Genomic DNA, 48,172 nt, shown 5'->3' with positions numbered 1-48,172 from the left:
CCATAAGTTCATCAGACCACAGTCCGATTCCATTTCCCGATCCAGTATTGCCTTAACTTGGCGATAGCTAGCCCCGGAGAGATAAAGCTCGGTTATTTTCCTATCAAGCTCTATCCAGTATCTCTTTCTTTTCGGCAGAAAGAGGGCGTTTAAGGCTACTTCCTTACCACAACTCAGACACTCAAGCTGAGGTACTCTAAGGCGGATACTACCCTCGGGTACCACTAGATGGCGCCGATAATGTCCATTGCGCTTAACCTGGTTACTTTCTCGGGGACCACACCTTAGGCATATCCAGGGAGTAGGCTTTCTTTCTCTTATTCTTAGCCATTTTTGACCATGATGTTTATCTACTAAACCTTCCAAGGCTTCCTCAAGTAGTTTCCTTTTCCATTCCCTTAGATTAGCTTTTGCCTGGGAATCTACTAGCTCTGCTACCTCTTTGGGGTCGTTGCACTCTAAGATCCTCTGTGCTATCTTCATCTTGGGCTCCCCTCCTTGTGCTTTCTACCCAGACTAAAAGTCTAACACAAGGTAGGTGAACCCTGTTCTTTATCCCCTTAGAAAAGCCTGAATAAAAAGAACGCTACTCGTCCACTTGGTTCCGGCCACCGATTCGGTGAGTCGGTATAAGGTCTCGATGACCCACTCCACGAAATTCTGCAAGCCGGAGGGGACCAGGCGTATGCGTCGCGTGGCAGCTAAGGCGAGCGCCACCAGGATGACATCCACCAGCAGCGCCGTGAGGAGCGTGTTGGTTACCTGCAGTGGACCGATGCACAACCCTGGTGTGGCCTCTGCCCGGATCATCACCGGCGGCAAGCGGAAGCGCAGGTAGAGGTTGCCGGCGACGAGCAAGGCCACGGCCGCTAAGAGAATCATCAGGATCTTGGTTCGCTTTTTCATGCGGCGGATACTCAGCGCTCAACTATTGCCGACGAGCAAGACGAGCAACACTCACCACGCAGAGCACGACCCCGAGGAGCATCCCTACGATCAACAGCCAGGGTGCAGTACCAAACAGCCGATCCAAGTAGAGCCCCAGGGCGCCAAGGGGGCGGCGACACAGACCAAGACAAGGGCGCTGATGCGCGCCACGGTAGCCATCGCCAGGCTTAACTGCCGAACGGTGGCAAGCCTGTTCTGCTCGCCCACTCGGAAGGCCTCGCGCTTGAACCTGCCTGGTTGCGCTGGCAGGCGCGCTCACAGCCTGGGAATGGCCGCCAGCGTGAAGACCATGATGAACAGGGCGACCGTCTCGATGATGCCCAGCACCATGATGTACTGGCCAAAGCCCTTGCCGGTTTCGCCCAAGGCGTCGGCTGCCTTTGCCCCCGCCTTGCCCTGCATGTAGGCGGACATGCCCATGGCAAAGCCAGCAAAGGCGCCCAGGAGGATCTGGTACAGGTAGGATTCCGCCGGCAGATTGGCGCTGCGGATGGCATTGCGCAGGATCATGCCGTAGATGGTCTGCGACAGGGGGGCACCCACAAAGGCGACCATGATGAACGGCGCCGCCTTGTTTTGGGCAAAAGCCCGCTTCCAGGCTCCCACCGCCGACATCCCCGCCGCCCCGGTACCCAGTGCCGAGCCCACCGCCGCCAAGGCCAACGAAATGCTCATGTCACCAAATCCCTGCACCATACTCTGCCTCCTTTCGACTCACAAAAGAGCTTTGCTGCCGTCACTCCCGAAAGGGCTGGTAAGGTCGCCCGGACCACTGCATACCCAGGTGGCCGGAGAACTCTAACATGTTCAACCGCACACCGTGCACAATCACCGCCATGAAGCCGAGCACGATGTTCAGCGCATGACCAAAGAAGAGGATAAAGGCCGCAATCAGTCCGCGCAGCACCGAGCTGAAGCCCAAGCCCATGGCCATGTCGTTGAAACTGGACTCTACCGTGACCGAAGCAAAACCGACTGCGAAAAGCCGCAGGTACGAGACCACATCAGAGAAGGAGCTGATGACGCTCAGCGGCGTTTCCGCCAATGACTGCAGCACGCCCTTGAGGAACTTGCACTGCGCGTTGGCGAACAGGAGCACCAGCGCCGTGCCGCCGCCGACGAGCGCCAAGATGACCGTCGATGATGGCCCGCTCTTGCCCAAGACCAGGCGCCCAGCTGTGAAGAACAGCCCCCAGACGATGGCAATCCACCCCAGTTGCGCCAACGCCCGCAGCGAGTTGATCAGCCGGAAGGCGTTCATGGCATGGGCCACCGTCAGGTGCAACGCCCCGATGACGAAACAGAGGTACATCAGGAAATTTTGATTGTCGAGGGCAAAGGCATTCACCGGCTCAACGATAAACCGGCGCAAGAAAGGCAGCTGCCCGATTTGCGCCACGCCAAACCAGTTGCCCGACATGGCCCCCCAGATGATCGTGGCAAAGCTCAACACGTACATGAGCAGGAATGGCTCGCGTGGCGCGCTGCTCAGCTTGCGGCGCGCCAGCCAGGTCGCCCCAAGGAAAATGAGGCCGTAGCCGGCGTCGCCAATGAGGATGGCGAAGAACACGCTGAAGAAAAGTAGAAACCAGAAGCTGATGTCGTGCTCCTGGTAGCCAGGCACGGTCCCCAGAAATTTGAACACCGGCTCCACGATCCGCAGCCAGCGGGGGTTGCGAATGAGCGTTGGCACCTCTTCAGGGTTGTCGGGGTCTTCGACGGTGTAGGCCCACCCCTCGCGGTCGGCGGCGGCCGTCACGCGCTTCACCTCATCGGCAGGGCAATACCCCTGCAGGAAGGCGATCTCTTCGGCCTGGCCCATGCCGGCGAGCACGCGACTGAACTCAAGGCGCTTGGCCAGGTGCTCGTGGTGGCGGGCAAGCGCCCTGCGATGGCGCGCCAACCCTGCCAGCTCCTGTTCGAGAGCGCCGATGGCGCTTTCCACCTCTGCCATTTGCGCTTCCAGAGCATCCACTTCCACGGCAGGCATGGGGTCTTCTCTGAAGTCCAGGCGGTCATCAGCAGAGGTAGCAAAGTAGACGAAGTACAGCATGCGCTGCTCTTGGCGGACCACCTGGATCGACTTCTCCGGCGGCAAGGCCTGTACCGCCTGCCGTTCCCCCACGTAGAAGCGCAGGACCACCCCCGCACGCTCCAAGTCCTTGACCGCGCTGAGCGACACCCGTCCCCAGCGCTCGAACCACCGACGTTGTTCGCGCAGCTCCTCCAGCTCGCGGGTCAGTTGCTCCCGTTGGCGGGCACGCTCCAGGATGTGCGCAATCAGTTGCCCGGGCTCCTGCGCCTCTACGGGCGGCTCGGGGCTCTCAGGGCCAACTATGCTCAGGGCCCGCTCCACTTCGGTCAGTTCACCCTCCAGCCGCGCCACGTCCTCCGATTGCGGCGCGGCAACCGGGTGCACGTGCACCACTCCCAGCTGGCGCAACCGCGCCACCGCATCGCTTCTGTCCACCGCCCGCACGAGCAGGGTGAGCTTTTTCATCTTGACAATCATTCTTCGCGCCGCTTTTCGAGCTTTGCCTTGGCGATCTTGCCCCGCACCACCTCGGCGGTCATCTGGTCGCCCAAGAATATCTGGATCACCCGAATGTTCTCCTGCGCCTCCGGGATCTTGATCTCCTCAAACAGCTTGATGCGCTGGATGGTCACCCGCAACTCCTCTTGCAGGATCGCCAGCTGGCGGTCGATGATGCGCAACCGGATGTGCCGCTCGATCTGCTCCTTGCAGACCGCAATCCCCTGGTCGACCCACAGCGGCGTGGTGAAAAGGTCGTAGGGCACCTCCGCGAAGCGGACGGCGCCAAACAAAGGGATGTCGATGCCCGCGATGTTGCCGGTATCGGTGACGACCTCGGCCACCTTTACCAAGGACGGCAGCCCCACCTCCTCGGCAAACACGTCTGCCCACTGGCTGACCTCGCTGTTCACCCGCTCGATGTCCGCCAGCAAGGACTCGCGGGTGCGCTGCAACGCGCGGATTTCCTGCAGCAATTGCTGCTTCTTGAGCTCCAATGTCGGCAGGTAGCGGAGGAAGCGCCGCAGGTTGTCCTTTTGCCTCTTCAGCTCGATCCTTGTCAGCCTGACCTTTGCCATCGCCCGGTCCTGCTATTGCCTGGCTGCTTCTGCGGCTACGGCCTCGCCCACCTCTTCGGGCACTGCCTCTGCCGCCTTCCGCTCCGCTATGCCCGGCCAAAACTCCTTGATCAGCTCTGTGCGCAGCCCGGTCTCCTCAGGCCGGAAGCACTCCGCCAGAATCTCCCATCCCAAGTCCAATGCCCTTTCCAAGGGGATGTTCACCGAGAGGTCCATCATTCTACTTTCGAAGAGCTTGCCGTATTTGAGCAGCTTGTTGTCCCAGGTGCTCATGCGGAAACCCATGGCGCGTTTCTCTTCGGTCTCCTTGTATTGCGCATAGAGCTGGATCATGCCGTCCATGATGGCGCGGTGATCCTTGCGCGTGTTCTTGTTCACCAGCTGCTTGAGGCGACTGAGCGAGCCGAAGGGGTCGATGCGCCCACCGTGCAGGTAGAACTGGCCCTCGGTGATGTAGCCGGTGTTATCAGGCACCGGGTGAGTCACGTCGTTGCCGGGCATGGTGGTGACGGCCAGGATGGTAATGGAACCGGCGTCCTCAAAGTCCACGGCCTTCTCATAGCGCTGGGCAAGCTGCGTGTAGAGGTCGCCAGGATAGCCGCGGTTGGAGGGCACGTGCTCCATGGTGATGGAGATCTCCTTGAGCGCGTCGGCAAAGTTAGTCATGTCGGTCAGGAGCACCAGCACGTCTTTCCCCTGCAGGGCAAACTTCTCGGCGACCGCTAAGCAGAGGTCAGGCACCATGAGGCTTTCCACGATGGGGTCAGCTGCGGTATTGATGAAAAAGATCGAGCGGTACAGGGCACCACCTTCCTCGAGCACCGTCTTGAAGTACATGTACTGGTCGTACTTCAAGCCGATGCCGCCGAGGATAATCATGTCCACCTCGGCCTGCAAAGCAATCCTGGCCAGCAGCTCGTTATAGGGCTCCCCGGAGACCGAGAAGATCGGCAGCTTCTGGGAGACCACCAAGGAGTTGAACACGTCGATCATCGGGATGTTGGTGCGGATCATGCGTCGGGGAATGATGCGCTTGTAGGGGTTGACCGGCCGCCCAGCAACTGGAATGAGGTGCTCGCTCAGTTGTGGCCCCTTGTCACGCGGCATGCCCGCGCCGTCGAAGACGCGGCCCAGCATATTTTCCGAGAAGGTCACCAGCATGGGGTGACCGAGGAAGCGCACCTCGTCGTTGACCGAGATGCCTCGGCTTCCTGCGAACACCTGCAGCGAGACCAGATCACCGTCCAACTTGATGACCTGAGCAAGGGATTTGCCGCGCTGCGTGGTGATTTCGGCCAGCTCCTCGTAGGCAACGTCGCTGGCACGCACGGTGATGACGTTGCCGACTACTTGCAGGATCCTGCTATAGACTCTTCGCATGGGCGGTGCGCTCCTCCAGCAGTCGATCGATGGCCTGCTCCTGGGTGCTGAATTCCGGCGAATCCATGGGCATGTAGTTCCAGTCAATGAAATGCTGACGCAGCCGATAGAAGTACTCCCGCGCCTCGTCCTTGGTGCCGAAGGCAAAATCCGCCGTCAGCACCTTGTGCACCTTGGCGAAGACATATTGCTGCCGCTCCTTGGAGGTTGCGGCATCAATGGGGTCAAAGCCGTTTTGCTGCAAGTAGACCGCATCCAGGAATTCCGACTTTAGGTAGATGACAAAGTCGTCGATGGAGGTGGCCTCCTCGCCGACCACCATCATCATCTGGCGCACCTCGTTGCCAGTGGCCAGAATCTGTTTGCCATCGCGCAGCTGGTCCGCAGGGATGAAGCTATCGTACTTGCTCCAGCTGTCCAGCGGGTCGATGGATGGGAAACGTCGCGCGTTGGCGCGATCGCGGCTCAGCCCCAAGAAGGCACCTACCACTTTCAGGGTGGCCTGGGTGACCGGCTCCTCGAAGTTGCCGCCTGCCGGACTCACCGTGCCGCCGATGGTCAGGCTGCCCATCTCGCCATTGGGCAACACCACCAAACCCGCCCTCTCATAGAACTCGGCGATGCGCGACTCCAAGTAAGCAGGAAAGGCCTCCTCACCTGGAATCTCCTCCAGACGTCCGGAGATCTCGCGCATGGCCTGCGCCCATCTGGAGGTGGAATCCGCCAGGAGCAACACGTTCAGCCCCATCTGGCGATAGTACTCGCCGAGCGTGGCGGCGGTGTACACGGATGCCTCCCGGGCGGCCACCGGCATGGCGCTAGTGTTGACGATGATAATCGTCCGCTCCATGAGCGAACGCCCGGTGCGCGGGTCCTCGATGTGTGGGAACTCCCGCAGCGTCTCCACCACCTCGCCGGCGCGCTCACCGCAGGCGGCAACAATGACGATGTCCGCATCCGCGTAGCGGCTGATGAGCTGCTGCAATACCGTCTTACCCGCCCCGAAGGGGCCGGGCACGCAGAAGGTGCCTCCCTTGGCCACCGGAAAGAAGCTGTCGATGATCCGCGCCCGAGTAATAAAAGTCTCCTTGGGAACGAGACGCTCCCGGTAGGCCCGGATCGGGATCTTGACGGGCCAGTGGAACGACATGGTCAGCGGGACCATCTTTCCGGTGGCGGCGCGCAACGTGGCAACCGTCTCGGTGACCGCATAGTCGCCAGGGTCGGCAATCTCCTCCACCGTGTAGTCCCCTCGGAAGTCGAACGGAACCATGATGTAGTGGCGAAAGATCCCCTCGGGCACGTGGCCGAGCGGCATTCCCGCCCGCACTACCTCGCCCCTCTTCACCGTCGGGGTGAAGGACCACTTCTTTTCCAGGTCCAGGCCCGGTCGCTTTACCCCTCTGGGCAAGAAGAAGCCGAACTCTGCCGCAAGTTGCGGCAGTGGGTTCTGCAGGCCGTCGTAGATTTGGCCCAAGAGGCCCGGTCCCAACTCAGCAGAAAGGAGGTGCCCGGCGAATTCGGCGCGGTCGCCGACCTTCAATCCTTTGGTGCTCTCAAAGAGCTGCACGTAGGCTACGTCGCGGTTGATGCGCACCACTTCGGAGACCAGGCGCTCCTCGCCGTGCACGATGTGGCCCACCTCATTCTGCATCACATTGCCATCGACGGCAATAGCCACCATGTTGCCGCTCACGCCGATGATCTTGCCTACCGCCGTGCTCATGGCTGGACCTCACAAAGTTGCCTGAACAGTTGCATCCCCTTTTCCTTGTTGAAGGTGAACAGCCGCCGCAGAATCTGCAGCTTGAGCATGTACAAAATCAGGAATTCGAAATCGAAGTGGTGGTCGCTCTCGTGCTGCTCGACAAAGTCCCACCGCAGCCGAAGCAAACGCTTCTCCACCTCCAATGGGTTGCCCTCCCTGACAAGGCTGGGGGCGAAGGTGGCGGGCTTATAATCCTGGCCGCTCCTCTGCGCCTGCCGCCAGGCGGCAAGATCCGCGCACAGGCGTCGTTCAAAGTCTTTGTAGGCGGCAAGCACGCCAGGGCAATGCTTGGGGATGGTGACGTCGTTGATGTCGACGGCTGCCAGGGTGGCATACTCGCTGGCGGACAGCCACTTTGCCGCTTCCTGGAGGAAGGTCTCCACCGTCAAGTAGGCTTCCCTGTCGAAGTACAGGGTGGGCAGCTGCGAAACGAGGTAGTAGTGCTTATCCATTGTCCTGGCCGTTCAGCAGCGCCTGCAGGGTCGGGTTGAGGAACGATTTGAGGACCTCCGCGATGCTCTCGTCGGAGAAGTCGTAGTAGACGTCCTCGCCCCGCAGGCCGATGCGGAAGCCTTTTCCCACCGAATCGCCCACCCGAAGCACCAGGCCGTCACGCAGCTGCTGGCGCAGGCCGGCAAACAGGAGCGCCTCCAGTTTCTCCTTGTCCTCGGCGCTGACCACCACCTCTACTGCACCATCGCGCGCCCAGTTGGTCAGCAGATGTGCAATGAGCTGGCTGAGGAACTCCGGCGACAGCGTTTGCGCCACAGCCCGCTTGAAGACCCGGTCGAAGAGCTCGTTGATGCGCTCCTTGAGGCTGAGGATGGTGTCGCGCGCTGTTTGCTGTAAGGCTCGCTCGGCGTTCTCCTGGAAGCGCGCCGCCTGCACCTTTCCCTCCTCCACGATGCGCGCCGCCTCCTGTTCTGCCTTTTGCAGCTTGGCAGCTGCCTCCGCCTCCGCCTTGGCAATGATCTCCTGTGAAGTTTGCCGCGCCTCCTCGATGCCCTCCTGCTTGATCTTCTCAATCAGGCTTTCAAGCTTTACTTCCATCACCCATCTCCTCCGCTTCGCACACGCCAGCAATGCGCCCCTTCAAGGCTAGAAATATATCCTGTTTCGAGCTAAACTGCAAAGGGTTTTTTCCAAAAGCGTCTTCCTCGCAACTGTCTGTCCCATATGATGCATCCCCAACATGATGCGCACCTGGTCGGCACAGGAAGCCAGAATTTCACGCCCTTGGAACTGGTCATGCACCCTTCCCGAGCATTGTGTCTCAACCTTCCGGCCCGGCTGGGGCATGGCCGGCGATTCCTAACCAATGCGGGCCGTGGTGCCGGCTCCTTGCGGAGAACGGCAGCGCAGCTCGGCCTCATTGTCCTTCCGCCCGGAGCCTCTTCTGCCGCGAGGGCACCCCACCAGGTGCCGATGGCCTATTCGAGGGCACCGAGCCACCCACGCCTTACCAGCCACTTTCCAAACTCCAGGGCGGGTGCAACCGTTGCGGTAGCCAGCCCCACAATGAGCCAGTCTCTTAGTGGTAACGCATACGTCCCGAACACCCGCTGCAGCAAAGGAACGTAGATGATTGTGCACAACAGAAGCATCTCCCACAAGATGGCCAGGTTCAGCCATTTGTTGGCAAACGGGCGCCGCAGGGCCGAATGGCGATCAGAACGGAAGTTGTATGCCTTCAGGAACTGGATGCCAATCAAGGAGACGAAGGCCATGGTCATGGCCTCCTGCAGGCTTCGCCCACTCCCATAGGCCCTGGAGAAGAGGCCCAGGTTGACCATCGTTGACCAGAGACCGGCCAAGGCCATCAGGGAGACCACGGGTCTGGTGAAGATCCCAGCGCGCGGGCGCCGTGGCCGCCGCCGCATGAGATCGGGCGCCGCCGGGTCGACCGCCAGAGCAAGCGCCGGAAACCCATCGCTGGCCAGGTTCACGTAGAGGATCTGCGCCGCAGTCAGGGGCAGCGGAAGCCCGGCAAGCAGGGCCCCAGCCATCAGGCCAATCTCGCCGACGTTGGAGGACAAGAGGTACATGAGGAACTTCTTGATGTTGTCGAAGACCCCCCGCCCTTCCTCAATGGCCGCGACTATGGAGGCAAAGTTGTCGTCGGTGAGCGTCATGGCAGCGGCCTCTTTGCTCACGTCGGTGCCGGTGATCCCCATGGCCACGCCGATGTCGGCCTTCTTGAGCGCGGGCGCATCGTTGACCCCGTCGCCGGTCATGGCCACCACGTGCCCCTTCTTCTGCAAGGCGGCAACGATGCGCAGCTTGTGGCTCGGCGCCACCCGCGAATAGACGTCGATCTCCTCGACGCGCGCCTCCAGCTCCTCGTCGCTCATGGCGTCCACCTGGCTGCCGGTGACCGCCACGCCGCTCTGCGTCAGGCCCAGCTCACCGGCGATGGCCTGCGCGGTGATGGGATGGTCGCCGGTGATCATCACCACGCGGATGCCTGCCTGGCGGCATCGGCGCAAGGCCTCTTTCGCCTCCGGCCGTGGCGGGTCAATCATCCCCACAAGCCCTAAGAAGACCATCCCCTGCTCGGCCGTTTCGGTGGTGGCCTCAGGCTTCCAGGCGATTGCTAAGACACGCATAGCCTCGCCGGCCATGGCTGCGGCGTGCTGCAGCATACGCTCCCGGCTGGCCTTGTCCAGCAGCACGTTCCCTTTGGCTGTGGCCAGAAACGAGCAGGAGCTGAGGATGACCTCGGGGGCTCCTTTCGCGCAGGCCACCACCCCGGACGGGGCACGGTGCAAGGTGGTCATGCGCTTGCGCTCGGAGGAAAAAGGGATCTCCTGCACGCGCGGGTACTCTGCCTCGAGCTCAGCCTTGTGCACTCCTGCCTTGGCAGCCAGGGTGAGGAGCGCCCCCTCCGTGGGGTCGCCGCGAATCGACCAGCGCCCAGTCTCCTCGTGGTGCACCAAGTGGGCGTCGGAGGACAGTACCGCGGCGCGCAGCAGCCGGTGCAGCACAGGATCAGCGGCCGGATCGACCGCCTCCCCCTGGCAGAGAAACTGCCCGATCGGTTCATAGCCTGCGCCGGTCACATCGATAAAGCGATCCCCCACAAACAGGCGGCGCACGGTCATTTCGTCTTTAGTCAGGGTGCCGGTCTTGTCGGTGCATATCACCGAAGCACTGCCCAATGTCTCCACGGCGGGAAGACGACGAATGAGCGCATTGCGCTTGGCCATGCGCTGTACCCCGAGCGCCAAGGCGATAGTCACCACTGCCGGCAAGGCCTCTGGCACCACGGCCACGGCCATGGCAATGGCAAAGAGAAACATTTCCAGGGGGGGCTTGCCTCGCAGTACGCCCAAGGCGCCGATCAAGGCCACCAGCACCAACGCTACCTGCGCCAGGATGGAGCCCACGCGATTGAGATTTTCCTGGAGGGGAGTCTTGGCGGCCTCCACCGTCTTGAGGAGCTCGGCGACCCGGCCAAACTCGGTCTGCGCTCCGGTGGCGACCACGACGGCCTGTCCCCTCCCGTAGGTGACGACGGTGCCACTGTACACCATGTTGACGCGGTCGCCAATGGGGAGGGCGCCGTTCTCTATGGCCGCAGAACTCTTTTCCACCGGGTGGGACTCGCCAGTCAGGGCCGCCTCGTCGACCTGGAGGTTGACCACTTCCAGCAGGCGGCCATCGGCTGGTACTTTGTCCCCCGCAGAGAGGAGGACAACATCGCCGGGCACGACTTCGCGGGAGGGGATTTCTTGTTCCGTGCCGTCGCGGATCACCGTCGCGCGCAGGGCGGCCATGCGGCGCAGCGCCTCAAGCGCCCGCTCCGCCCGGTACTCCTGCACGTAGCCCATGAACACGGAAAAGAGCACGATCAAGGAGATGGCGACGGCCTCTGTGCTGTGGCCAAGCGCTGCGGAAATGGCGGTGGCAACGAGGAGGATGATGATGAGGACGTTCTTGAACTGGCCGAGGAAGATTTTCCACCGCGAGATCTCCTCGGCGCGCTCCAGCTCGTTTGCGCCGTACTGGGCAAGACGGCGCGCTGCCTCGGCGCTCGTCAGACCGCTGCTGCTGCTCCCGAGCTGCCGCAGCACCTCTTCACACGGCAGGGTATGCCAAAGAAGCTGATTCACCGGTGCATGCCATCCCAGTCTCTGTCTCCACCACCCAGCGCGCCCTCGTGCATCGGCATAGCCTTGGCGGGTCTGGGCCGCCGGAAACCTTCTATCGGCGGACGTACTGCAAGAAGACGCGCACGCCCTTGAGCAGGGCCCCCACAGTGCCGACGATGCCGAGGAGCGGCTTTTCGATACGGTCGCGGAGCAGACTTTCCACGTCGCGCAGTTTGACCACGGTGTCGCGCACCGCGTCGACGCTCTCCTCCACTTTGCCCATCTGCCGCTGCAGCTGTTTGACGAGGTCGCGCACGTCGTCGACCACCCGTGCCACGTCATGCGCAACAGGCGCCATCTGGAGGCGAACCGTCTCCAGGAGCTTCTCGGCCTCCTTGGCGGTACGCCTGATCTGCCACAGCACCGGAATGAGCGCGAGGACGAAGATGGCAATAAAGGCGGCAATGACCGTGACGCTAATGGACGTCAGCATGGCAGAGCTCCTTCCTGCAGACAAAGGCCCGCCCTATTCGGCACGACGGGCCGGGTAGCACACAGGGGCGGTGCCGCCCCAGGGGTTCTGCGGCGGCACGCTCTCGGTTCCTGTCGTTCGCTCTGGACTGATTAGCTTTCTGCGCCCTTCTTGCCCTTTTCTTCGGCGAAGGCGCGAGCTCCGGCCTCCGCCGCCCGGCGCAGACGCCCCGTCTTTTCCGCGACGGCGCCCTTGGCCTGCTCTACCTTCTCCTCCGCCTCCTCAGCCAGCTCTGCGGCCCGACGGCGCCCTTCGCCCACCAGCGTGGCCGCCCGCCTCTTGAGCTCTGAAACTTCGCGGTCGGCTTCCTCCAGAAACTCCTCGGTACGCTTCTTGATGTCCTCGCGCGTCTCCTTGCCAGATTTTGGGGCGTACAGCAGCGCGATGATGGCGCCAACGGCTCCCCCAATCAGAAACCCTTTCAGAAAAGCGCCGCCTTCCTTGTTCATTGCTTTCTCCTCCACGAAAATGAGTCCGCTCCTCACAGCTTACCAAGCCAGTTCAACCTTGTTGCAGCCGGCTCTTGATTTGACGAAAACCTGGCTCGTCCTCCACCAAGGCCTCGGTGGCCGGGACGCGCCTCAGTCCCCGCTTGACCCATTTCAGCCTCTGTCTGGCCGGCTCATGGGTGACTCGCCACCTGGCCAGGGCCTGCGGATGCTGCTCCTCCAGCGCCCGGAGGCGTTCCACCACGCCCAACAAGCCGCGCGGGTCATAGCCGGCCTTCTCCAGGTAGCTGAGTGCTCGCCCATCGGCTTCTTCTTCGGCGGCACGGCCGTACAGGAGGATGCCCCTTGGGGTGAACAGCTCTGCCACCACCTGCCGCCCAAGAGCCGGATTTGCCCCAAACAATGACTCTGACGCCAGGGCCAGACCATAGCGGGCGCTCACCTGCTCGGCGCCGTGCCGGCACGCCACGTGCGCCACCTCATGGGCCAGAACCGCAGCAAGTTCACAGGCCGTGTCTACCAGCTCGAGCATGCCTCGCGACAGGTAGGCGTACCCACCTGGCAGCGCAAAGCTGTATACCTCCTCGGAGTCGATGACGCGGAACGCAAAGTTTAACCCTGCCCAGTCCGAGTGTGCCGCGATGCGCTGGCCCAGCTGAGCAACGTACTTCTCCGCCTCACTGTCGGCGAGGGGCGGATAGCTTTGCGCCACCTCCTTCGCGCACACCCTGCCCAGCTCCAACTCCTGGTCAACGGTGATGAGCCTCACCTGGTGACGGGTGCCGACCGAAGAGGAACAGCTCGCGATGGAAATGAGCACCGCCGTCATCAGAAGGAGGTTGACGACAAGTCGGTGCAGGGCAACCATGCCTCACCTGCCAATGAGCTTCTTGAACTCGTCTTCCGTGAGCATTGGCACCCCCAGCTCGCGGGCCTTCTCTGCCTTGGAACCGGGGTCGGTACCCACGACGACATAGTCGGTCTTTTTGCTGACCGAGGAGGCAGCATGGCCACCCAATTCTTCCAGCAACCGCTGTGCCTCCTCGCGAGTAAAAGAAGAGAGCGCACCAGTAAACACAAAAGTCTTGCCCGCCAGAAGGCCTGCGGTGACCTTGGGCGCGGGAGCCATGGCGACCCCTGCCTGGCGCAGCCTCTCCAACGTGCGCAGGTTCTCCTCTTGCGAGAAGAACTGCCGGACGCTGCCAGCCACCTGCGGCCCGATGCCGTGCACGCTCATCAGCTGCTCCAAGGTGGCGTGGCTGAGCGCCTCTATGCTGCCGAATGCCCTGACCAGCACCTTGGCCACGTGTTCACCTACGAAGCGGATGCCAAGCGCGAAGACCAGGCGATCCAGACTGCGCCGCCGGCTGGCATCGATGGCGCGCAACAGGTTGTCTGCCGATTTTTCCCCCATGCGCTCCAATTCGGCTATCTGCTCTCGCGTCAGGAAGTAGATGGCGGCCACATCCTTGACCAGCCCCTTGTCGACCAGCTGGTCCACCAGCTTGTCGCCCAAGCCCTCGATGTCCATGGCGCGGCGAGAGGCGAAGTGACGGATGCGCTCCTTGAGCTGCGCGGGGCAGCGCATGTTCTGGCAGCGGTGCACTGCCTCGCCCTCCAGGCGCACCACAGGTCCACCGCACACGGGGCAGGTGGACGGCAAACGATAGGGCTTCTCCTGCCCGGTGCGGCGGGAGGTAATGACTGCCACCACCTCCGGGATCACATCGCCGGCGCGCTGCACGACCACCCAATCGCCGATGCGCACATCCCTGCGGTCGATTTCGTCCTGGTTGTGCAAGGTGGCCCTGCTGACCTCGACACCGCCCACGCGCACCGGCCGCATGACTGCCACCGGCGTGAGGGCGCCTGTACGCCCCACTTGCGCCACAATGTCGATGATCTGCGTCGTCTCCTGGCGCGCCTCGAACTTGGAGGCGATGGCCCAGCGCGGGCTCCTGGTGCGCACCCCCAGGCGCTCCTGCAGATCGAGGCGATTCACCTTCACCACCACACCGTCTATCTCATAAGGCAGCGTGTCTCGCAACTCCTGCATCTCCTGGTGGTAGGCAATTGCCTCACCAACGCCGCGACACAGCCGGACGTGCGGGTTCACTTTCAGGCCCCAGGCCTTGGCGCGCTCCAGGAACTCCTGTTGCGTCGCAAATGACGTTCCCTCCACCCGGCCAAGGGCGTAGCAGTAGTAGTCCAAAGAACGGGAAGCCGTGATGCTCGAGTCCAATTGCCGCACGCTTCCTGCGGCGGCGTTACGGGGGTTGGCGAACAGGGGCTCGCCGGCCATCTCCCGCTGCCGGTTCAGACGCTCGAAGGCCTCCCTCTCCATGATCACCTCGCCGCGTACCTCCAGCCGCGCCGGCGGCGGCTCGGCAGTTGCCAGAAGACGCAGGGGGATGCTCTTGATGGTGCGCAGGTTCTGCGTCACGTTCTCGCCGGTCATCCCGTCGCCGCGGGTCGATCCCAGGGCAAAGACGCCATCGACATAGACCAGCTCCACGCCCAAGCCGTCGAGCTTCGGCTCGCACATGTACTCCACATCCCCGCTGAGGCCCAAGGCACGTTTGACCCGGGCGTCGAACTCCACCAACTCCGCCTCGTTCATGGCGTTATCCAGGCTGAGCATGGGCACCGCATGCGGCACCGTCTCGAAGGCCTCCAGCGGTGGCGCCCCCACGCGCTGCGTGGGTGAATCCGGAGTGACCAGCTCAGGGAATTGCTGCTCCAATTCGACGAGTTCCCGCATCAGCCTGTCGTACTCGGCATCGGAGATCTCCGGTGCGTCGAGCACGTAGTAGCGGTAGTTGTGGTAGTGGATCTGCTGTCGCAGCTCCTCGATGCGCCGCTTGGCCTGCTCAAGTTGCACTGTTCACCCCAAAAGGCTTAGCCCTTGATCACACCCATCGGCCGCAGTTTAGCCACTTTGATGGAGATGCCTGCGCCGTGGACTGCCTCAACCACCTGCGACACATCCTTGTAGGCCTCCGGCATCTCCTCGGCCATCGTCTCGCGGCCGGAGGCCATCACGAAGATGCCGTGGTCTTCCAGCTCGCGATGCAAGTCCCGGCCACGTGCGCTCTTGATCGCCTGGTGGCGACTCATCACCCGACCCGCGCCATGGCAGGTGGAGCCGAAGGTCTCCTCCATGGCCTTCTGCGTGCCCACCAGGACGTAGGAGTATCTTCCCATGTCTCCTGGGATGAGCACCGGCTGGCCGATGGCGCGATACTGCTCCGGCACGTCAGGATGGCCAGGAGGGAAGGCGCGCGTGGCACCCTTGCGGTGCACACAGAGCTGCATCTCCTTGCCGTCCACGCGGTGGCGCTCTATCTTGGCGATGTTGTGCGCCACCTCATAGACCACCTGCACGTTGATGTCCCGCGGGCTCATGCCCATGGCCTTCTCGAAGGCCTCGCGCGTCCAGTGGGTAATCATCTGCCGGTTGCAGAAGGCAAAGTTCACCGCACAGGCCATGGCAGCCAGGTATTGCTGCCCCTCCGGCGACTTGACCGGGGCGCAGCACAGCTGGCGGTCGGGCAATTCGATGCCGTACTTCTGGCTGGCACGCATCATCACGGCAATGTAATCGTCGCACACCTGGTGGCCAAATCCGCGCGAGCCCGTGTGCACGATGATGGTCACCTGGTCCTTGAACATCCCCAGCGCCTCTGCCAGAGCCTCATCGAGGACCTCTTCCACATAGCCTACCTCGACGAAGTGATTGCCGGAGCCCAAGGTGCCGAGCTGCGGGCGCCCGCGCTCCATGGCCTTCGCACTGATCACCGACGGGTCTGCCCCGCGCATCTTGCCGTTCTCTTCGATCTTGTCGAGGTCCTCAGGCCGGCCGTAACCGTTCTTGACGGCCCAGTGAGCCCCCTCCACCAGCACCTGTTTTTCCTCCTGGGCGCTCAGGCGCAATTGCCCCTTGGAGCCCACGCCGCTGGGGATGGCGCGGAAGAGCGCGGCCACCACCTCCTTTATTTTCGGCTCGATGGCCTTGCGCTCTAAATCGGTGCGCAGCAAGCGCACCCCACAGTTGATGTCGTAGCCCACCCCGCCGGGGGAGATGATCCCCTCTTCCATGTCAAAGGCGGCCACGCCCCCGATGGGAAAACCGTATCCCCAATGAATATCGGGCATCGCCAAGGAAAACTTGACAATGCCCGGTAGCTGGGCGACATTGGCCACCTGCTCATGGGCATTGTCGCGGGTCACATCAGGGAGCATCTCCGCAGAGGCGTAGATGCGGCCCGGCACGCGCATCTTACCCTCCTTTGGGATCTCCCAGAGAAAGTCGTTGACCTTACGCAGCTTCGGCTCACTCATATGGCACCATCCTCCCCTTTCGCCTCTCCAGGGTCAGATGTCAAAGATCACCTGCGCTTCCCACTCCTGGTCGCGTTGGGTCACATAGAGCTTGTGGTACGTCACAGCCTTGATCTCGGTGCGAATGGCGTGGCGCTGTGGGTCGACCTTCTCGCCGCAGGCCACTCCTCGCAAGAAACCATCGCCCAATGAGCTAACGCGGAACTCTCCGTAAAGTTCCTGTTCAGTGCAGAACCAGAAGTTCAGTTCCGACAGCCAGTTCACCAAGAGCTGACCCAGGTCGTCGCCTGCCACCGCTACATGGCGGGTGAGGGTATTTCTCACCGCACACTTCGGGCAGATGATCTGGAACATCGCCTCGGCAGCAAGCTCAAACAGCTCCGGCAGCTCTGCGGCCCGTACACGGATGCCCACGTCGCCCGTATGGTTCAGGAGCTCGATGTACCGCCGCGTATCCATGCTCTCCCAGGATCCTGCTGCCTCAATGTAGTAAACCGCCAGGCCATAGTCAACAACTATTTGTGCACGAATTCGATCAGGCTCTCGTCATAGTCCTCAGGGGGCGCGAAGCCCAGCAACTGCAAGATGGTGGCGGCAATGTTGCTGAGGCCTGCGCGCGGCAGGTCCTCCCGCAGACGGTACTCTCCGGCATAGTCAGGGTCAAAGACGATGAACGGCACCGGGTTGAGCGTGTGGCTGGTCTTCGCCTTTGGGTTGCCCGTTGCATCGGTGACCACTTTGCCGTTCTTGCGCTCGAACATCTCTTCGGAGTTCCCATGGTCGGCAGTGATGATGGCCAGGCCATGGAGCTCGCTCACCACCGGCAGCAGCCGCTTCAACCCCAAGTCAACCGCCTCCACAGCGATGATGGCCGAGTGCAGCACGCCGGTGTGCCCCACCATGTCGCCGTTCGGATAGTTGATCCTCCCCCAGCGATATCTGCCGCTCTTGAGAAGACCGATGGTGCCGTCGGCGATTTCGGCGCTTTTCATCCACGGGCGCTGTTCGAACGGCACGATGTCGGAGGGAATCTCCACGTACTCCTCAAGCTCTTCGTCGAACTTGCCGCTGCGGTTGCCATTCCAGAAGTAGGTGACGTGCCCGTACTTCTGCGTTTCGCTGCAGGCGAACTGCCGCACCCCGCTCCGGACCAGGAGCTCGCCCATGGTGCGGTCGATTGCCGGAGGCGCTACAAGGTAGCTCTTGGGGATCTTGAGGTCGCCATCGTACTGCATCATGCCCGCGTACTCCACCTTCGGCCGCGGGCTGCGATCGAACTTGTCGAACTGGTCTTCCTCGAAAGCCCTGCTGATTTCGATGGCCCGGTCACCCCGGAAGTTGAAGAAGATCACCGAATGGTGGTCCTCGATCTTGCCCACCGGCTGCCCGTTCTCGGCGATGACAAACGGCGGCAGGTCCTGATCGATGACTCCCGGCTGCCGTGCGCGGAAAGTGGTGATGGCCTCGGCGGCGGAGCGGAACTGCTCACCTTGGCCATGCACATGTGTCTTCCACCCTAAGGCTACCATATCCCAGTTAGCCTCGTAGCGATCCATGGTGATCCTCATCCGGCCGCCCCCACTGGCGATGCGGTAGTCGACCCCCTCGCGGTTGAGGCTTGCCAAGAAGTCCTCAAACGGCAGCACATAGTCCAGGGCGGAAGTCTCACCCACGTCGCGGCCGTCCAGCAGCACGTGGATTCTCGCTTTCTTGACTCCCTCCCGTTTGGCCTGAACTAACATTGCCTTCAAGTGGTCGATATGACTGTGCACGTTGCCATCGGAGAAGAGCCCGATGAAGTGCAGGGGCCTGTCGTGGCGCAGGCAATTGTCGATGAGGCGCCTCCACACTGGCCCGGCAAACATTTCGCCCGTGCTCAGCGAGCGATTGACCAACTTTGCACCCTGGTCGAAGACCCGGCCAGCGCCAATGGCATTGTGCCCTACCTCGGAGTTGCCCATGTCCTCGTCAGATGGGAGGCCCACTGCGGTGCCGTGCGCCTGAAGGAGGAGATGAGGACACGTCGCGAGAAGCCAGTCGAGGGTCGGAGTGCGCGCCAGGCGGACCGCGTTCCCCTCCTCATGGTTCGAGATGCCAATACCGTCCATGATCACCACAAGCAAAGGGCCCTGGCGGCCCGGGAAATGTCTCAGACGCTGCAGTTTCTCCACGCATTCCCTCCTTTTCGGGAGACAAATTGTTTGCAAAAATCGCGGCAGATTGGTAAATTTGCAGCAAGACGAAAGCGCCACTGGAGCAAGAATCTGATGAGGATCTGCCTTCGCAGCACCGCAGTGCTGCTGCTCTCCCTTCTCGCGGCGGAGGCCGCTGCCACCGCATGGCCCCACGGCCTGAGCCTCAACACCACTGCCCGTTCACTGCCACGGGGCGAGCTGGTGGCCATTGCCTATTCGGAAGCCTATTTCAAGCAAGCTGAGTACACGCAGCCCAATGGCCGGCTCTTTCACGTCACGTACTGGGACATCCAGGGCACCGTGGGCCTGCGCTACGCGCTCACCGACCGCTTGGAGTTGGGCTTCCGCCAGATCCTCTATCAAGACAACCACAAGGTGAGCCCGGGGTTCAATCTCCCCGACGACCTCTTCCTTTCGGCTGCTGTGGCCGGGTTTGGTCCTGCCGGCGGTCACTTCAGCTTTGGTCTCCAGCTGATGGCCCGCGTCCCCTTGGCCAAATACCACAACGTGGTGCTGGAGCCGTACTCGGCCGGCCGCATCGAGCTGTGCACCCGCGCGCTATTCTCCTTAACAACAGAGCCCGGCTCGCCTGGCCGCGGCCTGGAGATGGACGGCTCCATCGGCCTGCTCAACCACAACGACGTGGGAAAGCGCCTCACGGCCGTGCGCACAGACAGCACGGTGGCCCGCGCCTCGTCGCGGCAATGGGTCTGGGCACTTGGGCTGAGTGTGCATCGCGCCCCGTTCACCTTTGGCATAGCGATGAGCGGCAACCGCTTCGTCCAGCAACCGCCGGTCACGGCCTACAGCCGCGAGAGCTACTTCTACCTTTCGCCCTCGGTGACCTATCGCCTTGCCTGGTGGCTGACCATGGGGAGCACCTTGGACATCAGGCTTTACGAAGCTACCGACCAGACGGCTTACTCGAGCCTCCTGCCACGCGTGGGTCACGACTTTGACAACTACCCGCCATGGCGGCTCCGCGTGTTCGCCCAGATGGTGCTGCGCAGCAAGCAGCCGCGGGCGCTCCGTCAGCAGGAGGTCCCGCAGTTGGCGCGGCAGGGCTCGCCGGAGGACGATGCGCTCGTCAGGCAACTGGCCCGGCAGAAGCAGACGGCAGAACAGGCCGAGCAGGAGCTGGAGCGCATCAGACAGGAGCGCGAGCGCGTGGCCCGCATCCTGGAGAAACTTCGCGAAATGGTCGCTGCGCAAAAGGCGACCAACCCTCCGCCGCCGGAAAGGGAGAAGCCTTAGAACCTCTCCTCGGGCCTACAGCACGCGCTCGCGCAGGAACTCCACCAGCCGATCGATCGCCACCCGCTCCTGGCGCATGGAGTCACGTTCCCGCACGGTGACGGTCTGATCCTGCAACGACTGCGAATCCACGGTGATGCCGAACGGAGTCCCCGCCTCGTCCTGCCGCCTGTACCGGCGGCCAATTGCCCCCGACTCGTCATAGAACACCACAAAGTGCGGACGCAGCATGTCGACGATCTTGTGGGCCAGCTCTGGCATGCCATCGCGCTTGACCAACGGGAAGACGCCGGCCTTGACGGGCGCCACTTTCGGCGACAGCCGCAGCACCACCCTTTGCTCGCCCTCTACCACGTCCTCATCGTACGCCTCAACCAGGCAGGTGAACAGCGTGCGGTCCACGCCGGCTGAGGTCTCGATGATGTACGGCACATAGCGCTCGCGCGTCTGGTCGTCAAAATAGCTCAAGTCCTTGCCCGAGTACTGCTGATGCCGCGACAGGTCAAAGTCGGTACGGTTGTGAATACCCTCCAGTTCCTTCCAGCCGAAGGGGAACTCGTACTGAATGTCAAAGGCGCGTGCCGCATAGTGGGCAAGCTCATCCTTGCCATGTTCGTGGAAGCGCAGGCGCTCCCGCCGGATGCCCAGCTCATAGTACCACTGCATGCGCTGCTCGCGCCAGTAGTCAAACCACTGGCCGTCGGTGCCGGGCTTGACGAAGTATTGCATCTCCATTTGCTCGAACTCGCGCGTGCGGAAGATGAAATTGCCTGGGGTGATCTCGTTGCGGAATGCCTTGCCGATCTGGGCGATGCCGAAGGGGAGCTTCTTCCGCGAGGAGTTGAGCACGTTGAGAAAGTTGACGTAGATGCCCTGGGCAGTCTCCGGGCGCAGGTAGACGATGCTGGCCTCTTCCTCCACCGGCCCCATGTGCGTCTTGAACATGAGGTTGAACTGCCTTGCCTCGGTCAGTTCGCCGCCACATTCCGGGCAGCGCGGGCCTTGCACCTCGTCGGCGCGAAAGCGGCGCTTACACTGCTTGCAGTCCACCATCGGGTCGTGGAAGCCCTCCACATGTCCTGAGGCCTCCCACACCCGCGGATGCATGAGGATGGAGGCATCCAGGCCGACGATATCGTCGCGCTGTTGCACCATGGCTTTCCACCAGCGTTCTTTGATGTTCTTCTTGAGCTCGACGCCCAGCGGGCCATAGTCGTAGCAACTGGTGATGCCGCCGTAGATTTCGCTTGACTGGAAAATGAAGCCTCGCCTCTTGCACAGCGAGACAATCTTGTCCATCACATCAGGTGGTCTGTGGGTCATCGTCCCTCTCTTGTGCCGTTCCCTAGGAGTGCGTTTCCTGTTTTGTCTGCGCCCGGCGCAGGCCCTCCTCAATCTCTGCCAACACCTGCAGCGCCCGCAGGTCGCGTAAAGGCTCTAAGTGGAAGGAGGCCAGCTTGCAGAGCGCCCTATCCACCTCCATTCCCGTTTCTGGCGGCACCGCGACATTGCCTGCCTGAGCCGGACGTACCTGCGCTGTCCAGCGCAGCAGAGTGAAGGCCGCTTGGCTCATGCTCTCCGCCGCCGGGCGGCAACGGGCGCAAAAGTACCTTCCCCCTTCCACGTCTAAGAGCACGGGGCCCCCCACCTCGTGCGCGCCGCACTGGGCGCAGCGCTCCAGTTGCGGCCTCACCCCATGTAGCTCCAAGAAGTGCATCTGAAAGCTGCGCACCACATTTTTCAAGCCGCGCTCGGCACTGTCCAGCGCGCTCAGGGTCTCCGCGAGCAGCGCAAAGAGGGCTGGTTGCGGAGCCTCGCTCACCTCGGTGCGCAGGACCCATTCACAGACCAGCGACGCCAAGGTCATCCGCCCCAGCTCGCTGCGCAGCCGCAAGAACGGGCACACGATGTCCGCCTGGCTGAGGAACTGCAGCTGGTGGGTCTCCTTTCGATAAAACACCACGTGCACATGATTAGGCGGCTCCAGACTTCCCCAGAAGCGACTCTTAGTGCTCCGCGCCCCTTTGGCTACTAAGCTTAGCTTGCCGAAGGCCTTGGTGTACAGGGTGAGGATCTTGGTCATCTCCCCCTGCCTACGGCTGCGCAGGACGATCGCCTCTGTCTTGGCTAAGGCCACTGTACTTCCCTTGCAGGCAACGCGCCAGCCGGTTGCTCAGCTGCACCAACTCCGCCAGGGTCAACTGCTCGGCACGGCGCGCGAAAAGCGGCTCGTGGAGCGCGTCCAGGAGCGCCTTGTCGCACGTTCGGGCCAGTGCGTTCCTCAGCACCTTGCGTCGCTGCCCGAAGGCGGTCCGCACAAACTGCACGAAAAAGCTCCGATCTTCCACCTGAAAGCGGGGACTCGCCAAGAAGGCCCAGCGGACAATCGCCGAGTCAACTTTGGGCCGCGGCCGGAACACCTGCGGCGACACTTCAAACAGAAAGTGCACGTCAGCAACCAGCTGGCTGTGCACCGCCAGCGGCCCGTATTGCTTGCTGCCCGGCCTTGCCACCACCCGCCGGGCGACCTCCTTCTGGAGCATGAGCATCATGTCCTGCACCGCGCCGACTTGCTCCAGCACCCGGAAGATGAGGGGCCCGGAGATGTTGTAGGGAATGTTGCCGAGCAGTCGCACGCGCCCGCCAGGCGGGGCAAGGGCCGCCAAGTCCACCGTCAAAAAGTCGGCCTCTACCACCTCGACGCCGGCAACTCCTCGGAGCCGGGCCGCCAGCTCGGCAGCCAGCACTCGGTCGAGCTCCACGGCAATCAGCCGGCGGACCTCACCGGCGAGGAGCTCGGTGAGCGCCCCTTGTCCAGGGCCTATCTCCACCACAGTGTCGGTGGGCTGCGGCGCGAAGGCGCGCACGATTTTGCCCGCCACGTTGCGGTCCACCAAGAAATGTTGGCCCAAACTGCGCTTGGGGCGCAACCCGGTTACCGGCATGGCCCCTCCACCAGTCGCTCAGCGCGCCGGTGACCTATTCCCGCCGGCAAAACCGAACAGCCGCCGGGCATTCTCCGTGGTCCTCTGCGCCACCTCCGCCAGCGGCACGCCAAGAACATCCGCCACCTTTTGCGCGATGAGGTGCACATAGGCCGGCTCATTACGCCTGCCCCGGTGGGGTTCTGGCGCCATGAAGGGGCAGTCGGTTTCTAACAGCAGACGTTCCAGCGGCACATGGGCCAGCACCTCGCCAGCGCGCGCGTTCTTGAACGTGAGCACGCCTGTGAAAGAGACATGGAATCCCATGGCCAGCACTTCGCGGGCGCCTTCTATCCCGCCGGAAAAGCAGTGGAACACGCCGCGGCCAGAATCGCCCATCACTTCCCGCACGGCGGCGAGCACATCGTCCCAGGCCTGGCGCGTGTGGATGATGACCGGCAATCCCACATCCGCAGCCATGCTCAGTAAACGACCGAAGACCTGCCGTTGCACGTCCCGAGGGGAATGGCCGCGGTAGTAATCCAGACCGATCTCGCCGACCGCCACCACCTTGGGGTGCCGCGCCAAGGTGCGCAGTTCCCTGAGCGCCTCATCCCTGGCAGTAGCGGCATCATGCGGATGGATGCCCACCGCGGCATACACCCCTTCATATTTCTCGGCAAGGCGCACCGAGGCGAGGCTGCTGGCAAGGTCCACGCCCACGTTGACTATGGAAACCACTCCCACTTCCCTGGCTCGCCGAGTGACATCAGCCACATCTTCAGCAAGCTCGGGAAAGTCGAGGTGAGCGTGAGTATCGATAAGCTCCAGGTTCACTCCACTTGCGCCCCGGCAGGAAACTCCTTGTCGGTGGTCACCAAGGCCAGCTGTCCGGACTTGTCGACCGCGGCCAGGAGCATGCCCCTGGACTCCACGCCGCGGATGGTGGCCGGAGCCAAATTGGCCACGACGACAATGGTCTTGCCCACCAGCTCCTCTGGCCGATAGTACTGCGCGATGCCCGCGACGATCTGCCGTTGTTCCCCGCCAATATCGATCTGCAGGCGCAGCAGTTTGTCGGTCTTTTCCACTGGTGCCGCCGCCAACACCTTGGCCGTGCGCAGTTGCACCCTGTTGAACTCCTCAAAGCTAACCTGCTCGCTCACTTTCTCCTCCTTGTCCTCTGGCCGCCGGCGTGCCTCCAATTTGCGTATCTCCGGCTCGATTTCCTCGGGTTCGATCTTCCGGAACAGGATCTCCGGCGTAGAGAGCCTGTGTCCGGCGGGGAGACGATCGGTCCCTGCGCGGTCCCACTCCTGGTCTTCGACCCGGCCGGGCAGACCCAGCATCTGCCACAGGCGCGCCGCGGAGAAAGGGAGAATGGGGCTTTGCACGACTGCCAAAGCGCGCGCCGTCTGCAGGCACACGTTGATGGTGGTGGCACAGCGCTCCGGGTTAGAGGCCACGGTCAGCCACGGTTCCTGGTCGTTGAAGTACTTGTTCGCTGCCCGCGCCAAGTCCATGAGGGCGGCGGCAGCTTTGCGCAACTCAAAGCGTTCCAAGAGATCGCCAATCGTCACCGGGCCTTGTGCAAGAAGGCGGAGCATCTCCTCATCGGCTGCCTGCGGCTGGCCGGCTTCTGGCACCGCTCCGCCGAATTTGCTGTGGGCAAAGGCCAGTGTGCGGTTGACAAAGTTGCCCAGAATATCGGCTAACTCGCTGTTGTTCTTCTGGCGAAAGTCTTCCCAGGTAAAGTCGGCGTCCTTGGTTTCCGGAGCATTCGCCGCTATCCAATAGCGCAGGGGGTCTGGGTCGAAGCGCTCCAGGCAGTCTCGTAGCCAGACCGCATAGTTGCGGCTGGTGCTGAGCTTGGCCCCGGCGATATTCAGGAACTCGTTGGCTGGAATGTCCGCAGGGAGTATGAACTCCCCGTGCCCCATGAGCATCGCCGGCCAGAGGATCGCGTGGAAGACGATATTGTCCTTGCCGATAAAGTGCACCAGCCGCGTACCGGAGTCCAGCCAGTAGTCGCGCCAGCGCTCCGGCTGGCCCCTCGAGGAAGCCCAATCCATGGTCGCAGAGATGTAGCCGATGGGCGCCTCGAACCAGACGTAGATGACCTTCCCCTCGTAACCCGGCAGGGGAACGGGCACGCCCCACGGCAGGTCGCGCGTCACCGCCCGGTCTTCCAAGCCCTCGGCAAACCAGCCACGGCAGTAATTGAGCACGTTGTCTTTCCACGAGGTCTTTTCGGCCAGCCACCGCTCCAGTTTCTCCTGGAACGCGCGCAGCCGCAGGAAGAGATGGGTGGAAGGACGCACCTCTGGCCGTGCCCCGCACACCTTGCAATAGGGCTCGATGAGGTCGGTGGGGCTGAGGGAGCTGCCGCAGCGCTCGCACTGATCGCCGCGCGCACCCGCTGCCCCGCACTTGGGGCACTTGCCCTCCACATAGCGATCCGCCAGGAAACGGTTGCACGTGGGGCAGAAGTACTGTTCCACCACCTTCTCGACGAGATAGCCGGCCTTGTGCAGGCGCAGGAAAAAATCCTGTGCCGTCTTATGGTGGATGGGCAGCGAGGTGCGCGAGAAATAGTCAAAGCTGATGCCAAAGCGCGCAAAGCTCTCCTTGTGGTCGCGGTGCCAGTAGTCCACCACCTCCTGCGGCGAAACGCCCTTGGCCTCGGCAGCGATGGAAATTGGCACACCGTGTTCATCGGTGCCGCAAATAAAGAGCACGTCGCGGCGCTTCAGCCGCTGGTAGCGCACGTAGACATCCGCCGGCAGATAGGCGCCCGCTAAATGCCCCAAATGGATGGGGCCATTGGCATACGGGAGCGCAGCGGTCACCAGGAGGCGCGAAAAAGAGTTTTCGCCTTCCGAGTCAGTCTTGGGCATTACCTTCCCTCACTTTTTCTTCTTCCCCACCTTCTCGGCCTTGGGCAGCACCTGGCACTGCTCCAGCTGCGCTCGGGAAAGGACTTCCACACTTTGATCCTCGTAGCGAATATGCACCTGCTCCCGGAAGATGTCTACCTTCTCCAGAACACCAGTCCCCTTGGCCGTCTTGACCCGGGAGCCCACTTCTGGAAAGGAAGCCAGCGCTGTCTTGTAGAACTGCCTCTCATAGACCAGGCAGCACAACAGCCGTCCGCACAGGCCCGACAGCTTCTGCGGGTTCAGCGGCAGGTTCTGCTCCTTGGCGCACTGGGTAGTCACCGGCTCGAACTCGCGCAGAAAGGTATTGCAGCAGAGCTGCCGGCCACAGGCACCGAAGCCGCCGATGCGCCGTGCTTCGTCGCGCACGCCAATCTGCCTGAGCTCGATGCGCACGCGATACTCCGCAGCTAAGTCCTTGACCAGCTCGCGAAAGTCCACCCGCTTTTCGGCAGTGAAGTAGAAGGTGATCTTGTTGCAGTCGAACTGGAACTCCACATCCACCAGCTTCATGGCCAGGCCGTGCTTGGCGATCTTCTCCTTGCAGACCTGAAAGGCCTCGGCCTCCTTCTCGCGGTTGGCGCGATAGCGTTCCATGTCTGCAGGGCTGGGCTTGCGCAGGATGTTGCGCACGGCCATGCCGGCTGCCTTCCGCGTGATGAGCGGCCCGACTTGGTTCACGATGCCCAGGTCTTCCCCCCGCTGCGCCTCGACAATAGCATAGTCGCCCGGTTTGAAGGGAAACTGCTGGGGATTGGCAAAGATCTCCTTGCGCTCGCCTTTGAAAACTATCTCTATGTAGTCAGACATTGCTCTTCCTCCTGAGGGCACGCCTCAGGTGTTGAAACAGGACAATCAGCACGAGGCTCAGCTCCAAGTTGCGGTCGATGCGCGCGATGGACTCCTCGAGGGCGCCAATGGCCTCCTCAAAGTCGATCTGCTCAAATGCGCCTACAAACTTTTGCAGCCAGTCGAGCCGGTCAAAGTTGATGAGCATGCGTCTGCGGTCCGCCTCGGGGCCTGCCGCCGTGAGCACCAACGCGTCGTGGAAGATGCTCAAGAGCAGGCGCAGATACTCTTTGACCATCCCTCTGTCGCCCAACGCGCGCAGCTGTTCGGCTTGCAGCACATGGTCATGGTCGGCGCGGATTGCCGTCCGCAGGAGCTCGATGGCCTCGTCGCGCCGTTGATTGACGTCTTGCTCCAACCACTCTATCGCTCGCCGGTAGCTGCCATTGGCCATGCCGGCGATGAGGCGCGCCTGTTCCGCAGGCACCTGCCGCCGCTCGATCAACGCCTCCTCTATTTCCTGCGCGGTGAGCAGAGCAAAGCGCACCTGCTGGCAGCGCGACACGATGGTGGGCAACAGCGCTTGCACCATCGTGGTAGTCAGGATGAGCGTGGTCGCCGGCGGCGGCTCCTCAAGAAGCTTGAGAAGCGCGTTGGCAGCCTCTGCGGTCATGGCGTCTGCCTCGGCAAGGATCACCAGGCGCCCGCGGCCCTCGAAGGACTTGAGCGAGCTATCGTGGCGGATGGCGCGAATCCGTTCGATGGAAATGACCGGATTAGCCCACGGCCGGAGCCTGGCATACGGCTCCTGGACCACGCTGTCCAGTATCTCTCGTTCGCGTTCGGCGTCTATCTCGCGTGGTGCCGGGAAGACGAAACGCACATCTGGGTGGGTCAAAGCGGCAACCTTGCGGCAACTGGCACATTCCCCGCAACCATGAGAACCCTGCCTCTCGCACAGGATCGCCTGCGCCAGGGCCAGAGCGGTGACCTCCTTTCCCACGCCCTCCGGGCCAAAGAAGAGATAGGCGTGAGCCAGGCGGCCGTGCTCCAACGCCCGCTGGAGAACCCTCTTTGCTCCTTCTTGGCCGATGACCTGTGCGAATGCCATAGCCTCTCGATGCCGCTTGCGCCGCTCCGCTCACGGACGCGCGCTCAACCACTCCAATGGATTGAGGTGATTTGTGCCCTTCCACACCTCGAAGTGGAGCACTGCTCCACCCAAGACCCCCTTTTCCCCCACGGTGCCGATGCTCTGCCCAGCGGCGACTTCCTCTTGCTGCGCGACGTTGATCTCTCCCAGCCGAGCGTAGACGGTGTAGTAGCCAGCACCGTGGTCGACGATTACGATGTTGCCACCGCCTCGCTGCCAGGTAATCACTGCCACTTTGCCCGCAGCCACGCAGCGCACTGGCGCCCCTTCCCGGCTCTCGATATCCACGCCGATATTTTCGGTAACGGTGCCCAGCTGGGGGTGCTTGTTCCGGCCGTACTTGCCCACGACTTTTCCTGCAGTGGGCCACGGCAGGCGTCCCTTCTGGGCAGCCAAACCTGCGAAAGTGGTGGCGCTACTCGGCGCGGGAGTGCCTAACCGTTGCTTCTCCGCCGAAGCAATGAGCTTCTCGATGCGCTGCGCCGCCTCCTGGTACTCTTGCAGCCGACGCTGCAACTGGCTCTTGTCGCGGCGTACCTCGGCGAGCAGCTTGGCGCGCGTGCTGCGGCTGGCGCGCAGGTTGTCCTCCTCGCGTCGCTTTTCTGCGAGCAGGCGCGCCTGTTCATCAAGTTGCCGACGGAGTGCCACCTGCTGCGCGGCAATCTCTTCTTGCTTGGCTGTCAGGCTGCGCAGGCGCAGCTGGTCGGCTTGGGCGATGCGCCTTTGCAAACGCGCCCAGGCGCGTGCTTGCGTCAACGAACGAGCCCGCAGCAGAAGCTCCAGGTCCTTGCTGCGCCCGTACTTGTAGTAGTGCACGATGCGACTGCGCAGGCCCTCCTTGATGCGCGCCTCTTCCTTCTGTGCCTCTGCGGACTGGGCGCGCAACCGCTCGATCGCCTCACGATTGCGCCGTTCTTGCCGCTCCAGCGACTGCAAGAGCGAGCGCGTGAGGGCGATCTCGCGGTCGAGGCTGGCCAGCATGTCCAGGAGCGCCGACTCACGCTTCTCGCGCTGCGCTAACTGCGCACGATAACGCTCGATCTCGGCGCGCACACGCTTGAGCTCCCGCTCCTGGTCTTCCGGCAGAGCCTGCGCCCCCAGCGCCAGCGGCAGCAAGGCCAGCAGACCGCCAATCGCCCCGACAGCCACCGCTCTCTTCGTGCCCCTCATATCTTGTTAAGGTACTCCTTCAGCCGGACAAAATCAACAGGAAAGTTGGCGCGATTTTTGACTGACCCCTGAACACTCCATCCGACTTTCACGCGCGGGGGGGAGGTGCTACGGGAGGCAGATTTTGCCCAAGACAGTCCTCCGGCTGGCCCCGGTCGCGCCGGGAAGGTTACCTGGCTGATCGGCGACCGTCGCATTGGCGAGGACGGCAAAGGAGATGGCCTCCTTAGCCTGCGCGGGGATGCCGTGCGCATCGCTACGCTCTACCAGCGTGCATGAGCCGAAACGGCAGGCCAGCATGTGGAGCAAGGTGGGATTGCTGGCGCCGCCACCGCTGACAATCAGGCGGTGCAGCGGCAGCGCAGACCCGGCAAAGCGAACGACTGCGTCGTGGATGCTGGCCGCGGTGAGAGCAGTGGCCGTTGCTACCAGGTCGGCGCGTGCGAGACGAAGCCTTTCCCCTCGCCTCACGAACCAGCGGAGGAACTCCCCACCGAACTCCTCTCGCCCCGTTGACTTGGGAGGCAGCCGCGCGAAGAACGGATGCCGCAGCACCTCGCCAACGAGCCTCTCGTCGCACCTCCCTCTGGCCGCAACGGCACCGTCTCTGTCCAGGGTTCGGCGGAAGAACCGCCTCATGAGCCCATCAATGAGCATGTTGCCGGGGCCAGTGTCGAAGGCCAGCACCTGCTCAGGGGCGCAACTGGCAGGGAGAAGGGTCACGTTCGCGATGCCGCCGATGTTCAGCACACATCTATTCTCCGTGGGCGAGCGGAAGAGCAGATAGTCCACAAAAGGAACCAGCGGAGCGCCTTGGCCGCCCACGGCCATGTCGGCAGGGCGAAAGTCGGCCACGGTCACGATGCCTGTCCGTTTGGCGATCACCGCCGGCTCAGCGATCTGGAGTGTGCCCGTGACCTGGCGCCCGCAGAGCTCCTCAGGGACCGGCAGGTGGTGAACGGTCTGGCCGTGGCTGCCGATGAGGTCGACATCAGAAGGTGCCAGTCCGGCCTCGGCCATTGCGGCAAGGGCCGCCTCGGCGAAGAGCTCGCCCAAGAGGAAATTCAGGCGGCAGATGCGGTCCACACGGCCTGTGCGCGCCGAAGAGCAGGCGAGGATCTCACGCCGCACCTGCGGTGGCCAGGGCGCGCAGCGGAAGTGCAGCAGTTCCAGCGACATCCCCTCGCCGGCCCCGGCAATGCGGCAAAGAGCGGCATCGACAGCGTCGGCTGAGGTGCCGGACATGAGCCCCAGCACCACTTTCTGCCGCTTCTGGGCAAGCTGGAGCAGTCTCATGCGCCCCTACGCCTGCTGGCCCCGGTGCAGCTTAGCCAGGACCTCCTCGGTGACCGGGATGCCGGCCTTCTGCAATGCCAGGATGACCGCGCCGGCCACCGGCTCGAACCTGGGCCAGTCGATGCTCACCCTTGCCGAGACTTTGTCCAACTCTTCGCGCATGAACGGCTCCAGGACCGGCCTCTGCTTGAACACGCTGCCCACCAGCGCGACCTTTACTTCTCCGCCCTCCAAACCCAGTCTACGCGCGACGGTGGCGGCCATCTTGCCCAGTTCACGCCCGGTGAGCGCAACAATGTCCCGTGCCACCTGGTCGCCGGCGGCCGCCTCCTCAAAAACCATGGGGGCAGAGGAGGCAATCGCCGCTCGGTCGAGGTCTCCGCCATACACCCGCGAAATCACCTGGTCGATGCGCTCCACCCCACAGGCCCGTTCCAGGCGAGGCCGTAAGGAGGTGGCCGGCCCCCTGCCGTCCAAGTCCTTGAGGGCGGCAAGGAGCGCCTCGCGCCCCAAGAAGTAGCCGCTCCCTTCGTCGCCCAACAGGTAGCCCCACCCTCCGCAGCGCACTACCTGGCCGTCCGCCGACTTACCGAAGCAGATGCTGCCGGTGCCGGCAATGATGATGATGCCAGGGCCTTCGGGAAAAGCTCCAGCCAAGGCGATGCTGGCATCGGTGTCCACGGTGAGGGCCCGTGCCAGGCCTGCTCTGCCGAGCGCCTGCTGGGCTGCCTCGCGGTCGCCGGGCCTGCCTGCCCCTGCCAGGCCGAGGTACATGTGATCCGGCAGGAGGCTCGCGAGACCGCTCCTTTCCTGCAATGCCTGCAGCACCTCTGCAATCACGCCCGGCAACTTGTCGGGCCCGACCACCTGCACGTTCGACACGCCAGCCTCCGCCTGCGCCAGGACTTCGCCGCTTTCCTTCGCCAGCAGGGCCCGGGTTCGTGTGCCACCTCCGTCTATTCCGACCACCAGTGCCATAGTCTTCCCTCTCTATGTCTGCATTACCCGCCACACCTTACGCACCACCAAGCTCACCACGACCACCTTCAGCGCCTCCCCTGGCAAAAAGACCGCCGCACCCGACCACAAGGCCACCCCGAGGCTCATCCGTCGTGCTACTACCACATTGAGGGTGAAATAGAGGTAGCTGACGCCTAAGACCAGGACCAGCAACGCGGCGCCGCTGTTTGCCAGCACGAGGCGCCCCCATGAAGGGATTTGGCTATGCCACTGGCCCCGCTGATGCACCAACCTCGACACGAGGGCGCTCGCCAACGGAAACGCCAGAAGGTAGCCAAACGTGGGTTGCAGCACCACACCCAGGCCTGCGCCCGTGGCGAAAACCGGCAGCCCCATCAGCCCGCAACCCAGGTAGACGAGCTGGGCAGCCAAGGCATACCCAGCCGGAAGCAGACTGCCGCCCAGAAACACGAACAGCGTTTGCAGCGTGATGGGCACCGGCCACATGGGCAGGCGCACATACGCCCCCACCGCCGTGAGCCCAGCCACCGCGCCAGCCAACACCAGGGGGAGTGCCTTCCTTTGTCTGTTCACCGTCCTTAGCACTGAACTGCGCTATCCTCACCTGTCCACATACTGAAAGAGGCAGACCTGCATCTGCCTCTCACCGCTCGCCGGAGTATAAGGCCAGTTCAAGACGACGGCCGAGCAAAATCTTGCCGTTTCTTCTTCGAGTCGAGGTCCAGCTGCTTGAGGTACTTGCGAATCTGGAACCACCCAAGTTTGACGTTACCGAAGCGAGGGGTGTTGAGCTCCTTGAGTATCTTGGCGGTACCGGCCTCAGGAAACTCAGCCACCACCCGCTTGATCTTCTCGACGATGGCCTCTTCCTCCTGTTGGCGCTCGGCAGAGGCAGTCGCCATCGTGGCTCCGGCCGACTCCCAGCCGCGACCACCCTGCTCCTCGCCTACCGGCACCACCACGCGCCCCTTGGCCCTGGCCTCGGCATCAAAGTCCCTGATGGCCTCTTCCACGGTGTCGAAGGCTTTGAGGATGTAGTGGAACTCCAGGAGCTCAAAGACCTCGTAGACATCGGGGATCATGCCCACCAGTTTGAGGTCTCCCCCTTTCTCCCGAATGCCTTTGATCTCGCTAATGAAGATGCCCCAGCCCGCGCTACTGATGTAGTCGACATTGGCAAGCTCGATGATGACGTTGTAGGTACCGGCCTTGAGCAGCGAGGAGAGCGAATGCTCCAGTTCGGCCGAGGTGGTAGTGTCGATGTAGCCGCCCACCTTGATGATGGCGATATCGTCCCTGCTGCTCGGCTTCTCCACAGATAGCTGAATACCTTCCATAGGCGAGCATCTCCTGATGTGCAATGACCAGGACACCGTTCGGCGATGCGCAGGGCTCCTGCTCTGCCCTTCACCCAAGGTGTCAAGCCGAAGGAAATATATCAGAAACCACCCTAAAAGTCAACCCGAAAGTTGCCTCTACCTGCCATGAGGGCTGCGCTTGGCCAAAAGCTGCCGCGCTCTCTCGATGTTTTTCTCGATGTCCTTGCGACTGGGGTCGAGGCGCAGCACCGTCTGCCACTCGGCGATAGCCTTCTCGAACTCGCCCCGGTTGGCGTAGATGGCGCCCATGTTCTCGTAGGCATCGGGGTCCGAGGCGTCGATCTCCTTGACTCTCCGGTATTCTTCGGCTGCCTCCAGATACATCTTGTTGCGGAAATAGGCGTTGCCCAGGATGCTGTGTGCTTCCTTGAAATCCGGGTACTCCTCCACCACCCTCCGGAACTCCTGGATGGCCTCGTCATAGCGCTCTGCGTGGTAGAGACGCAGGCCCTTGAGCAGCACCTTTTCGGGCAACAACCGTTCTTCTTGGGCTTTGCGCACTTGCACGGGTTGCCGGTACGGCGCTTCTTCTGCACGATCTGCGTGGAAGGAGGCGGCACCTTCCTGGCGCCCATTGCCACCCTCTTCGGGGACCGCCTCTTCCAGCGATTGCAGAAACTCGGCGAAGGCGCGCTCTTCGGCATCCTGAGCGTGCTCGGGCAACAGCTCTTCCTCAGGGGCAGCAGGAGGCGGCACGGATTCCTCCCAGAAGCGCTCCAGTTCTTCGAAGGCGAAGCCGGCTTCCACCTCCTCGTGGCCCTCCGGCGCCTGTGGCGGGGCCTCTTGCTGCGGCTCCGCCTCTTCCGGCGCCTCCGCCGCGGGCTCGAGCTCTTGAAACAGTTCTAACCACTCATCCCCGCCGATGAGCTCCTCAACGGCCTCGCCCTGGGTCGGCACTGGGGGCGCCTCCTCCTCAGCCAACTCTGGCTCCTGCTCTACGGCAGGAGGTTCAGCCTCGGGCACCGGCTCCCTTACCGGAGGCACCGGCTTGCTGAGCAGTTCTTCCAACGGCTCGGTGAGGAGCTGTTCCAGCTCGATATCTGGGAACGCAAGCGCGGGGATCTCCGGCTCCCGCGGTGGAGTGGCCCGTGCCGGTTCCGCGGTCTTCTCCCGCTCGGCGCGGCGCTCACGCTGCGGCGGCACTTGTTCCTCGCGTCGCTCCTCGCGACGCGGAGGTGGACCGACCGGCAACAAGGGCGCCTCCAGGGGCTGCGGCTTTTCGATAATGACGCGACCGTCCAGGGTGAGCAGCGGCGTGCCCGGGGGCTTCATGCGGCGCCTGGTGCCACGTTTGGCCACGAAGGCCTCCCGCAGCTGGCGTGTGTTCAGTCGACTGCGCACCAACTCATCGTAAATGGCCGCCTCGGAAATCGTCTCGAAGCCGTACTTCTCTGTGGCCAACTCCTCGGCGATGCGCTTGGCCCCGTACTCCGGGTGCTCGCGGATGATGTCGTAGATCTTGGTCTTTTCCTCTATGCTGAGGTGCTTTGCCTCCACAGGGACAACACCGGCATCCACCTCCACCGCCTCGACGCCGCGCTCTTCGAACAGGCGGCGGTACTTGCTCATGGCATACGTGGAGATGCCCGCCTCGGCGCATGCCTCGCGCAGGTTCTTGCCTGCCTGCATCAGTCCGAAGGCACGTTTGGCACGCTCCAGCTCGATAACTTCGGCGCTGGCCTGCTCCTTGATCGCCACCAGGGTGATGTCGTCGCTTTGCGGATTGCCCTCGGTGAAGGAATGGAGCTCGTTCTTCAGCTGCTCGACGAACGCCTCCACGGGCAAATGGCTGTAGTCGCGGATCACTTGCAGAAGGCGCTCATCGCCGAACATCTCCCGCTGCGGATTCATCGCCTCGGTGATGCCGTCGGTGTACAGAATGAGAATGTCATCCGGCGCAAGGCGGATGGTATCGGACTGGATGGTCCGCCGGAACAAGTCCTTCTCCGGCAGGGCGATGCCGATGGGGAAACCCTGCGGGTTCAAGTAGTAGGTCTTGCGCGTGGCGCCGCGATACAGGATCATGGGGTTGTGTCCGGCACTGGCGTAGTTGATGCGGCGCCGCTTGGAGTCGAGAATCGCGTAAAAGACAGTAACGAACATCCCCTTCTTCATGTCGTTGATGACAAAGTCGTTGACGCGGGCCAGAACCTCGGCGGCCGAATAGATACCCCGCGCCTCGGTGCGCAGCGCGGTGCGAATCATGGTCATCACCAACGACCCTGGCACGCCTTTGCCGGAGACGTCAGCCACGGCGATCCCCAAAGTGTCGCGGTCCACCTCCACAAAGTCGAAATAGTCGCCACCGACCTCCTTTGCCGCCTCGTAAAAGGTGGCAATGGAGTAGCCTTCGATCTTCGGCAGCTCGGTGGGGAGCAAGGTGCGCTGGATCTCCTGGGCCACCTGCATCTCTTTGCGCAGCCGTTCCTGCTCGGCCAAGTTCTTCTGCGACTCGCGGAGCTTGGTGGTGATATCGCTGAACGCCTGGGCGATCTCGCCCAATTCGGTGGAGGAGTCGATGTCGAGCTCGTCTTCGACCTCCTCGTGTCCGAGCGTGCGCACCCATTGCGCCAACTTGCGGAAGGGATTGAGCACCACGTAGACCAGCAGGAAAGTGCCTGCCACACCAATGCCCAGCACCACCAGGGCGAGACGAAGGCTCTCTTTGCGGCGGCTGGCAGCTATGGCATCAGCCACTCCTTTGCGCAACCACAGGTGGGTGCTGCCCACAGGTGCCCCGGTCTCCTGCGCATAGAGGGGATACGAAAGCTCGATGACCTCCTTCCCCTCCCAGGCGAAGATCGCCGTGTGCTCATCGATGCGGCGGACCTTGGCAGGGTAGACGAACCGAGCGTAGAGGAGGGGCGAGGAGACCGAAGCGGCGCGCACGGTGCCCGTGGAGTCCACCATGAAACAATCCACCACCAGCTCCGGGAACCTGCTCATGGTGCTCTGAATCTTTTCGCCAGCGCTGACTTCTGCGGTGAAGTCGATGGTGTTGCCCTTGATGTCCGCAGCGATACTGCTGGTGAGGGTTTGCGCAATGGGGACCCCGCGCCCGAGCACCTCGCGCAGGGCATTGTCGTCTTCCTGGCTGTAGAAGTACAGGTAGCCTGCCGTCACGATGGCCGTGACTGCCGCGCAGGCAATGGCCGAATAGCGCGCCTTGAGGCTGAGCGAAAGCGAAGGCACATGGAAGCGCCGCGCCCGCACCGGCTCACGCCGCTTGGTCAGGCGGAGCTCATTGCCCTCCTCCGTCTTGCGGTAGTCGATATCGTCCAGCAGGCGGCGCATGATGAAGATGCCGAGTCCGCCTTTCTTACCGATGCTGACATAGCGCTTGAGGTCGGGCGGCTTTACCCGCCGCGGGTCGAAGTACTTGCCTTGGTCAATGAGTACGAAGGTGAGGCTGTTGCGCTTGACAATGGCGCGTACCGTGATGGACCCCTCCCAATCGCGGTACGCATGCTTGATGATGTTGGTCGTCGCCTCGTCGATGGACAGCTTGAAGGCGTTGATCACCTGCTTGGAGAAGCCGTACTTCTGCCCGATCTTGGCGACAAAATCGCGGATGTCGGCAAGATAGTCGATGTGGGCTGGGACAACCAGCTGCTCTTTTATGGGCGTGCGGATCACGTCGCGCTACTTCTCCTGACGCTGGCGCCCTTGAGCCTTGGCAATCTGCTCTTTGGCGGCGTCTATCCCTTGCAGGATGCGGCGCACGTACGGCTGCACGCGGTTGGCCTCTTCAAACTTTTCTAAGGCTTCCTCGAACTTGTTCTGCTGGTAGAGCCGGTAGCCTTCGCGGTACAGCTCGCGGGCGCGACCCTCTGGCTCGACGTCCTTGGCCAAGGCCCGCTGCATCGCCTCTTCGTAGTGTTGCCGGACCACGGGGTTCTGTGGCTGGAACTGCATGGCCCGCTTGAACGCCTCGGCGGCCGCGGCATAGTTGCCGTTGCGCTTCTCTTCGAGTCCCTGCCGGAAGAGGTTGTCGAAGTTGAGCTGTTGCGTCAACCGAGCGATGCGCCCCTCCACCAGGCTCACCAAGTCGGCTTGCCCATCCGCCACGCGGGCTGCCTCCCGGTAGATGCGGATAGCTTCGTTGGCTCCACCTGTCTTGCGCGCCTCTCGCTCAGCATCCTGGATGAGCCCCTGCGCGGCAGCACGCTGCTCCTGCACGGCCTTGTCACGGAACTCGAGGGCCTGGGCGTGTCCGGGAAACTCCTCCAGGATGCGGTCGAACTCGCGGATGGCGGCCACAAAGTTGTTCTGCGCCAGGAATGCCTGCGCCTTCTTGAAGTGTTCTTCCACAAACGCCTGGCGCCGCTGGATTTCGCGCTCCTGGGCGCGGCGTGCAGCTTCCTGCGCAAACTGCTCCTGGAGCCGCTCGTCCGTCAGGCGCAGCTTGTCCCGCGCCTCCTGCCGGGCCTCGATCAAGTCGGGATCCAGGCCCACACTGTCCGGGATGGAGAGCACCCTGGTGAATTCGCGAAAGGCCACGTAGTAGTCGCCGCGCTCCAGGGCCGCCTGCCCGTCTCGGAGGCCACTGAGAATGGTCTGGCGCCGCTCCCATTCCCGGCGGGCCCGCATTTCCTCTTCGATTTCCTGCGCCCGGCGCAGCTCTGCCCGCCGCACCATCTCCTGTTTGGTGGGCCCAAAGGAAAAGGTCACCGACACGCGATGCGTCGGGTCTAAGTCACGGTCGGCAAGCCAGCCGTACGAATAGTCGATCTGGAACGAACTGTACACCAGTCCGGCACCAAACGATGGCGCGCCATTGTTGAACCCTGCGCGCAGCATGGCCGTTCCCCGGAACAGGTACTCGCTGCCAATGTGGAATTGCATTGGCACATGCTGCGACTTGTCCACGTCAAAGTGCACAACCACGGCACTGCCATTGCCGGTGGTGCGAATCGTGCGGGCCAACCCTGCGCGCAACATGGCCGGCAACCGCTCTGCGCCGGCGGCCACCTCGCCCTCAGCTCGCGTCAGTCGCAGGCGCGGGCTGACCAGATTGCACACCGAGACGCCCAACCGCAAATCGCGGAGCAGGAAATTGTCCAAGGGGAGCGCGCACAACACGCCGGCGTCTGCACCCAAGGCACTGGCCGTAAACCCTGCCAACTCTTGCCGCTCCAACTTGCCAGTTACCCCCACGGACAGCCAGGAGAAAACCTGCTTGCCGTAGGAGACGAGGAACTCTTCTTGTTCGAAGCCGAACGTCCCCTCCGGTTCATTGTGCTCGCTCCGGCCAGGCACCCCACCGATTCCGATGCGCGCGTAGCCAAGACCCAGCGTCCCCACGTTGCGGGTGGGGAGCACAAATCCCACGGACTGCAAGCTGGCGCCCCAGAGCAGATTCGCGTAGAAGGTCGTGACGCTCTTCCGTTCCAAGTGGTCCAGGCCGCCTGGGTTCCAGAACAAGGCAGTGGGATCGCGAGGATCGCCCACGCAGGCCCCACCCAAGGCCAATGCTCGGGCTCCTATGCCGTAAGTGAACAGGTGGCGCTGGCCACCTGCCTGCGCAAAGGCAAGCCCGCATAGGACCACAACGAGGAAGCCTGCTATTGCTGTCTGCTGAAGTCTCATTGGCTTCTTGTCCAGGATCGCCCTCAATGCACCACGCCAATCTTGGTGATAGCCTCCTGCCCAGTACTGGTGACAATGCGCGCGATGTAGATGCCGTTGAGCACCCGCTGGCAACGATCGTTTCGCCCGTCCCAGAAAATTTCCCCTTCGTGGGCCCCCGCCTTTGCGGGTGGAGAGCCCCTGGGGAAATGCCGCGTCCAGACCAGCTCGCCAATCAGCGAATAGATGGAAATGGTCACATCGGCATCGGCCGTCAGGTTGTAGATAAAGGTGGTCACCGGCCTATCCGGCTGGCCAAAGGGATTGGGGTACGTGCCAAAAGCCTTGTCGAACTCCCCTTGCACGACCACCCGGAAATCCGACCGCAAGCGCATGGCCGCACTGAAGTTGCCAAGGGTGTCGGTCACCGTGACCAGCTGGCCCGACTCGGCATCGCGCACGACCACATGCAGCGCCGAATCGACGGCCAGCATCAGGCGCTGCGCCCTGGTGTGAGGCAGAAGGTCCACGACCAGCTCCACCGAGTCTGGCACACTGGCCCATAAGGTGTCCGGAGAGCCGGTGGTAAAGTCCAGCACCAGTGGGTTCGCAGCCGGGATTTCGGTTACCTGCACGAATGGCCACAGAGGCTGTCCGCGTCTGATGGCCGCTGTCCGAGAAATGGTCTCTTGGGGCGACAGCTCTCCCCCTTGCGGGTCACGGAGCTGCACCACCAGCCTTTCCAGCAAGAAATGGGTGCTCCCTTCCGCCGCAGGGTTGTAGAAGCGGAGCCCCAACAGAGGTACTCCCGTGGCCCCGGTCATGGCCGAAGAGCGCCTGTCCACCTGGTAGACGCTCATATGCACCACGGCTGCTACCGTCCGCACTGGAAGGAGTGCCACGGGATCGGCCACCTCGGCTTTTTGCTCAGAATACTGGTCGAGCCCGACGTCCAGCAGCTGCACTCTGATGGTGTCCCACTGCAGCGTGGCCAGCAGAGGGGCGCGCACTTGCCACTGTACGGTCGCCACCTCACCAGTCGGCGCCTTGGCGGTCTCCTCTTGCGTGACATAGCCGGAGGGAAGAGAGAGGCCGAAACGAAAGTCCTCCACCCGCGTGTAGCCTGCCTCGCCAAGATTTTCCACATACGCACGCACCACAAAGTGCTGGCCCACGCGCACCTGTCCGCCAACAGCGTCAGCCGGAGCGACAATCGCAACCTTGCAGACGAGTCGCGCCCTGTTGACCGTGGTCACAGCCACCTTGTCGTCCGGATCCAGCGGGGTGCTCACCCGTTGCCCGGAGTTCACGTCGCGCGGCCAGTCGAGGAGGCGGAAGCTAAACTGCTCCGGCCCTGCCGAAGGGGTAGCGGGTGCGCGCAGCGTCCAGATGAGCACCCCCGAGCTGGTACTCTGCACCAATGGTTCTTCTACGCTGTAGCGGCTTCCGGGCGTGGTCATTTCCACGGTGAAAAGGTCGCCCGGCATCAACCCGGCTTCTCCTTCCACTTCCACCAACGCCCGCATCTGGAAGAGCTGTCCGGTCGAGAGGCGTCGCTCGCGCGCCGCCTCGGTCGGCTGGAAGACCTCCGCACGCAGGCGAAAGTCGGCTCGTCTCTGCAGCACCACCAGCAGCGGCTCAGAGGTCGAGGTGAGGAACACGTCGGTGCTCCGCCAGTCACGACCCAGGGCAGTCACCCAGAGCGTGTCCGGAAGCCCGGTGGTCGCCGGCGGGTTCGGCGCCTCAACCCGCCATTGCACCACTGCGCGCTCCCCGCTCACCACCCTCTTGCTCCACGACTCGGCGTAGTAGCTATCGTCGGACACACGCAGCACGGCACTCAGCGTATCGCCAGAGACCCTGGCGGAGGTGACCTGCGCGGTCACAATGAAGGTCTGTCCGGTCGACAAGGTGCCGTCCACTGCTCCTGCCGGCTCGCTGATGAACACGGTATCGACTCGGACGAAGCCACGGTCCAAAGTGCGCACGTTGAGGAAGCTCGTGGCATTGGAGACCTGCGCCCTGCTCCCGGTGTTTTCGTCGTCAGGTCGCTCGATAATGGTGACGCTCAGCGTTGCCGAGGAGGTCAACTCGGGCGCAGCCCGCAACCACCAATAGAGCGATGCGCCAGGGGTGAAGGCCTTGACGGAGTCGGACTCGCTGGGGTCGAGGGTGCAGCGGGTCTGCCCCAAGGAGAGCTTGAGCCGACCTGTGCCCGTGGTGCCTGCCTCGCCGGTGTTCCTCACCGTCGCTTGCAATTTGAACCTCTGTCCGACGGAGAGGTCACCGCTTGCGGCCCCCGCTGGCTCGACGATAGCCAGTGGTTCAAGAGCCAAGATTGCCCTCTTGACCGCTAAGACCTCGTGGGTCTTGTCGCCTCGCACTGGGTTGCCGGCACCGTCCACACCGGAGGCGACGACCACCAACACTGCCGGCTGGATGTCCGGATCTGACGGGGCTCGCACCGTCCAGCTCACGGTCTGGGGAGATGAGTTGATGGCACGCACCGAATCGGCACGTAACTGGTAGCCAGACGCAGCCGGCAGACGCAGGACAGCCCGACGCTGCGCCAGGTCTGGGGAAGAAACCACCAGGGCCGAAAGCACAAAGTCCTGTTCTGTGGATACGGTGTCATCAGTTGCGCCGGGGGGCCAGCTTAGCCACACCCTTTCCACCACCATCCCGGGGGCGACTGTCTGCACTGCCAGGGTGTCAATCCCCTTGGCCACGGCCACCTCTGCGCCGGTGTTCAGGTCCCGAGGCTTTTCCGTGAGGGCGAGTCGGAACACATCACCGGAGCTCGCTACCCCAGGGGCAATGCCTGACACCGCAAGCGTCGTGGAAGGCTTGCTCCCCAGGTCGAAGGGCAGCTGGCGCGGCGCGTCCGAGGTGTCCTTCTCAGAGACGAGCCGATAGCCTGCGGGGGGCGTGAGCAGGAGCTTCCCGCTATCGCAGGCGGCTGAACCAAGATTGGTCACCGTCGCCAACACGCGGAAAGGCTGTCCTGCAGTGAGGACGGTGTTACCACCTTCCAGCGCCACCCTGACGCTCAGATTGGCCGGACGCTGCACAACCACCAGGGCCTGTTCCAAGAAAGGCTCGCGCATCACCGTCGCCGGGATGCGGCTCTCATGGGCGATCGCCGACAGCACCCGCACCTGGAATCGCTGCGGCTGTGCCCTCTCCTGGCCAGGCGCAGTCGCAGCAAATGTCACCGAGTCTGCCCCGTTACGGTCGATCCAGGGGATTACCAGCACACTTTCGGCCACAGCAAATGTGGTGTCGGGAGGGAAGAGCTGCACGCGAACGCTGTCCAGGCCCTCCCGTCCCTGCTTTTCCTCCACTACCACCTTGATGGAGAATTGCTGGCCGGTATTGACGATTCCCACCCCGAGCGGGTCGACGTTGCGGCTCACCACCTCGGTGCGGCGCACGCGCGCCACCGCCGCAGTCTTGACGAACAAGCTGTCCTCCGCTATGACCTCATAGGTGGGCCCGCTCTGGCCGAGATTGGCGTCGTGGGCCTGGAGAGTCACCCGCACCACCGCCATGCCCCCCAAGGGGCCCGTGCGCCGCACCACGAAGAGGTAGCTGTCGCCTGTACCGCCCGCTAATAGGTGGCTGCCTGCGGAGCTGAGGCTGCTGGGCGGCACCACTTCGTAGGTGCTCGTCTGGTCCACACCCTGGATGGAGATCTTGAACGCGGTGGGAGTGGCCGGCTCGAACAAGAGGCCCGCTTCGCCGTCGTTGCGCAGCCGTACCTCGCATTGCCACGGCTCATTGCTCTCAGCAAGCACCGTATCCTGGGAGAAGAACAGGCCCACCACCTGGGGCACCGGCGCAGTTTGCACAAAGCCGAGGCAGCTATCCGCCGCCGCAGCGACGATCGTCGCAGGTTCAGGGACGTTGTCTGCGTAGGCACTGTCCACGTACGCCCGAAAAGTGACCGGTCCTGGCGTAGTGCCTGCCCGCATCGAGAAGTTGACGACCGCACTGTCCGGAGTCCCACCAAGGGCACTTGTGGTCACCACGAGGGTATCAGGTATCAGAGCATTGTCCGGCGCCGCGCCCAAGCGGACCCGCACGTTGTGCACGGATTCCGAGCCGAGGTTTTCAACGACCGCCCGCGCGTCTACTTTCTCTGCAGAGGTGAGGTAAGGCGCATTCGGCATGGCCAAGTACACGCGCCGGAGCCGCACTCGTGCCGGGCTGTCGATAATGGCGAGCGCCGTTGCATCCAGCGGCGGCAGGACTTGCGCCGCAAGGCCGCTGGCCGCACCTCTTGCCGCCTCGATCACCGCCTCAAACAGCTCCCCCTGCGGGCGGCGCAGGCTGTCGGCGCGCAGCGGAAATACTACCGTTTGTTCCTGCCCAACCTTGACGACAGGAATGAGCTGCGACTGGGGCGCCTGCGAATACTGCGTGCGCAAGCCAACGCGCACATCGGCCAAGTCCTCGCCACCGACATTGGCCACCACTACCTCCACGGCGAACTCCTGGCGCACGTTGACGTGGGCGGTCCCGTCGGGCGCAACGTTGTGGGCGCGGACCACGGTGGAGGCGATCTGTGCGCGCGCCGGGCTCGCCACATAGAAACTACCGTGGCTGGTGACGTGGAGCACCTGCGTCGGGTCGTTCAGGTCTTGGCCCTGTAACTCCACCAGGATCTGGCCTATCCCTCCTTTCGCCCCAGTCTTGAATACGGTGTACTCCAGGAGACGCTCTTGGCCGCCGGACAGGGTTAGCCCACCGCCCACGAATTCGCTCGGCGCGCCGATGAGATAGTCCCCTTGCTCCTGACCGCTGACGAGGATGGTCAAGTTGGAGGGCGCCGGCGCCGCGAGCACTGCTCCAGCCGAGCCAGTGTCCCTGACCGCCACGCGGATTGTCCAGAACGGACCTGTTTGCCCGGCAAGCACCGTGTCCGGTACGGCCACCACGCTGGTAATGTCCAACGCGGCTGGCCTCTGCATGTAGACGTGGGTGAAGGAATCGCTCGCGCTTTCCGCCGGAAGGATGGTCACCGGCAAACCGGTATTCTTGGACAGTGCCTGCACCAAACTGGCAGTGACCGCCTCCACCGTGTCGGGGATGGCGCCTGCGATAGCACTGGCCCGTGCCTCGACGAGCTGCCCACCAGGAACACTGGGAAGCGTGACCGTGGTAGGGATGGCACTCAACTGTGGCTCAGACTTCAGCGCCACCACAGCGTTGGTAGCAGTTTCTTCCCCAAGGTTACGCACCTGCACCCGCAACTTGTACCCTTGGCCCACGTTGACATAGGGCGTGTTTGGCGCCTCCACCTCCAATCCGGCCAAGCGCACCACTGCCGGCTGCTGGACGGTCACCATTCCCGCCTGCTCCACGTCGGAGGACGCCGTCAGCTGGCGGCCGCTGTTGACCTCCTCGGCGGCCACAGTAGCAGTGACCGCTACCACGCCTGGCGTGGTCGAGCTCCTGGTGACCACAAACATCAGACTGTCCAGGCTTCCTGCCTCTAAGAGCAGGCCGCCGCCGGCAAGGGCCTGCGGAGGCACTACTGCCCAACCACTGCCCGCAGAAAAGCCCACGAAGGTGCGCGCCGCAAGCGTGTCCACAAGGAGGTCGCTGCCACCCGCATTGCCAAGGACCACGCTTATGCTCCACTCGGTGCTCTGGCCCACGGTCACCGCGGGCTGTGAAGGGCGTACCCGCAGCACGGCCAGCTGAGCCGGCGTCTGAGCCGTAAAGTAACCCCACTGCGTGTTGGTGGCCGCATACAGATGATTCGTCGGGTCGGTTACCTCAGTTGCCCACACCTCGCCGTAGATGCGAATCGGCCCTGTGGTAGTCGCCACCGTCTGCACGACCGGGAATCGGAGCTCATCGCTTGCGCCCGGAGCCAACACCCGCATCCCACTGCCATAGAACACAGTAGGTTGTTGGAGTGTGTACTCCCCGGTCACCTCGTTGCCGAGCCGATACAGGCGCACGCGGGCACTGTCAAGGGCCACCGGCGTCACCCCGTTGTTGCTCACGTAGACGGAAAGGAACCAAGGTCGCGTCTGTCCCTGCGTCACACTGGGCTGCGAGGCGGCAGTGTTTTGAATGGCCAGACGTGCCTCCGCTGCCACCTGCACCACATCCGGCAACGTCGTTTGCTGCGAGAAGGGGTTCTGGTTCTCGGTGCCGGACAACTGCAGCACGGGTGCGTAGAAACCCGGCAGCATCGTGCGGGGCACTTGCGTGCCCACAAAGGTCAGCGTGGTGTCCCCAGGGGCTATGACGCTCCCTGCCGGGCCGTTGAGCAACGCCTGGAAGATGTGCCCTTGCCCGTCGTCGATCTTCAGCCAGGTGCTCTGCTGTTGGAGGATGACCGTTGAACCTCCGCTATTGCGCACTCTCAGGCTGAACGCCGCGTAGCTACCCCGGTTCACGCTCCCGGGCGACAACGATCCCGCCAGGTAGGAGACTGTCGCTGGAGACTGGATGAGCACCGTGTCGCTGCCAGCGTCGTACGTGTCGTCCGTCAGCTCGCGACCGCTGTTCACTTCAATTGCACGCACCTGCGCGTGTACGGCCACCTCGGCCGCGGTGGGGCCGGTCTGGTCGACCACAAAAAGCAGAGCTCCGGTGGCGCCTCCGCGAAGCCTTGTGCCCCCGCTGCCCTCAAGGCCGGTCGGCCAGACCACCTTATGATTGCCTGTGGGCGCAAAGATGGGACGCGTAGCTCCCGGCGTGAGGTCCAAGAGCACGTCGCTCTGCCCAAGGTTGGCAAGGTGCACGCGCACCGTCCAGTCCCTGGTTTGCCCTGCGGTGACTGTCGTGTCGGAGGCTTCCACCCGCGTGATCTTCAGGTCGGCGGCCGTCTGTGCCCATACCGTGGACGTGGCCGTGCGGGCGAGTGATGCCCCAGAGTTCACGTTCACCGCGCGCACGGTGGCGCCAATGCTCACCTGCCCAGCGGCTACTCCGGTGCGGGTGACCACAAACCTCATGACATCAGCGGTCCCCGCCTCCAGGATGAGGTCGTTGCCATTGAGCAAAGCGCTCGGCTTGACAATTTCTACGCCAGGCGCCTCTTCCGGAGAGAGGGACAACGCCGACTGCGCAAAATCGATGAGGAGATTGGTCCCTCCGCTGTTGCGGATGTGCACATCGATCTGCCACGCCCTGCTCTGCCCCACGGTGACGCTGTCCTGAGAGGGGACGACGCGGTCGATGGTCAGCACGGGCACCGCTTGCACCGTGACCCCGCCAAAGACGCCAGAGCGCCCGGAATCGTCGTACGTGCCATCTTTGCACGCCACGCGCGCCGCTATGGTAATGTCACCGGTGGTCTGCCCGGTGGTAACGACAGTGAACACCAGGCTATCGGGCGGACCTCCACCTTCCAGGATCGTCCCCCCGCCCTCCAGCGCCGCTGGCCTGGAAATGGTGTACTCGCCTGTCACGTCCTGGGCCCCCTTGCGGAAGGTGACGTAGGTGCTGCCCGGCGAAAGGTCTACTATCAAGTCAGTCAAGCTCTTGTTCTGCACCCGCACAGTTACCGTCCAGACAGCGGTCTGCCCTTGCGTCACGTTCGCTTGCGAGGCGCGAATGTCCTGCAGTTCCAGGCTCGGCTGTTGCACCAACGTGAACAGCTCTGGCTGCATACTGGACGCGGTGTAGCTATTCCCCGTGTTGACGTCCCTCGCATACACGTGAGCCGTAACCTGAACTACCCCAGGAGTGGCACTCCGCGATGCGCTCAGCGTGAAAGCGAACTGCCTCGATTGCTCTGCAGACAAGGTGGTGGGATTGGCCGGAGAGGCCACGATTCTGTATTCGCTGTCGACTGGGATTCCGCCCCTCTGCAGGGAAAACCGCACGCTATCGATGCGGGCCGTGGCCGCGTTCGCTCCGGTGTTCTGAAGCAAAACCGTAATAGCCACATCCGCCTGTCCCTGACGCACCGTGTCCGCCACGACACTCACGGCAGTAATCGCCAAGTTGGGAGGGGTTTGCACGGTCCACAGGTGTTTGCTCGCGGCGCCCACGGCCGAAACCGCCGTGCCGTCGTACAGTCCGGAAACCGACCCGTCGACCGTGACGAGGCCAGGACTTGCCGGGGCTTTCACCACAACCGAAAAGGTGAGGGTCTGCGTTCCGTTAGCGGGTATCTGCTTCGCGGGGTCCGTGCGCACCACCACATAGTCGGCAGAGCGGTCTTGCGGCTGGGCTGAGGAGAAACTCAGGTCGGCGGCGGTGATGGTGACCGGCAGCGCCCCGTAATTGCGCACGGCCATGGTCACCTGCACGCCCTGTTGCCCTTGCGTCACATTGGCGACCGCAGAGGTGACCGAGTTTATCTCCAGGGCATAGACGTCAATCGGATCGGATTGCTTGCTAATGTTGGTCGCATAATCGTTGACCGTAATGCTCTGCAAACCGGGGGTGCGCAGCACAAAACCACTCCCTGAGAACGTGTGGGTGCCGTTCTCTTCTGGAGTGAAGGTATAGCGGTTGTTGACATCATAGGGGAGTGTGGCGCCTGCGTCGCTGCTCGTGAAGTAGACCTGCCCGGTGTAGTTGGTCTTCAGGTTGTCGTAGCGGTCGTAGGCTATCACGGTCACATTTTGAGCAAAGCTCGTCTGCGCCCCGGTGCGCGTCGGGTAACCAGTCAGGGCGAACCGCCCCAGAGTTCCGGGTGTGACCGCAATGGTACCGGTCGTGCGCGTCACCGAGCCAGTCTGCCCACGCAGTTGTGTAGAGACCGCATTGTAGAGAGTCTGCATCGCGGAGCCAGTGCCGTTCACGACGACAATGTCGGCAAGACGAGGTGGCGTAGCGTTGGGTGCATCGCCGCCACCCGAGGCGATGCTCACCGTCACCAGACCGGAGGCGGCATTGTTGTATTGGTCCTTCGCATTGCTCACCGTCAATGCGAAGGGCTGACCTGCGGTCTGCGGGCTGCTCGCACCCAAGGTAAAGTCAGAAATGGCAGCGGCGGACACGTTGATGTAGTCGCTGACCCTGCTTACGGTGCCGTTGGTCACTGTGATGCGCTGCTGCCCGGAAGTGCGGAGATCAAAGTCGCTCCACGGGAAACTGCGGCTGCCGTTGACCAGGGCTATCGGATGCGCGGCATCGTAGGCGATCACTGCATTGGTATCGGTGCTCGTGAACCAGACCTGGCCTGCGTAATCGGTCTTGATGTTTTCCCACTGGTCATAGGCGGTGACCACCACCGAATCGCCACCAAAGGTCTGGCCGGCCACCACCGCGTTGGGATAGCCTGTCAGGCCGAAGGTGCCGAGCGCGGTCCCTGGCGCCACAGTGAATGACGCGGTACTCCTACTCACCCCTGCTTGTTGGGCCCGCAGACGCACACCGCTTTCCGCCCGGTACAAGGTCTGCAGGGCAGAACCACTGCCGGCAACCACGGTGATAGGTGTAAGCACTGGTGCCGTGCCGTCGGGCGCTGCCTCTCCACCGGCGACGGCGTCGAGCGTGAAAACCCCCGACACGAAGTTGCCGTAGCTGTCCCGTGCATTGCTGATGCTCAGCGCAAAAGGCACACCGGCCGTTTGGTTCCCCGGGTCAGCAAGCGTAAAGCTGGCCACAGCTGCTGGACTGACCGTGACTGCGGCGGAGGTGGCAGAAACACCTGCCTCGACATCGGTAACGGTCACGGTTTGCGCCCCTGCAGTCTTTAACGCAAAACTCGAACCGCCAAAGCTCTTCTGCCCACTACTGAACCCCCCGCCAGCGGTCGGAAGGCTCGCCTGGGTATCCGAGCTGCTCCAACTTACGCTGCCAGCATAGTTGGTCTTCACATTGCCGTAGACATCATAGGCAGTCACCACTACCGAGGACGGAAAAGCGCTGCCCGCCACCACCGCTGCAGGAACCCCAGTCAGCCCAAACGACCCCAATGCCCCTGGCA

Annotated in this window: 33 protein-coding genes; 1 reads left to right on the top strand and 32 read right to left on the bottom strand. The window is 62.9% G+C overall.

The window, feature by feature from the left end; genetic code table 11:
* The 17 genes from NUW13_14500 to gpmI all read right to left on the bottom strand — a co-directional run.
* On the bottom strand, positions 1-483 hold a 483-nt coding region (locus NUW13_14500), incomplete at its 3' end, for a transposase (protein MCR4440229.1).
* A gap of 69 nt (positions 484-552) precedes the next feature.
* Entirely contained in the window at positions 553-906 is a 354-nt protein-coding gene (locus NUW13_14495; protein MCR4440228.1) for a hypothetical protein, read from the bottom strand.
* Between the two features lie 297 nt (positions 907-1,203).
* Positions 1,204-1,644: a V-type ATP synthase subunit K gene (locus tag NUW13_14490; protein MCR4440227.1), complete on the bottom strand. Its 441-nt coding sequence runs from the start codon at positions 1,642-1,644 to the stop codon at positions 1,204-1,206.
* Between the two features lie 40 nt (positions 1,645-1,684).
* Positions 1,685-3,460, bottom strand: coding sequence for a hypothetical protein (locus NUW13_14485; GenBank protein ID MCR4440226.1), 1,776 nt, complete (start codon positions 3,458-3,460; stop codon positions 1,685-1,687).
* Entirely contained in the window at positions 3,457-4,059 is a 603-nt protein-coding gene (locus NUW13_14480) for a V-type ATP synthase subunit D (GenBank protein MCR4440225.1), read from the bottom strand. The genes NUW13_14485 and NUW13_14480 overlap by 4 nt, the downstream gene beginning before the upstream one ends.
* Before the next feature lie 12 nt (positions 4,060-4,071).
* Positions 4,072-5,439 (bottom strand): V-type ATP synthase subunit B, encoded by a 1,368-nt coding sequence (locus NUW13_14475; protein ID MCR4440224.1) that lies wholly within the window; start codon positions 5,437-5,439, stop codon positions 4,072-4,074.
* Positions 5,423-7,165 (bottom strand): V-type ATP synthase subunit A, encoded by a 1,743-nt coding sequence (locus tag NUW13_14470; protein ID MCR4440223.1) that lies wholly within the window; start codon positions 7,163-7,165, stop codon positions 5,423-5,425. Before NUW13_14470 ends, NUW13_14475 begins: the two co-directional genes overlap by 17 nt.
* Positions 7,162-7,659, bottom strand: a complete 498-nt coding sequence (locus NUW13_14465) for a DUF2764 domain-containing protein (protein MCR4440222.1) — start codon at positions 7,657-7,659, stop codon at positions 7,162-7,164. Before NUW13_14465 ends, NUW13_14470 begins: the two co-directional genes overlap by 4 nt.
* Positions 7,652-8,257, bottom strand: a complete 606-nt coding sequence (locus NUW13_14460) for a hypothetical protein (GenBank protein ID MCR4440221.1) — start codon at positions 8,255-8,257, stop codon at positions 7,652-7,654. The genes NUW13_14465 and NUW13_14460 overlap by 8 nt, the downstream gene beginning before the upstream one ends.
* A 380-nt stretch (positions 8,258-8,637) precedes the next feature.
* The gene (locus NUW13_14455) at positions 8,638-11,319 is read right to left on the bottom strand and encodes a cation-translocating P-type ATPase (protein ID MCR4440220.1); all 2,682 of its coding nucleotides are present in this window, start codon (positions 11,317-11,319) and stop codon (positions 8,638-8,640) included.
* Between the two features lie 91 nt (positions 11,320-11,410).
* On the bottom strand, positions 11,411-11,791 hold the full coding sequence (locus tag NUW13_14450; protein MCR4440219.1) for a DUF948 domain-containing protein: 381 nt from the start codon (positions 11,789-11,791) through the stop codon (positions 11,411-11,413).
* Between the two features lie 131 nt (positions 11,792-11,922).
* Positions 11,923-12,279, bottom strand: a complete 357-nt coding sequence (locus tag NUW13_14445) for a YtxH domain-containing protein (GenBank protein MCR4440218.1) — start codon at positions 12,277-12,279, stop codon at positions 11,923-11,925.
* A 52-nt stretch (positions 12,280-12,331) separates the two neighbouring features.
* Positions 12,332-13,147 (bottom strand): M48 family metalloprotease, encoded by an 816-nt coding sequence (locus NUW13_14440; protein ID MCR4440217.1) that lies wholly within the window; start codon positions 13,145-13,147, stop codon positions 12,332-12,334.
* Positions 13,148-13,150: 3 nt separating this feature from the next.
* The gene (gene ligA / locus NUW13_14435) at positions 13,151-15,160 is read right to left on the bottom strand and encodes an NAD-dependent DNA ligase LigA (protein MCR4440216.1); all 2,010 of its coding nucleotides are present in this window, start codon (positions 15,158-15,160) and stop codon (positions 13,151-13,153) included.
* Between the two features lie 17 nt (positions 15,161-15,177).
* Positions 15,178-16,620, bottom strand: a complete 1,443-nt coding sequence (locus NUW13_14430; GenBank protein MCR4440215.1) for an RtcB family protein — start codon at positions 16,618-16,620, stop codon at positions 15,178-15,180.
* Between the two features lie 33 nt (positions 16,621-16,653).
* Positions 16,654-17,079: an archease gene (locus NUW13_14425; protein MCR4440214.1), complete on the bottom strand. Its 426-nt coding sequence runs from the start codon at positions 17,077-17,079 to the stop codon at positions 16,654-16,656.
* 56 nt (positions 17,080-17,135) lie between these two features.
* Positions 17,136-18,791, bottom strand: a complete 1,656-nt coding sequence (gene gpmI / locus NUW13_14420) for a 2,3-bisphosphoglycerate-independent phosphoglycerate mutase (GenBank protein ID MCR4440213.1) — start codon at positions 18,789-18,791, stop codon at positions 17,136-17,138.
* A 96-nt stretch (positions 18,792-18,887) separates the two neighbouring features.
* Between gpmI and NUW13_14415 the strand changes: the two genes are divergently transcribed.
* Positions 18,888-20,069, top strand: a complete 1,182-nt coding sequence (locus NUW13_14415) for a hypothetical protein (protein ID MCR4440212.1) — start codon at positions 18,888-18,890, stop codon at positions 20,067-20,069.
* Between the two features lie 15 nt (positions 20,070-20,084).
* On the opposite strand, the gene NUW13_14410 is transcribed toward NUW13_14415, so the two are convergent.
* The 15 genes from NUW13_14410 to NUW13_14340 all read right to left on the bottom strand — a co-directional run bounded on the left by NUW13_14410 (position 20,085) and on the right by NUW13_14340 (position 48,161).
* Positions 20,085-21,392 (bottom strand): glycine--tRNA ligase, encoded by a 1,308-nt coding sequence (locus tag NUW13_14410; protein ID MCR4440211.1) that lies wholly within the window; start codon positions 21,390-21,392, stop codon positions 20,085-20,087.
* A gap of 22 nt (positions 21,393-21,414) precedes the next feature.
* On the bottom strand, positions 21,415-22,152 hold the full coding sequence (recO, locus tag NUW13_14405) for a DNA repair protein RecO (protein ID MCR4440210.1): 738 nt from the start codon (positions 22,150-22,152) through the stop codon (positions 21,415-21,417).
* A gap of 10 nt (positions 22,153-22,162) precedes the next feature.
* The gene (gene rsmA, locus NUW13_14400) at positions 22,163-23,014 is read right to left on the bottom strand and encodes a 16S rRNA (adenine(1518)-N(6)/adenine(1519)-N(6))-dimethyltransferase RsmA (GenBank protein MCR4440209.1); all 852 of its coding nucleotides are present in this window, start codon (positions 23,012-23,014) and stop codon (positions 22,163-22,165) included.
* A gap of 18 nt (positions 23,015-23,032) precedes the next feature.
* Positions 23,033-23,824 (bottom strand): TatD family hydrolase, encoded by a 792-nt coding sequence (locus NUW13_14395; protein ID MCR4440208.1) that lies wholly within the window; start codon positions 23,822-23,824, stop codon positions 23,033-23,035.
* Positions 23,825-23,826: 2 nt separating this feature from the next.
* Positions 23,827-25,890: a methionine--tRNA ligase gene (metG, locus tag NUW13_14390; GenBank protein MCR4440207.1), complete on the bottom strand. Its 2,064-nt coding sequence runs from the start codon at positions 25,888-25,890 to the stop codon at positions 23,827-23,829.
* A gap of 9 nt (positions 25,891-25,899) precedes the next feature.
* The gene (locus NUW13_14385; GenBank protein ID MCR4440206.1) at positions 25,900-26,568 is read right to left on the bottom strand and encodes a stage 0 sporulation protein; all 669 of its coding nucleotides are present in this window, start codon (positions 26,566-26,568) and stop codon (positions 25,900-25,902) included.
* A 163-nt stretch (positions 26,569-26,731) separates the two neighbouring features.
* Complete coding sequence (holB, locus tag NUW13_14380) at positions 26,732-27,829, bottom strand: DNA polymerase III subunit delta' (protein MCR4440205.1); 1,098 nt, start codon at positions 27,827-27,829, stop codon at positions 26,732-26,734.
* Between the two features lie 30 nt (positions 27,830-27,859).
* Positions 27,860-29,041: a peptidoglycan DD-metalloendopeptidase family protein gene (locus tag NUW13_14375; protein MCR4440204.1), complete on the bottom strand. Its 1,182-nt coding sequence runs from the start codon at positions 29,039-29,041 to the stop codon at positions 27,860-27,862.
* A 108-nt stretch (positions 29,042-29,149) separates the two neighbouring features.
* A complete protein-coding gene (locus NUW13_14370) occupies positions 29,150-30,337 on the bottom strand; it encodes an anhydro-N-acetylmuramic acid kinase (protein ID MCR4440203.1) in 1,188 nt (395 codons plus the stop codon).
* Positions 30,338-30,343: 6 nt separating this feature from the next.
* Positions 30,344-31,315, bottom strand: a complete 972-nt coding sequence (locus tag NUW13_14365) for a hypothetical protein (protein MCR4440202.1) — start codon at positions 31,313-31,315, stop codon at positions 30,344-30,346.
* 12 nt (positions 31,316-31,327) lie between these two features.
* Entirely contained in the window at positions 31,328-31,891 is a 564-nt protein-coding gene (locus NUW13_14360; protein ID MCR4440201.1) for a biotin transporter BioY, read from the bottom strand.
* A gap of 98 nt (positions 31,892-31,989) precedes the next feature.
* Entirely contained in the window at positions 31,990-32,655 is a 666-nt protein-coding gene (locus NUW13_14355) for an STAS domain-containing protein (protein ID MCR4440200.1), read from the bottom strand.
* 138 nt (positions 32,656-32,793) lie between these two features.
* Positions 32,794-36,333 (bottom strand): SpoIIE family protein phosphatase, encoded by a 3,540-nt coding sequence (locus NUW13_14350; protein ID MCR4440199.1) that lies wholly within the window; start codon positions 36,331-36,333, stop codon positions 32,794-32,796.
* Between the two features lie 6 nt (positions 36,334-36,339).
* Positions 36,340-38,286, bottom strand: coding sequence for a PorV/PorQ family protein (locus NUW13_14345; GenBank protein MCR4440198.1), 1,947 nt, complete (start codon positions 38,284-38,286; stop codon positions 36,340-36,342).
* Positions 38,287-38,309: 23 nt separating this feature from the next.
* Positions 38,310-48,161 carry a hypothetical protein gene (locus tag NUW13_14340; protein MCR4440197.1) on the bottom strand — a complete coding sequence of 3,284 codons (9,852 nt, stop codon included), beginning with the start codon at positions 48,159-48,161 and terminating at the stop codon, positions 38,310-38,312.
* Positions 48,162-48,172 lie beyond the last annotated feature (11 nt).

It is taken from the genome of candidate division KSB1 bacterium (genome assembly GCA_024655945.1).
Classification (GTDB): domain Bacteria; phylum Zhuqueibacterota; class Zhuqueibacteria; order JANLFK01; family Oleimicrobiaceae; genus Oleimicrobium.
This window is presented reverse-complemented; position numbering and strand designations above follow the sequence as displayed.

What these genes read in the sequence shown, in the direction of transcription:
- NUW13_14495 (MCR4440228.1), bottom strand. Translation starts at nt 906, where the DNA reads ATGAAAAAGCGAACCAAGATCCTGATGATTCTCTTAGCGGCCGTGGCC.
- NUW13_14490 (MCR4440227.1), bottom strand. Translation starts at nt 1,644, where the DNA reads ATGGTGCAGGGATTTGGTGACATGAGCATTTCGTTGGCCTTGGCGGCG.
- NUW13_14485 (MCR4440226.1), bottom strand. Translation starts at nt 3,460, where the DNA reads ATGATTGTCAAGATGAAAAAGCTCACCCTGCTCGTGCGGGCGGTGGAC.
- NUW13_14480 (MCR4440225.1), bottom strand. Translation starts at nt 4,059, where the DNA reads ATGGCAAAGGTCAGGCTGACAAGGATCGAGCTGAAGAGGCAAAAGGAC.
- NUW13_14475 (MCR4440224.1), bottom strand. Translation starts at nt 5,439, where the DNA reads ATGCGAAGAGTCTATAGCAGGATCCTGCAAGTAGTCGGCAACGTCATC.
- NUW13_14470 (MCR4440223.1), bottom strand. Translation starts at nt 7,165, where the DNA reads ATGAGCACGGCGGTAGGCAAGATCATCGGCGTGAGCGGCAACATGGTG.
- NUW13_14465 (MCR4440222.1), bottom strand. Translation starts at nt 7,659, where the DNA reads ATGGATAAGCACTACTACCTCGTTTCGCAGCTGCCCACCCTGTACTTC.
- NUW13_14460 (MCR4440221.1), bottom strand. Translation starts at nt 8,257, where the DNA reads ATGGAAGTAAAGCTTGAAAGCCTGATTGAGAAGATCAAGCAGGAGGGC.
- NUW13_14450 (MCR4440219.1), bottom strand. Translation starts at nt 11,791, where the DNA reads ATGCTGACGTCCATTAGCGTCACGGTCATTGCCGCCTTTATTGCCATC.
- NUW13_14445 (MCR4440218.1), bottom strand. Translation starts at nt 12,279, where the DNA reads ATGAACAAGGAAGGCGGCGCTTTTCTGAAAGGGTTTCTGATTGGGGGA.
- NUW13_14440 (MCR4440217.1), bottom strand. Translation starts at nt 13,147, where the DNA reads ATGGTTGCCCTGCACCGACTTGTCGTCAACCTCCTTCTGATGACGGCG.
- NUW13_14430 (MCR4440215.1), bottom strand. Translation starts at nt 16,620, where the DNA reads ATGAGTGAGCCGAAGCTGCGTAAGGTCAACGACTTTCTCTGGGAGATC.
- NUW13_14425 (MCR4440214.1), bottom strand. Translation starts at nt 17,079, where the DNA reads ATGGATACGCGGCGGTACATCGAGCTCCTGAACCATACGGGCGACGTG.
- NUW13_14415 (MCR4440212.1), top strand. Translation starts at nt 18,888, where the DNA reads ATGAGGATCTGCCTTCGCAGCACCGCAGTGCTGCTGCTCTCCCTTCTC.
- NUW13_14410 (MCR4440211.1), bottom strand. Translation starts at nt 21,392, where the DNA reads ATGACCCACAGACCACCTGATGTGATGGACAAGATTGTCTCGCTGTGC.
- recO (MCR4440210.1), bottom strand. Translation starts at nt 22,152, where the DNA reads ATGACCAAGATCCTCACCCTGTACACCAAGGCCTTCGGCAAGCTAAGC.
- rsmA (MCR4440209.1), bottom strand. Translation starts at nt 23,014, where the DNA reads ATGCCGGTAACCGGGTTGCGCCCCAAGCGCAGTTTGGGCCAACATTTC.
- metG (MCR4440207.1), bottom strand. Translation starts at nt 25,890, where the DNA reads ATGCCCAAGACTGACTCGGAAGGCGAAAACTCTTTTTCGCGCCTCCTG.
- NUW13_14385 (MCR4440206.1), bottom strand. Translation starts at nt 26,568, where the DNA reads ATGGCCGTGCGCAACATCCTGCGCAAGCCCAGCCCTGCAGACATGGAA.
- holB (MCR4440205.1), bottom strand. Translation starts at nt 27,829, where the DNA reads ATGGCATTCGCACAGGTCATCGGCCAAGAAGGAGCAAAGAGGGTTCTC.
- NUW13_14375 (MCR4440204.1), bottom strand. Translation starts at nt 29,041, where the DNA reads ATGAGGGGCACGAAGAGAGCGGTGGCTGTCGGGGCGATTGGCGGTCTG.
- NUW13_14370 (MCR4440203.1), bottom strand. Translation starts at nt 30,337, where the DNA reads ATGAGACTGCTCCAGCTTGCCCAGAAGCGGCAGAAAGTGGTGCTGGGG.
- NUW13_14365 (MCR4440202.1), bottom strand. Translation starts at nt 31,315, where the DNA reads ATGGCACTGGTGGTCGGAATAGACGGAGGTGGCACACGAACCCGGGCC.
- NUW13_14355 (MCR4440200.1), bottom strand. Translation starts at nt 32,655, where the DNA reads ATGGAAGGTATTCAGCTATCTGTGGAGAAGCCGAGCAGCAGGGACGAT.
- NUW13_14345 (MCR4440198.1), bottom strand. Translation starts at nt 38,286, where the DNA reads ATGAGACTTCAGCAGACAGCAATAGCAGGCTTCCTCGTTGTGGTCCTA.